Raw genomic sequence first — 55,771 nt, forward strand, 5'->3', positions numbered from 1 at the left:
AAGAACCAGATGTGCAGGTGGGCGCCACCATCTCCGATGCGGTAGACGTGGGCCCGCGAGACGTGCGGCAGCGCCTGCATGTGGCGGACGATGCGAGTGCTCAACAGCCCCAGTTCGGCGGCCAGTTCGTCAGGTAGATCCGCCATGTCGTAGTGATCGCGCGGATACAGCATGAGCACCAGCGGAACGCCCACTCCCGGAATCCGGACCAGCCGCCAGTGATCGTTGAACCAGATCCCCTCGTCCCGATCGCGGCAGGCGTTGCAGTCCGACGGATCCTCGCCGTGCCGCGCGGGCTCCGGGAGCACCGGCGGGCGCAACGGCGCCACGCGCAGCCCGTCCGGCTCGAACGGGCTGATCTCCCATCCCGTCATGCGTGCCAACGGGAGCCGGCGCTCGCTGTCCGCGACGGCGACTGCGTGGTCATAGAACTCGTCCGGTCGCAAGGCCATGCGGCGAAGACTAGTACGACAAGATTCCACGTGATCAAAAGCCCCGTTGTGGCTGCCAGGCACCGCCCGATGGTCTCGTACTCGATGGTCCGGATCAGGCCGACCGTGGCAACTTCGCCCAGCAACCCCTACACCTCGGACGGACCGGCAACGAGCATGCCCGAAGGTTTCAGGGGCGGTGGGTATGACGCTCACGCTTCGTACAGCACCTGCACCGCCCGGGCGAGCCTGACCAGCCACGGTTCGGCGTCGGCACCCAACGGACCGGAACCGTCAATCGCCCAGCTTCGGACCGCGTCCGAGCTGAGAAGGGCCGTGCCGAGCACCAGGCGGCGCAGACGGCGGGATATCCGGATGCCGTCGAGTTCCGCGAGCAGCACCGCGTCGTACAGGTCCTTCCCCGCAGAAACCCCTCTTTCAGCCTGGTCGGTGCAGAGCCATCGCAGCTTCCAGACCAGTGACAGCTCCCGGCTCGCTGTCCACAGAGCCGCGGGGGGCCGGCCGTCACGGCGCGGCACGGCGGTAAGCACCGGCGGCTCGGGTAAATATTCGTCGTACGCGAAATCGAGCTGAACACTTCCCGTGGAACCGTCCGGCGCGTGCCACGGAACATGCAGCCGGACACCCGCTCCCTCGTAAGAGTTTCCGTACTCGGTGTATCCCCACATCGCGTCACGGTCTGCGGCTTCAGCGTCGAGCCGAATAGTGTTATCGGCGTAGGGCTTACGCGCCACCACCTCGAGCAACTCGTCGTGCGGACGATTCGGTTCTTCGACTGCGGACAGCCAGCTGAGCCCTTCCGGCGGCAACCGCGGGTGCTGACCGCCGGTTTCGAACTCCTCGTACGTCCAGATCTCGTTGCGGGCTGCCCCGTGGGCTGCCTCCGGCCAATGCTGGACAGGGTCCAGCCGGGGCAGGTAGGGATATGGGTCCCGGTCATCGCGCGGGACGAAAGCCAGTGGCCGGACTACCCAGTCGACGTCCCCTGGGGGCCGAGCTTGCTCACCGAGCCACGCGGGCATCGTCAGGCTCCCGCATAGGACGAGAGTGTCGGCGCAGTGCGACTCCGCGACCAGACCTAGCAGGTGATCAAGCACGGCCCGCTGTGCAATGTCCACCGGAGCGGTCATCCGCGCGTTGACATGGTGAGGCATGCCAAGGCCCATCAGTTCCAGGCGCGCTCGAGGGCCAGCGCCAGCCGCCTGGTCCACTGCTCGGCCGTGCCCGTGATTCCGGGGTACTCGTCGGTGAAGTTACCCCAGTCGACCTGCCAGGACAGGACCGTCTCGGCCGTGAAGGTATCGGCTTCGACGCCGAGTTCCGGTCGCATGAGCTGGCGGACGAGGGCCTGGTCGACGGCGGTGTGTTCGGCGAGCAGGACGGCGTCGTAGAGGTCCTTGCCCTGTGGGTACATGTCGGTGGCAAGCCACAGCAGCTTCCACGCCAGTGCCAGCGAGGCGGGCGCGGCCAGCAACGGCTCGTCGACGTCGGGAAGTATCAGCACCTCCGGTGGGAGGGGCAGTTTCTCACCGAAGACGACATCGATCTGCACATGGCCGTCCGGTAGCTCCGGTGTGCTGAACGGGATGAGCAGGCGGCGTCCGTCAGCGCGTTCATACGTCCAGATGGCGGACTCGGTGATGCGGTCAGGTTGCAGGCTGGTACCGGGTGCGGCTCGGACGGCGGTCCTGATGTCATCGAGCATCGCGCGGGCCTCGGCGCTGTCGCTGGTGAGGGTGTGCGGGGTGACCACGAAATCGAGGTCGCCCGGTTCTCGGGCGGCGTCGCCGACCCAGGCCGCCATGGTGACGCTGCCGCGCAGGACCAGATGCTGACCCCAGGGTGTCGCAGCGAGGGCTGCCAAGACCTGGTTCATGGCAGTGCGTCGAGCGTTGGTCCACAGCCGGCCGGTGGCCGCCACGAGGAAGTCGGGTTCACCGGCTCGGTAGGCGTTCGAGTACTGCTTGAGGGCGGGGTCGAAAGCCGCCCGCTGGCGGACCGTCGGGCTGGCAGGCAGCGGTTGGTAGGTCGGTGGGTAGTGCGGTGAGCCGGCCGGCGCGGACCTCATCCTGTCCTCGCGCTCCAGTGCCCAACCGCTCGCGCCCGACATGGGCAGGTCCAGCCAGCCCTGGTCATGGTGGACGTCACTGTCGAAGACGACGTACTCCTGCTCCACCTTCGTGGGCGCGTGGCCCGCGGCCCGGAGGGTCTCGACAAGCTCCTCGAGCCGCTGCCGGGCAGTGGCCAGCCCAACACCGTGACAGCGCTGGTTGACGAACCGCTCCTGCACGCCGTCCGCGAACTCGCGGCGGGCGTTGTGTGACAGCCGCGCCCCGTGCGGCGCGACCAGATCGGTGAGAGCCACCAGATCCGCCACCGCCGTACTGGGTAGCAGCAGTTTGACGTGATGCTCGAAATACCGGCCACCCGGCTCGACTGCAGCCTGCTCATCCGACTGCGGTACGCCGACGCACCACGGCGCCGCCTCGATCTTTGAGCGGCACGGGTATATCCCCGCCTCGCGCAGTTCGCGTTGCCAACGCTGCACTGCGGCGTGCTGTTCGGCCAGATTGCCTCGGCCAGTCAGAGTGAGCATCGGTTGAGAGACGTACGCGCCACGATCGAGCACAATGTGGACCAACTTCACGCCATGCCGACTGGCGAACGCCGACAGCTCCCCGCCCTGATGAGCGTGAACCGTAATGTGGATCTCGAAGTCCCCCGACACCTCAAGCACCGGCGGAGTCTATGGCACGGCCGTCGGGCCGGGAAACGGATTCCGCACGCCGCAGGCTATGGCTTTTGTCGGACTTCCAGGTCATCGATCGACGCAGCGTGTAGCCCGTGGGTGGTCGGCGGATAACGCTCTACGGCGCCGTAGCGCTTCTCCAAGCGTCGGTGGATCGAATAGCGCTCAGAGCTCATAGCCGATCGAGATCTAGCCTGGCCAGTTCCGTCCGGGACGAGATGCCCAGCTTCGGAAATGCCTTGTACAGGTGCTGCCCGATAGTGCGCGGGCTGAGCAGGAGGTGCGCGGCGATGTCGCGGTTGGTGACTCCGGTCGCGGCTAGGCGTACGACCTGCAACTCCTGGGCGGTCAGCGCGGTACCAGGATCGACGCGGCGCCGGTTGAGCGTCGCCTCGCCGGTGGCGCGTAGTTCGGCGGACGCCCGATCGGCCCACGGGCGCGCGCCGAGGCGGTCGAAGGCCTCGTGGGCCTGGCGGAGGTGGGGGCGGGCTTCCGCCTTGCGGCGCCGACGACGCAGCCACTCGCCGTAGGCGAGTTGCGTTCTGGCCTGCTCGTAGGGCTGGGCGGCCAGGTCGTACAGCTTCAGGGCCTGGTTGAAGTGCTCTTCGGAGTCGCGCAGGAGTGCGTGGCAGCGTGCGACCAGGGCGGCCGCCCACGCTTCGCCGGACAGCGCGGTCCAGCGTTCGAGTTGCGCCACCGACTCCTGGACGCGTTCCGGTGTGCCGAGCCGGATCGCGGCCTCGACCTCGTCGACGACGATCCGGCCGCCGAAGTGCGACGAGCCGCGGCGGTACGCCTGGAGGCGGTCGAGTGCCGCCTGATCGCGTCCCTGGGTCAGGTCGAGCATCGCCAGCGCCCATGTCGGGAGCAGGCCTACGGCCGGGGCATTGTGGGTGAGCGCGAACCTGATGCCGTCCTCGGCCAGGGAGCGGCAGCGTTCCTCGTCTCCCTCGACGGCGGCGAGCCAGGCGAGCTGGCCGTGTAGTCCGGCGGCGGGGTGAGGTTGGCCGGTGTCCAACGCGATCTGGAGCGCCTCCTCGGCGTTGTTGCGCGCGTCCCGGTGGTGCCCGGCCATGATCTGGGTGTACGCGAGATGGTTGAGGGCGAAGGGGAGCAGCCGGATGCGGCCCTCGGCGCGACAGTGGGCGACCGCGGAGGTGACCAACTCGACAGCTTGGCTGAGGCGGCCGGTAACAAAGGCGGGGTTGGCCATCATCAGCTCCCCCTCGACGTTGGTCGGCGGTGGCTGCTGGAGGAAGTCGCTCAGTAGTGGGTACCCGGCCTCGAGATCGCCGCCGAAGATGAACCCGAGTCCGCGGGCGAGGCCGCCGAGACTGTCTTGTGGGGGAAGCTCAAGCCGGTCGAGCAGCCGCGACGCCTCCGCGGCCAGCGCGGGGTCACCGGCGGACCAGACGTTGTGCGAGGCGGCCGCGAGCATGCGAGCGGCAGACCGGGGATCGGCCTCGGCGATGCGGGCAGCCCCGTCGATGAGGAACCGAGCCGCTCGCCGCGGCGACCCCTCGTCGAACGCCACCGCCGCCCTGACCTCGGCGAGCCGGGCCAAGGTCATGGCGTCGCCGGTCAGCTGCGCGGCGCGCTCACTCAGGTCCGCCGCACGGCTGGACTGGCCCGCCTCCTTGGCCGCCATCGCCGCCGCGGCCAACCGCCGGGCCATGTGATTCTGATCGGCGCTGAGCTGCGCGGAGCGCTCATAGGCCGTCGCCATGGCCGCGTAGCCGAGGCGGGCACCGGCCCGCTCGGCTGAATGTTCGAGGGTGTCGGCGATCTGCTCGTCCGGCCCGGTCGCCGCCAGGGCGAGGTGCCAGGCCCGCCGGTCGCCGCTCACGGTTCCGGCCAGTGCCCGATGGATCGCACGACGCTGTGAGGAGGGCACACCCTGGTAGGCGGCCGAACGCAGCAGCGGATGGCGGAAGCGCACGACACCGCCGGTGACCCTGACGAGCCCGGCCAGCTCGGCCGGCTCCATCGCTTCGGCGGGGATACCCAGCGCGCCGGCCGCGGGCAGCACGATCCCCAAAGCGCCGGTGTCCTCGGCGGCCGCCACCGCGAGCATCTTCCTGGTGGGTTCCACCAACCGGTGGATCTGGCCGGCGAAGGCATTCAGGAGCCGGTGTGTGAGCGGGAGCGGCCCGGCGATCTCGAACTCGCCCGCATAAGCGGCCTTGGACAACTCGATGAGAGCCAGCGGGTTGCCGTCAGCCTCCCTGAGCACCTGCTCTCGCAGATGGGCGGGAAGCCCGTCGTCGAGCAGGCGCTCGGCGTCGTCGCGCGCCAACCCGCCCAGACGCAGCTCCGGCAGGCCGGTGGTGGGGAAGGCGTCGTGATCGTCGCGCGCGGCGACCAGGAAGGCGACGCCCTCGGACTGCAACCGCCGCGACGCGAACACCAGCGCGGCGGCCGAGGCCTGGTCGAGCCATTGGGCGTCGTCGACGACAGCGAGCAGTGGTCGTTCCTCGGCCAGCTCCGACAACAGGCTGAGCGTAGCCAGCCCGACCAGGAACCTGTCGGCTTTCGCTACCGGCGCCAGGCCGAACGCCCCGCGCAAGGCCGCGGCCTGCGGTCCGGGAAGGGCGTCGAGCCGATCGAGAGCGGGGTGCAGCAGCAGGTGCAGGGCGGCGAAGGGCAGCTCGACGTCGGTCTCCACGCCGGCTCCGCGCAGCACGCTCGCCCCATCGGCGGCCCGCACGGCGTGGTCCAAGAGCGCGGACTTCCCCACACCGGGCTCGCCCTTGATCACCAGGACACCGCTGACGCCGGATCTCGCGTCGGCAAGGAGAGCCTCGATGGCTTTGATCTCCTCCGCCCGCCCCTGCAGCATCCTGTTTCCCCTCATACCTAGGACGAATCGTGAGTCACCTTACTCATTCCTTCGGCCGCGCCCGGACCTAGCGTTCCGTGCAGTTGATCTGAACCAAGGAGTGCGGCATGACTGCTCTGAACGGCAAGACCGCCCTGGTGACCGGTGCCTCGCGCGGCATCGGCAGGGCGATCGCACTGCGGCTGGCCGTTGACGGTGCCCTGGTCGCGGTGCACTACGGCAACAACGATGAGGCAGCCAAGCAAACAGTGAGCGAGATCGAGCAAGTCGGCGGGCGGGCGTTCCCCATCCGCGCCGAGCTGGGCAAGTCAGGTGACGTGGACACCCTCTTCGCGGGACTGAAGTACGGCCTGGCGGGACGGCCGTTGGACGTCCTGGTCAACAATGCCGCGCTGAGCTCGGCTGGATCGCTGGCGGAGACCACTGCCGAGACGTACGACCGGCTGTTCGCGGTCAACGTCAAGGCGCCGTTCTTCATCATCCAACGGGCTCTGCCGATGATGGCCGACGGTGGGCGCATCATCAACCTCTCCTCGGCGGCGACCCGGGTCGCCCAGCCCGAGCTGGCCTATGCCATGAGCAAGGGCGCGATCAACGCGCTGAGCCGCAGCCTGGCGCAGGCAGTCGGCACGCGCGGCATCACCGTCAACGCCGTGGCTCCCGGGCCGACCGTGACCGAGTCGTCAGGCTGGATGGTTTCCACTCCGGAGGTGGAGGCTCGGCTCGGCGCGGCCAACGCCCTCAACCGTGTCGGCCTGCCGGCGGACATCGCGGCGGTGATCGCCTTCCTGGCTTCCGACGATGCCCGCTGGGTCACCGGCGACGTGCTGGACGTGACCGGCGGCTGCTTCCTCGGCGCTCGGATCTGAGCTGCAGATACAGCGTGGCGATCCAGCTCATCGAGTGATGTCCCCGATCACGGGCTGACTCCGGACTGGCCGACCTGGTCGTGTCGTTCGCCGTCGCGGGCGTCACCCCCGACTATGCGCTGCCGTGTCAGCGATTGCGGCCGCAAGACTATTAAAGGGAACACAGCACATGACAGACCCGGATATCCGATGCGGATTCGCGGCGGCTCTTAGACGTCTTCTGGACCCCGATTGGCCACGCAATCGACGGCTGGCACCGAGCCCGTGTCCTGGAGTGCCGTACGCCCGCCCTCCGCCCACAACTCCCGACGATCAGTCCCGGCAGCCGAGCCGTTGTCGTTCCTCCCCGAGGATTCGGCCGTGGCCCGTTTACCAGGACCGCATTCCATCATCCGTCCGCTCATTGGAATTTCGTACCAGATTCAAAGGAGCACGAACGTGTCCGTCACGTTTTCCGATCAGGACAAGCTAACCATGCGGACCGCCGCGTACGGCGCCGTCACGCTGCTGGCCGCCGCCGGTGCGGCCGGCTCGCCTCACAAGATCGCCACCGCCGGCTCCATCGCCCTGGCCTCCGCGACCGGCCCGATCGGGCACGTACTCGCCGAGAAGTCCACCGGCGCCAACCTGAACGGCAAGTCCGTCGCCGACATCGCCGACCACGTGCTGCCAGCCCTGACGGCAGCCATGAGCCTGCTCAAGATGCAGGCTCCGGCAGAGGCCGACAACTTCCACAGCACCGTCATGATCGCCCTCGAAGCAGCCACCCGGACCCAGCCGGGCGAGCCCAGCCCCACCGTGGCCGAGATGACTCGCAAGATCATCGGAGCGCTCGACGCCGCTTCGGCCACGACGCCCGAGGTGACCGCCGCCGACAACGGGGGGTCGGTCGCATGACGACGTCAGCGATTGCAGTTTCAGGGCTACGGAAAGCCTTCGGGGACAAGGTGGTGCTCGATGGCATCGATCTGGATGTGCGTGCGGGCACGGTGTTTTCCCTGCTCGGTCCGAATGGGGCGGGTAAGACCACGACGGTGAACGTGTTGACCACGTTGATGAAGGCCGACGCCGGGACGGTTCGGGTTGCCGGGCATGATGTCGCGACCGAGACCAAGGCGGTGCGGGCGGCGATCGGGGTCACCGGTCAGTTCGCGGCGGTGGACGAGCTGCTGACGGGGCAGGAAAACCTGCAGCTGATGGCGGACCTGAAGCGTCTGGGCTCTACCGCCGGCCGGCGGGTCGTCACCGACCTGCTGGAACGCTTCGACCTGGCCGAGTCGGCGCTGAAGCCGGTGTCCACCTATTCCGGGGGTATGCGCCGCAAGCTGGACCTGGCGATGACCCTGGTCGGCAAGCCCCGCATCATCTTCCTGGACGAGCCGACGACGGGACTGGACCCGCGCAGCCGCCGAACGATGTGGGACATCGTCCGCGAACTGGTCACCGACGGCGTCACCATCTTCCTCACCACCCAGTACCTCGAGGAAGCCGACCAGCTCGCCGACCGGATCGCCGTCCTCGACCAGGGCCGCCTGGTCGCCCAGGGCACCCCCGACGACCTCAAAGCCCAGGTCCCCGGCAGCCACGTCCGACTCCGCTTCACCACCGCCGGCGAACTCGACGCGGCCGCGCGGGTCCTCACCGACTCCACCCGCGACAACGAAGCACTGACCCTGCGAGTGCCCAGCGACGGCGGAACCAAGTCACTGCGGGCCCTGCTCGACAGGCTCGACGAAAACACGATCAACGCCGAAGCGTTCTCCGTGCACACCCCAGACCTCGATGACGTTTTCCTCGCCCTGACCGGCCGCACCACGGAGGTAGCAGCGAAATGAGCACCCCATCCCACTCGATGGTCATGTTGCGCCGCAACTTCAAACACATCGCCCGGAACCCCACCTCAGTCTTCAATGCCGTCCTGATGCCCATCGTGCTCATGTTGATGTTCGTGTACATGTTCGGAGACGCCTTCAACGTCGGCGTCGACTACATCGACTACGCCACACCCGGGCTGATGCTGCTGGCCGTGTGTTACGGGCTGGGGGCCACCGCCACGGCGGTGAACTCCGACATGACCAAAGGCATCATCAACCGGTTCAAGGTCATGGACGTCTCCCGCGGTGCGGTACTGACCGGTCACGTCATCGCCAGCCTGCTGACCAACCTGATCGCCATCGGATCCCTCCTCGGGGCAGGGCTCCGGCAAGGTAGTCATATGCCGGACTTCAGGTGAGTCCGAGGAGTTGTAGCGGTCGGTAGGGGTTTCGGCTGTTGCGGCGGAGGGCTTGGGCGATGGTGGTGATGCCGGCGAGGCGGAGCAGGCTGATCGCGGTGTTGCGCAGGGTGGCCATTGCGCGGGGTGCGTTGCGGGTGCGCAGGCGGCTGGCGTCTTCGCCGTAGGTGGTGTCGCGGATGTGGTGCAGGGTTTCGATGGCCCAGTGTCCGCGTAGCCCGTCGGCCAGGTCGGCGGGGTTGGCCTGGGCGGCGGTCAGGTTGGTGATGGCGTAGACGGTGACGGTGGACCAGCGGCCGGTGCTCAGGTTGAGTCGGCGGCGGCGGATCCGCAGGGCTTGGACGGCGTGTGGGAAGTCCAGGGCGAGCGGCCCGGTGCAGGTGACCGCTTGTAGACGGCGGATGTCGTAGCGGCCGTGGCCGCGTTCGCCGGTCTCGTCTTGGACCGGGACCTTCGTCCAGGGCAGGGCTTTGAGCTGCCGATACAGACGCGGCTGGTTCTTCTTCACGGTGAACAGGTAGCCGGCGTGCTTGGTCTCGGCGAGCCAGCGGGCATGCTCGCGTTGGGTGTGTAACGCATCAGCGGTGACGAGCGCCGCGCTCAGGTCGAGGGCGGCCAGCAGCGGCTGGAAGCGGGTGATCTCATTGGTCTTGCCGGCCACGTCGACTTGGGCGAGGACCGCCCCGGTGCGTTGGTCCAGCACGGCCAGCAGGTGCACCTGCGCTCCGGCCGGTCCGCTGCCCCGCAGGGTTTTGCCGTCCACGCTGTACACACGCCGCCCGGTCGGGGTTCCTGCCGCCGGCCCGGAGGCGATGAGCCACCGGCCGACCGCGTCGTCCAGGGCGTCGGCGTCGACGCCAGCCAGGATCCGCCGGAATGTGGACTCGTCCGGCGCCCGATACACCCCGGTGAGCGGGTCTCGGAACACGCCCAACTCGGCGAGGACCTGCTGCGGGACGTCGCCGGCCCATTCGGCGACGGCCGCCGCGGACCGGGCGCCGGTCAACACCGCCGCGACCGCGGCGGCCAGGACCCCGGGCAGCGCATGGACGACACCGCGAGGGTCTCGCCGGTCCGGCACCTGCCTCAACGCCGTGACCAAGCTCGTCCGGCCGCCTGTCAACGGCTCGTCCAAGCGGTCCGCGTGCACGGCCAACACGTCAATCAGCGATGATGTTCCCAACGGGCGCGGTCCTCTTTGATCTTCCCAGCTTCGACACCTGGATGATCATCGAAAGGCCGCGCCTGTCCTCATACCGTGATGATCAGGAGCGTCTGCACTCAAACGGCCAGACCGGTCATATCGCTACCTTGCCGGAGCCCTGCTCCTCGGGGTGGCTTTCCTGCTGGGATTCAACCCGTCGGCGAGTTCCCTCGACTGGCTCGCCGTGCTCGGCATCATCGTGCTGCTCGGGTTCGCGGCCGGTTGGCTCACCGTCGCCCTCGGACTGTTCGCCAAGTCCCCAGAAACCGCCGGCCTGGCCGCCGTGCCACTGGTCATGCTGCCGTTCTTCAGCAGCGCGATCGTCCCGGCGGAGAAGATGGGGCCGGGCCTCCGGCAGTTCGCCGAATACCAGCCCTTCACGTCGATCATCGAAACCCTCCGCGGGTTGCTCAACGGCACACCAACCACCAGCACCACGATCACCGCCATCACCTGGTGCATCGGCATCGCACTCATCGGATACCTCTGGGCAGGCTCCACCTTCAAGAAGCGCGCGTGACCGGGACCAACTGACTCCAGCTCGTCTGAGTGCCTTCCAGCGCCGCCTCTGCGAACTTCGTTTCGCCGAGGCGGCGCCGAACTGTCTGCTCGATCCGGCCTGCCCAGAACATCCAGCATCGCCACGTGGCGTTCGTCGCCTGCGCGGCACATCGACCGTCGAGTGGTTGACATGGTCACGACCATGCGGAGGACCGAGGGCGTCAATACTTTGCCCTTGCGCTAAGTATCGCGGCAAGCAATGCTTAGCCGTGTGGCACAGTATTGGGAACAGCTCGACGGCGTGTTCATCGCCCTCGCCGACCCGACGCGGCGCCGTGTCATCCGACGACTCGGCCGCGGTCCGACGAGCGTCGGCGATCTCGCCCGCGAGTTTCCGATGACCCTTCCGTCGTTCATGAAGCACGTACGGACGCTCGAGTCGAACGGGCTGATCCGCACGGTCAAGTCCGGCCGGGTGCGCACCTGCGTGCTCAACCGTGAGCGCCTCGCCCTCGTCGAAGGCTGGCTCGCGGAGCAGCGCCAGATCTGGGAAGAGCGCACCGATCGCCTCGAACGCCTCGTCACCGATCCGAAGGAGAACCAACAGTGAATCCTGAACTGGATCTGGCCCTGGAGCGGGTCATTCGCGCCCCCCGCGCCGCCGTGTGGAGCGCGTGGACCGACCCGTCCCGCTTCGAGAAATGGTGGGTGCCGGCTCCGACCCGGTGCCGCGTTGACCGCTTGGACGTCCGGCCCGGCGGTGCACTCGTGACCCGACTCAGCAACGACGGAGTGCAGTTCGTCCCGCACGTCGACGCAACCTTCCTCGTCGTTGACGAGCTAGAGCGGATCGTGTTCACGAACGCGATCGACAGCGCCTGGCGCCCCACTAACCCTGCACCGGTCCCCATGACCGCCGAGATCACCCTGAGCGATCATCCCCACGGCACGGACTACCGGATCATCGTCCGACATGGTGATCCCGCCGCACGCGCCCGTCACGAGGAACTCGGCTTCGTCGAAGGCTGGGGCTCGGTCACCAAGCAACTCGCCGGGGTCGCTGAAGGCCAGGGCGTGCGATGAAGATCGTCCTCACCGAGTTCGTAACCCTCGACGGGGTCAGCCAGGGTCCCGGATCTCCGACCGAGGATACGAGCGATGGCTTCACCCAGGGCGGCTGGCTCGTGCCCTACCTGGACGAGCTCTTCGTCCGGCGTACCTCTGAATGGCTGGGTCTCGCCGACGGTCTGCTGCTCGGGCGGCGGACCTATGAGGCGTTCGCTCGCGACTGGCCGCACATCACCGACCCGGACGACCCATTCACGGAGCGGATGAACTCACTACCGAAGTACGTCGTGACGAACACCCTCACGGAGGGTAGTTGGCACCCGGCGACGGTGCTCCGCGGCGACCCGATCCAGACTGTCGGGAAGCTCAAGGCGCAGCCGGGACGGGAACTCCAGATCCACGGGAGTGCGCGACTCGGCAAGGCCCTGTTGTCGGCCGGCCTCGTCGACAAACTCCGGCTCGTCGTCGCCCCCACTGTGACCGGTTCCGGGCGGCGGCTGCTCGACCACCCGAGTGCACCCGTCGGCCTCCGGCTCGTTCACCACGAGGTGACGGCGAACGGCCTGCTGTTGCTCGAGTACGAGTGTGTCGGCGCCGCCCGGGTGGGGGAATACGAGGGCGTCACGGCCTTCGTATAGTCACCGCGCTCACAATATGGCCGGCCACCGACTGATCCTCGGCGGCGCTGTCCTCTCCCCCGGCAACGGGCCGCCCCGGTGCCGGTGATGTGGGCGGCCGACGGCCGACCCGAGCGCCCCCACGACGCGCCTCGATCCAAGTTGGGCGCTATCCCTGAGCGGCGACGAGGAACATCGGCACGACGACGAAGATCCGGTTCGCGCAGGCGCGCTCGGCCTGCTCGGCGAGCCAGCTTTCCTCGTCGGTGATCCGTTGCAGCAGGGCGTACGCGGTGTCGTCGGTGAACACAGCGGTGTGCACCTCAGCGACCGGGTCGGTGAACCCGGCGTCAAGCAGCAGGTTGCGATACCTACGGGCAACGCGCGGCGACGGGAGCGAGTCCGCCTTGGCGTGGACCAGCCGACGGGTGGTCTCCGGCTCGTCCGAGTCGATGGCGATCGTGTCCCAGTCCTGGCCGACCAGCACGGCCCGGCCGCCCGGCGCGAGCACCCGGCGGGCCTCGGCCACGGCTCGCGCCGGGTCGTCGAGCATGTGCAACACCTTGTCCGCGCGATAGTAGGTAACCGAGCCGGTCTCGAGCGGCAGCTCGTAGGCGTCGCCGACATGGAACTCGCCGGCCGGCCAGCGCTCCCGGGCCACGGCGATCACCTCGGGGTCGAGGTCGACGCCGACCGCGTGGGCCCCGCGCTCGGCCAGCTCGGCGACGGCGCGGCCACTGCCGCAGCCGGCGTCAACCACGGTTCGGCCGGTGAGGTCGCCAAGCAACTCGTAGGAACGTGCGCGCAACTCGACGGCCGCGGACTCTCCCTCGACGGCGTCGAGGACAGCAAGAAGACTGGACATGCCCGCCATCGTCGGACTTAATGTCGACATGAAGTCAAGACCGATGACGATCGGCGAAGTGGCCGACCATTTCGGCCTACCAGCGCACGTACTGCGGCACTGGGAATCGGTGGGCCTACTCTCCCCCGCCCGCGTCGAGGGCGGCCGCCGCCGCTACACCCGCGACGACCTGTTCCGAGTGGCGTCGATCGTCCGCGCGAAGCAGGCCGGCCTGCCGCTGCCGGACATCCGGGCGTTCCTCGCCGCGCGCGACCCGGCCACCCGCAAGGACGTGCTGAGCCGCAACCACCGCGCGCTGCAGGACAGGATGGCGGCGCTGCGGTCGGCGCTCGATCTGCTTGAGGCCGGGCTGAACTGCTCGCACGAGGACATCGCGACCTGCCCGAACTACCGCGCCCACCTCACGGAGCTGGTGGACGTCACGGGCGCTGGCCCCCAGGGCACCCTTCCGCAGAGATGAGTGCAATCACCTGTCGACGAGGGCTAGTGCTCTGACCACAAACGTTGGCCGGGTTGGTTATGCGGCTCGGGTGGCGGGTTGGCCCCAGCGGCGGTGTCGTTCGCTGCGGATGCGGGCGCGGTGGCGGCGTTGGGCGGCCAGGACGTCGGGGTGGCGGGCGTTGGCGTTGCGCCAGCGCAGGTAGGCGTGCAGGCCGCGGGCCAGGACGGTGTGGTTGGGGTGGTCGGAGCCGGCGATGACGAAGGTGCGCAGCGGCCCGAAGTGCGCCTCGATCGGGTTGGCCCAGGATGCGTAGGTCGGGGTGAAACACAACTCGACCTTGTTCCGGGCCGCCCACTGTCGGATCGCGAAGCCCTTATGGGCGGACAGGTTGTCCAAGATGATGTAGATCGGGGCGCCGTCAGGGCAGGCGGCCCGGATCGACTTGAGTGCGGCGAGGGTGTTCGCCGCCGATTTCTGGGTGCGGACCACGCCCCAGAGGGTGTCGTCGCCGATCGAGTAGCAGCCGTGGAACTGCCGCACGCCGTGCAGCTTGTGGTAGTTCGCTGGGAGCCTGCGTGGGCGGCTCTTGGGCTGCCAGCCGACGCCGCCGTGCGGGCGGATCGTCAGCGGCCCGAACTCATCGAACGCGAAGGCGCGGTGTGGGAAGTGCTCGATCACGTGCTCGATGCGGGCCAGCTTCTGCTCCCGCTGGGGGTCTGTGGACTCCTTCCACGTCTTCGTGCGTTGGAAGGTGATCTGGTGGCGGCGCAGCACCTGCCGTAGTCGTTCCCGCCCGATGATCACCTTCCGATCGGGGTTGTCAGCGAGGTATTCGGCGAGCTTGCGCACGCTCCAGCAGGTGAACGGCCGTCCCAGCTTGGCGGGACGGGTGTTGGCCGTCGCGACGATGAACGCCTCGTCGTCGCTACTGATTCGGCGGGGACGGCCACCCGCCCACTGAGGGTCCAGGCTGGCCATGCCCATCTCGTTGAACCGGTGGATCACCTGCCGAACGGAGTCTTCGTCGGCCTGCACGAGCCGGGCGATGACCGGCACACTGTTGCCGCCAGCTGAGGCGAGCACGACCATCGCCCGGCGCAGCCGCACGACCGAGCCGGTGCCTCGACGCACCAGACGTTGCAGCCGTTGACCCTCTTGATCACTTAATCGACGTACCCGAACCGGCTCTGCCACCCCGACAGCCTGACGGTCCCACGCCGGCCCAGCCCTTCACTCAGGCCGGCGTGTCACCAACACCGCCAACGTTTGTGGTCAGAGCACTAGCGCCGCTTGGGGAAGTACCGCCTCACCTCACAGGACGCCTACAACACCGCGGCGTGGACGTTCACCTCGGCGCCACCGACGGAGTCCGCGATCCCACCGGGCCACACCTGCCTGCCCGAAGGCTTCAGCCCAGGGCACTGCCGACCGGAACCACTGGCGTACGCCAGCTACGACCTCGGCGCCACCATCGACCTGAAGAACACCGTGTCGGCCCGGGGCAAGCACACGTTCCGCGTCAACGCGTTCCACGAGTGGTCCAGCGAGGCGATGCCGGCGATCGCCGGACTGAAGCTGTGGACGAGCACCAACGACGGAAAGACCTGGGAAGCCGTGAGCGTCAAGCGGGACCGGGCCGGCAGCTACATCGCCACCACCTCCTACGGCCACACCGCCGGCAAAAGGTCAGCTTGAAGGTCGAAGCCTGGGACACCGCAGGTAACCGCCTTGAGCAGACCACCCTGGGGGCGTTCACTCTGCGCACCACCGGCCACCGCAACTGACCAGGTAACCGACAGGCGGAAGGCGCGTGGCGGGACTCGGACGAGTCCCGCCCCCGCGGCATGTCCGGCACCGTGCGGGTGGGGGCCGACGCGATCGGCCCCGCCGCGCTCTCATAACTGTGTTCGGGCCTGTTCCTCCATCAGGGTGGCGAAACCGTCGAGATGGCGTGCGAGACCGTACTCGAACAGTCCAGCCAGGTCCGACGCCGTTTCCGTCGGGATCGTCGCCAGCAGTGGAAATCTTCCACTGTCGAGGAGCTGGTCGGCTCGCTTCTGCTGTGCCAGCCGCCACCCATCGAGCGTCACACCGGTTTCCTGCTCCGATTCGACCTCGGCCGCCATGGACAGCGCGACGGTGACGACCAGTCCGTGAAGCGTGAGCGCCTCGCGGATCCGTGTCGTCATGGGCAGCCCGAGCCCGTCGAGCGCGCGCAGGGTCCACTCGGTGTGCGCCATCATGTTGGGCACGAGCGCCGGACGGGTGAACGAGACGGCCCTGGGCAGCCAGAGGTGTCGCCGGCACAGTTCCCACTGCTGGCAGGCGATCAGTTCGAGTTTCGCCCGCCAGCCGGGCGGTCCCGGGTCGGGCAGTTCGGATTCGCCGAAGACCTCGTCGGCCATTTGCGTCACCAGCTCGTCCTTGTTCGCCACGTGCCGGTAAAGCGACATCGGGCCGGCTCCGAGGTCGGCCGCGAGACGTCGCATCGACACTGCGTCGAGTCCCTCGACGTCGGCGATCGCGATGGCGGCGCGGAGAACATGCTTCCGGCTCAGTGGCTGCTTGCGGGTGCCAGCCTGCCGCGGCCTCTGCGATTCGGCCGGGCTGACAGGGTGCTTGCGGCGGGTGTGGTTGCTGACCACCGTGCCGGAACCGACCGTCGCTTCGACCAGCCCGTTGTCGCGGAGAGTCGCCATCGCTCTGGTCGCGGTCGCGACCGCGACGCCCCATCGCTGGGCGATTTGCCGGACTGAGGGTATCCGGTCCCCCGGCCGCAGGTCGCCGGTCAGGATTCGGCCACGGATCTCCTCGACGATCCGCCGGTATGGCGGATCCGGGCGCGGCGTCGGCGAAGGCATGGGTGCCCCCGATCTACTGGTGAGGTTGTCACGCGCTTGGAATGTACTAGTTCGATTCTCGTCTGGCTAGTACACTTCGTCGGCTTGACCAGGCGATATTGACTCAACTTCGCCCGGTGCGGCGATACGGTGTACGCATGACGAAAGATACACCGTACGCACTCGTGCGGCAGACGGAGGAGGCAGACCGGCAGGCGGTATCGGACATCCTCACCGAGGCGTTCATGGACGATCCGGTCGCCTGTTGGCTCTTCCCCGCATCGAGCGAACGCGGTCGTCTCCAGTCGCACTTCTACGGCCACCTGCTGGATCAGGGCTCCGCCGAGGCATACCTGGTCGGCCGTGGTGAGGGTGCCTCGGTGTGGCTGGCATTGGCCACGGGCCAGGCGCCCGACGAGGAACGCCCGGACGCGCCCGACGTGGACCGGAACTCGGTCTTCGGCGAGAACGGCGCGCGGTTGCGGACTCTGGGGCTGGCACTGGCCGAGCGGCATCCCCGTCGTGAAACGCACCTCTACCTCTCGTGCATGGGGGTGGTGGGCGGGCGGCAGGGCGCCGGACTCGGCTCGGCGATGTTGCGCCACCGGTTGGAGCGAGCAGACGCCGACGGGCTCGCCGCGTACCTGGAGGCGAGTTCACCCCGGAGCCACGCCCTCTACCTGCGGTACGGCTTCGAGGACCTCGGCGAACCGGTTCGCGTGGCGGACAGCCCACTCCTTTGGCCGATGTGGCGCCAACCGCGCCCTTGACCACCCACCAATTCCCCAACCACAAGGGAGAACCTCGATGACGACGAAAGACACCACCGGCGACCGCCGACCGCCGACCCTGGTCTTCGTACACGGCACCAACTCCTCGTCGCACCTCTGCTCGGGACTGATCACCGAACTCACCTTGCGGGGGCACCGGTGCGTGGCCGTCGACCTTCCGGGACACGGCACTGAAGGGTTCTTCCCCCGCTCGTACCAGGCCCCGCAGGACCTCAAGGGGCTGGCAACCGAGCCGTCGCCGCTCGCCAAGATCACCATCGACGACTACGTCGAGCGCGTCGTGGACGTGGTGCGCCGCGCTCGCCGACACGGGCCCGTGATCCTGGCCGGCGCCAGCCAGGGCGGCGTCACCCTGAACAGGGTCGGCAACGCCATCCCCGAACTGCTCGATCGGGTCGTCTACATGGCGGCGTACTGCTGCGTCGACCTCCCGAACGTGGCCGCCTACCTTGCCACGCCAGAGAACAGCGACAGCCTGCTCCCCCTGGTGACCCGGACGGTGGTCGCCGATCCGGCTCTGCTCGGAGTGGCCCGGATCAACTGGCGCTCGGCCGACCCGTCGGTGTTCGACGGCATCAAGCAGTGCCTCGCCGGCGACTTCACCGACGAGGCGGTGAGCCGGCTGCTCAACATGCTCGAGCCTGACGAGCCCGTCAGCATCCCGCTGGCCGACGCCCGCGCCGAAGCGGGCACCTGGGGTCGGATTCCCCGGACGTACGTGCGCTTCACCCACGACCGGCTGATCCCACCTGCGCTACAGGACCGGTTCATCACCGAGGCCGACCGCCTCACCCCGGACAACCCGACCGACGTTCGAAGCGTCGCGGCACCCCACGTCGGCCCGTTCGACCGACCCGAACTGGTGGAGATCTTCGCCGAACTCGCCGGCCGCTGACCAGACGCACAACGGCCGACCTTCTCAGCCTCGACCGGCCTCCCGCGCTAGCTGGCTTGGTGGGCGAAGTCCCAGCGGGTGGCGCCGTATGGCTCGGCGGAGGCCACGCCGACCGCCGTGTGCAGCGTGAGCTGGGTACAGGCGCCAGGGCGAGGGACCCGCACTGGGCGCGCTGTACGGGGCCGTGAGTGCATCGCCTTCCACCGAAGCCGGCCAGACACCAGTTCGGTAAACGGCCGCCGCACGCTCCAAAGTGGAAGGGTCGGTGACCCGACGGGCCTTGCCCTCGATGCCGCGCAAGCGCGGCTTGGACTCCAGCGTCGCCACGATCACCTGTTCACCCCGGCGCCGGCCACGGTGCGTGACGGCCTCCCGCTGAGTGCAGCTGTTGACCTCAACGGCTGTTCAACTTCTAGCGTCTACGACAAGCGGGTCAGTCGCCTGCGGCCCACAAGACAGGGGAAGTTCATGACGACGATCGCCGCACCCCGCGCGGGCCGGAAAGAGTGGATCGGGCTGGCTGTGCTGGCCATGCCCACGCTGCTCATCGCGATGGACATGACCGTTCTGCACCTGGCGGTTCCTTCGCTGACCGCGGACTTGCGGCCGAGCACCGCGCAACTGCTGTGGATCATGGACATCTACGGGTTCCTGGTCGCAGGCCTGCTCATCACCATGGGAACGCTCGGTGACCGGATCGGGCGGCGCAAGCTGCTGTTGACCGGTGCCGCCGCCTTCGGCGTCGCCTCGGTGCTCGCGGCGTTCTCCACCAGCGCCGAGATGCTGATCGTGACCCGGGCGCTGCTCGGCGTCGCGGGTGCGACGCTGATGCCCTCCACGCTGTCCCTGATCCGCAACATGTTCCATGACCCGGCCCAGCGCACTGTCGCCATCAGCGTCTGGATGACCTGCTTCGCGGTCGGCGGCGCCCTCGGCCCGCTGCTCGGCGGATTCCTGCTCAACTACTTCTGGTGGGGCTCGGCGTTCCTGATCGGCGTCCCCGTCATGGTGGTCCTACTCGTGCTCGGCCCTGTGCTGCTGCCCGAGCACCGTGACGAGCCCGAGCACCGTGACGAGAAGGCGGGCAAGCTGGATCTGGGCAGCGCCGTGCTGTCCCTGGTCGCTGTGCTGTCCGTGGTCTACGGCCTCAAGCTGATCGCCGAGGATGGCTTCGGGCTGCTGCCGGTCGCCTTCATGGTGCTGGGTCTGGCCGTCGGGGTCGCCTTCGTCCACCGGCAGCGGACGCTCGCCGACCCGCTGCTCGACCTCACGCTGTTCCGTGAGCGCACCTTCAGCGCCTCGGTGGCTCTGCTCACTGTCGGCATCCTGGTGATGGCCGGTTCACAGATCTTCACACTGCAGTACCTCCAGCTCGTGCACGGACTCTCCCCGCTGGTCGCCGGCCTCTGGTCGCTGCCCAACGCGGCCGGTCTGATGGCCGGCGCCATGACGGCCCCGGCCCTCGCCGCGAAGATCCGCCCCGGTTTCGTCATCGCGGGCGGCCTGGTCGTCGCGGCCATCGGACTGGGAATGCTCACGCTGGTCAGCGCGACAGCGGGTCTGGGCATCCTGGTGACGGCGTCCGCCATCATGGGTGCGGGTCTGGGGCCGATGGCGGCTCTCAGCACCGACCTGATCGTCGGGGCGGCTCCGCCCGAGCGTGCCGGTGCGGCCTCGGCCATCTCCGAGACGGGCACCGAGCTGGGCGCCGGTCTGGGCATCGCAGTCCTCGGCAGCATCGGCTTCGGTGTCTACCGCAGCCAGATCGCGGACACCATGCCGGCAGGCGTCGACTCCGAGGCGGCGCACGAGTCGCTCGGTGGCGCGGTGGCGGTGGCCCAAGATCTCTCCGGGAAGGCCGGTGACGAACTGCTCACCGTCGCCCGTGAGGCGTTCACCCACGGGCTGCATGTCACGGCCCTCGTCGGCGCCGGCGTCGCGCTCGTCCTGGCACTGCTGGCAACGGTGCTGCTGCGCGGAGTCAAGCCGGGCGTCAGCGGTCACGACGAGGCCACGGAGGGCACCCCGCAGGCCGGAATCCCGGACGGCGCGGCCACGACGCAGACCGCGGCGAACGCCGAAGCGGTGAAGACAGAGACCGCGGTCGGAAGCATCTGAACCACCCGGACCGGATGACGGCCCGACCGCACGGACCGGAGCACGGAGAGTGCGGTGGTCCGCTTCCGGCACCCTCGGCCGGACCGACCGGCGTCGCGGGAAACACCCACCGCGTCGTCGCCGCAGGGCACCGGCACAAGATGTTGCGGAGCAGGAGATTGCTGACGCTCCCGGGATAACAAAGATACATGCGTTTCGCATATAGTTGCTGACATGGAGTCGAGCCTTGAAGCAGCAATCAACGAGTGGCACGCGAGTGTGAATGACGGGGATCTGCAGCGGTCGGCAAGGGCGGTGGGTGATCCGATGGTCGTCTTGGGGCCGAAGGGGGCTGGGTCGATCACGCCTGAGCAGTTCGCGGAGTGGGTCGAGCGTTCCGGGATCAAGCTGACCCCGCGGTCATGGCACCCGATCAGCGAGCGACTCATGGTGGTCGAGGAGGACGCCACCTGGCCTGAGAGCAAGACACCGACGCGGGTGGCGACGGTTTTCCGTGCTTCCGGTGGCAAGGTGACCGCTTCGCTGCGGTTGCCCGACCTCAAGTCGGCACTCGAACTGGCCTACATCTGCCGTGAAATGGCGGCATCCGAGTGACCAGCCAAGGGCCGGGCCAGGTCTTGTTCGGCTTCGTCCGGCACTGGTCACGCCGATCGGCGACTGGTGATCCGGGATCGGCCGAGCAAGGGCGACTCGTGCTTGTCAGCGAGGCAGTCCACTGCCTCACTGAGCGCGGGATCTCCGCAACCGTCAACGCGGTCGCGCACGAGATCGGGATCGACCAGAGCGGAGCCTCACGCCTGATCAAGAGCGCCACCTCGGCCGGCTACCTGGTCATGGAGGCTTCCGCGGCTGATGGCCGACGACGCGAAGCGTCACTCACACCCGCGGGCCGATCAATGCTGAACCAGGCTCATCGCTGGCAGGAGGAGGTCTTCGGCCAGCTGGCCGCAGGTTGGAGTGAGCAGCGGCGCCGCGAATTCCAGCAGGCCATGACCGATCTAGTGGACCGGTCTTATACGACGGAAACATGACCCACGTGATCGAGACCTGGCGTGGCTGTGGCAATGGCCGCGTGTAATTAGCGGGCGCTGCGGACTGGCGGTCGTTGCGGCCTCAGCGGCTCACGGCGGTCTCCCGCTCCACACGCGACAGCTTTTCGGGATTGCGGACGTGGTAGGCGCCGGTGATGTAGCCGTTCTCGACCCGCACGGCCAGCACGCCGTCGATCTCCCCGTTGACTCGGACGAGCAGCCCAGGGCCACCATTGATCTGTGCCACCTCGACCGATCGTTGGGCGTCGCGTTTCCACCAGCCGACGGCCAGCAAGCGAGCCACGTTGCCGGCCCCCACGACGGGCCGAAGCAGGGCATGTTTGATACCGCCGCCGTCGCTGAGGGCGACGACGTCCGGCGCCAGGATGTCGAGCAGGCTCTGCAGGTCGCCGTTTTCAACCGCGCGTTGGAAGGCACCGAGTGCGGCGCGGGTCTCGGCCGGGGAGACGACGCCGCGTGGCCGGCGCGCGGCGACGTGCGCCCGTGCCCGGTAGGCGATCTGGCGTGTCGCCGCTGAGGTCTTGTCGACGGCGTCAGCGATCTCGTCGTAGTCCAGGTCGAACACCTCGCGCAGCACGAACACCGCCCGCTCGATCGGCGCGAGCGTCTCCAGCACCAGCAGCATCGCCATCGACATGCTGTCGGCCAGTTCGACGTCCTCGGCCACGTCGGGCGTGGTCAGCAACGGTTCGGGCAGCCACGGCCCGACGTAGGACTCCTTACGCCGATCGAGCGCACGCAGCCGGTCCAGCGCCTGCCGGGTGACGATCCGCACCAGGTAGGCGCGCTTCTCCCGGACGGTGGCCAGATCGACGCCCACCCATCGCAGCCAGGTCTCCTGCAGGACGTCCTCCGCGTCGGCGGCCGAGCCGAGCATCTCGTAGGCGACGGTGAACAGCAGATTGCGATGGGCAACGAACACCTCGGTCGCCGAATCCATGAAGTCCACGCGGTCGCCACGATCGAGCGGCTCGGCGGTATCCGTCGTCCGGTCGCTGCGCTGACTCATGCCTGACTCCTTCCTGTTCAACCTTCGTCCTGCCACACGCACTAGACGTCGCTGCCCACCGCTTCGTAACAGCCACCAGCGATGACCCACGTCATACACCCACGCTGTTACGGAGCTCGGTCGCCGACGTCTTGTGATCGTCAGAACGCCGCACGAACGCTCCGCGCGGCACGCAACACCACGAGTGAGGACGAAGTCATGGCAACCACGAAAGCGCAGGCCCCGACGGCCGATTCGCGCCGCTGGGCCGCGCTGTTCTTCATAGGGTTGGCCCAGCTCATGATCGTTCTGGATGGGACGGTCGTGAACATAGCGCTGCCGTCGCTCCAGCGGGATCTGGGGATCTCCGACGGCGACCGGCAGTGGATCATCACCGCGTACACGCTGGCGTTCGGCAGCCTGCTGCTGCTCGGCGGCCGGATCGCCGACTACACCGGCCGCAAGCGGACCTTCCTGATCGGACTGCTCGGCTTCGCCGGCGCGTCGGCGCTCGGCGGCGCGGCGGACAACTTCGAGATGCTACTGAGCGCCCGTGCCCTGCAGGGCGGGTTCGCCGCGCTGCTCGGGCCGTCCGCGCTGTCGCTGCTCACCGTGACGTTCACTCAGCCCAAGGAGCGCGCCAAGGCGTTCGGGATCTGGGGCGCCATCACCGCCGTGGGTGGCGCGATCGGGCTGCTGGCCGGCGGGGCGCTGACCGACTACCTGGACTGGCGCTGGTGCCTGTACGTCAGCGTCCCGATCGCCCTGATCGCGATGGTCGGCGGGAACGCGATGCTGGCCGAGTCGCGGAGCGGGGGCAGGGCCCAGTTCGACATCCCGGGCGTGCTGCTGGTGACCGGCGGGCTGGTCGCGATCGTGTACGGCACGAGCCAGGCGGAGTCCGACGGCTGGGGCTCGGCGAAGGTCATCGGTCTGCTGGCCGGGGGCGCGGTACTGCTCGCCGCGTTCGCCTTCGTCGAGAGCCGGGTGTCGCAGCCAATGCTGCCGCCCCGCCTGATCGCCAACCGAACCCGCGGCGGCGCCTATCTGAGCGTGGGACTGGCCATGGTCGGAATGTTCGGGGCGTTCCTCTTCATGACCTACTACCTGCAGGTCGTCAAGGAATACTCGCCGATCAGGACGGGCGTGGCCTTCCTCCCGATGACCGTGGCGGTCCTGATGTCGGCCGGCGGGCTCGCCACCCGACTGCTGCCCAAGGTCCCGCCGCGGATGCTGATCGTGCCAGGCATGCTGCTCATCGCCTCCGGCATGCTGTGGCTGCGCACCATGGAGATCGACACCGCCTACGTCGAGGGCGTGCTGGTCTCGGGACTCCTACTCGGCTTCGGGGCGGGCATGATCATGCCGGTGGCCTTCAACTACGCCACCCACGGCGTCGACCAGCGCGACGCGGGCGTCGCCTCGGCCAGCGTCAACACCCCGCAGCAGATCAGCAGCTCGATCGGAACCGCGCTGCTCAACACCATCGCCACCAGCGCGACCGCGGACTACTTGGCCTCGCATGCCTCGCAGGGCAGGAGCCCGGCCTTCGCCAAGGAGGCGATGCTGGAAGGTTTCGTGACAGCCGGCACCTGGGCCGCGGGGATCCTCCTGGCCGGTGCGCTGATCGTCGCTGTCCTGATGAACACCCCGCGCCCCGAACACCAGGCCGTCACCGAGGACGCCGAGAGCGCGGGGGGCACCGAGCCGATGCTCGCTCACCCCTGATCCCTCCGGCGGAGGTCCACAGCGGCAGCGCTCAGCCGCGGTTCACGGATCTCGACCGGGTCGACCTCGCCTGACAGCCACCAACCGACGAGCCCCGCCGATCCCTCAGCGATCGACCGGGCTCGTCGGCTTGAACCCGGCCGCGCCGACGGGCGCCGGCCGGCCCGGGATACTTAGACAGACCGTCAAATGGGCGGCGACTGGGCAAGCCAGCGGTTCGGGGTAGCAAACAGGCACGGGCATTGTCGATCATTGGAGTTCTCTACGCTCTGTGACCGCCAAGGATGCCCGTGCCTGCCGTCCCATCATCGCTGCTGGAGCCCGTCTGGGTCGAGTTCGCCGCGCTGCTGCCTGAGCGCGGACAGTTTCATCCCGACCACCCGCTGGGCTGCCACCGTCGCCGTATCCCGGACCGGATCGTGGTCGAGCACCTGGTCAACGCCCTGGTGCACGGGTCGGGCTACGAACGCATCGCCAGTGCCACATGTTCGGACTCCACGATCCGCCGCCGGCTCAAACTATGGTCCGCCGCCGGTGTCGCCGAACAGGTCCACGCCCTGGCGCTGGCAGCCTACGACCAGATCATCGGCCTGCAGTTGACCGACGTGGCAGCTGATGGATGTATCACGAAGGCGCCGTGCGGCGGGGAGAAAGCCGGGCCGTCCCCGGTGGACCGGCGCAAAGGCGGCCTGAAACGGTCGGTGGCCACCGATGCCGCTGGCGTGCCGTTAGGCATCGTCTCTGCCGGGGCCAACCGTCACGACTCGCCGCTACTCGGGCCGACCCTGCATGCGGCTACCGCACAGGTCGGCCCGCACTGGCCCGAGCAGGTCACCGTGCATCTGGACGCCGGCTACGACTCCGGCGTGACCCGCTCCCTGCTCGACGGGCTCGGCCTGCACGGCGAGATCGCCCGCAAGGGCGTACCCGCACCGGTGCAGGTCGGCAAGCGGTGGGGCTGCGAGCGCACCCACTCCTGGATGAACGGCTACGGCAAGCTACGCCGCTGCACCGACCGCGACGGCAAGATCGTCGACTTCTTCCTCTACCTCGCCGCCGCGTTCGTCACTGTCCGCGCACTGATCCGCGAAGCCCGCACCCGCTACCGGTGGGACACCCGCCCCACCACCCGCCGCCTCAAGTGACGCCTATTGACGGCCTCTCTTAGACACCTGAGTATCCGTCATCAGGCTTCTGGCTCGAAGGTTCAATAGTGTGGCCGCGTGGTGACATTCCTGCGTCGGTGGACCCTACGCTCCGCGAGCTTCGCCCTGACCTGGCTCTACACGCTCTACCGGATCCATCCGGCGGTGTGGCGGCTCACGGCACGTCAGTACCGTCCGTACATGGGTCGCTTCGCCCGGCTGCACGCCTGGATGACCTGCCAGTTCGCCGCGATCGACGTGCCCGCGTACGGCGACTTCCTACGCCGCAACCATTGGCGGTTCCGGTGGTTCGACCTGTCGTCGTACCCGCAGACGGACAAGCGGTCGTACGTGCAGGCGTACCCGGAGGCGCAGCGTTGTTGGCACGGTGAGATCGAGATCGCCGGCAGCGTGGTCGATGAGTCGTCGGGCTCGTCCGGTCAGCCGTTCAACTGGATCCGCAGCCGCCGTGAGTTGCGCTCGGTCCACAAGAACCTGGCTGGCTACGCGACCATGGTGTTTCCGTCGAAGCGGCGGTTCGTCATCAACGCGTACTCGATGGGCGCCTGGGCCACCGGCACCAACACCGGCATCGCCATGTCCACGATCGCGATGGTGAAGAACACCGGGCCGGACCTGCAGAAGATCGTCGACACCCTGTTGTACTTCGGGCCCGGATTCGACTACATCGTCACCGCGTATCCGCCGTTCCTCAAGCACCTACGCGACAAGCTCGACGCCGAGGACTTCCCATGGGCCGAGTACCGCATCAGCGGTCTGGTCGGTGGTGAGGGGATGACCGAGGCGCTGCGCGACTACCTGCAGGAGCGCTTCGTCAAGGTGCGCTCCGGCTACGGAGCCAGCGACCTCACCATCGGCATCGCCGGGGAGAGCGACTTCAGTGTCTGGGTCCGTCGACGACTGCGTACCGACGCCGCACTGCGGACCGCACTGCTCGGCGCCGACGAGCACCGGCTGCCGATGGTCTTTCAGTACAACCCGCTTGAGACGTACCTGGAGACCACCCCGGACCATGAGGTGCTCTGCACGATCAACTCGACGGCGGTGCTCAATCCCCGGGTCCGCTACAACATTGGCGACGAGGGCCGGCTGATCTCGTACCCGGACGTCCTGGCCGCGATCGCCGACCCCGCGGCGAGGGCCGCCGCGGACCACGCCTGGCAGATCGACCGGATGCGGTTGCCACTGCTCTTTTTGTACGGCCGCAAGGACAGCACGATCTCGTACATGGGCGCCAACATCTACCCGCAGGACGTCGAATACGGCCTCTACACCGGCAATTCCCAGGCGCACCTGCTGCAGAGCTTCTGCCTGCAGTTGACCGAGCGGGCCGACCTGGAGAGCCGGCCGGTCGTCAACCTGCAACTTCGCGAGGGTCTGCCGCTCAGCCCCGATGAGCGGCGAACCCTCATCCACACCTGCCGCGCGGGGGTTTTGCGTCACCTCGCCGAGGTCAGCCGGGACTTCGCCGAGTCCCTCGCCGAGGACCCGTCCGCCGCCGATCTGCGGGTGGAGGTCCACGAGTACGGTACCGGCCCATTCGCCGACACCGCCTCCAAGATCAAGAATGTATACCTGGTGAAGGGCGTGACGGCGTGAGGACCACCGACTTCTCCGCCGCGCCTCCGGTGGGCCAGGCGACCGCCATGTTCGTCGGCGCCACCCGCTACCGCGGGCCGCGCTCGATTTTCACGCTCACCCGGACGTGGTTCAAGATGGTCCGGCAGATGAGACGGATGGACGGGTACCGGTGGCACACCGTGTATTACCAGTTCCCGTTCACGCTCGGCACCATCGCCTTCTTCAGCGACCGCGACGCGCTGCTGAAGTTCGCCCGCAGCCGCCACCACCGCGACCTCATGTGTTGGGTAACCGATCACGGCACGAAGAACGCGACCGGTGGCTACATCCGCCTGTACGGTGCCGAGCCCGAGGGTTACAGCAACGGCATCTGGCGCGCTGAGTCGGACGGCATGGCGCACGTACCGACCTTCACCCCTCTGTCCACCGAGACGTCCGGCCCGCCGGTGCACCGCGCATGAGACTGGTTCCCGTGCAGTCGCGGGCCGACCTGCGAGCGTTCGTCGACTTCCCGCTCCGGCTCCACCCGACAGACCGGTACGTACCCCTGCTGTCATCGGTCATCGCGACCCACCGCCGCACCGCCGAACTGTTCCTGGTCCGCGACCGCAACGGCGTCGTCGTGGGGCGCACCAGCATGCACCGCAGCGCGGCCTTCGACACCAAGGTAGGCCCACGGCAGCTGTTCGGGCACACCGAGTTCGTCGATGACGACGTCTTCGCCGCCATCATGGACGCCGTCGAGACCAGGACCAACGGCCGACCACTGTTCGGACCGGTGGCACTGCTGCCGAACCAGACCGGCGGGGTGATCACCTCCGGCTTCGCCGACCGCGGCTTCGTGGACTCCGCGTGGAACCCCGCCTACTACCCGGACATGTACGAACGGCACGGCTTCCACCGTCGCTTCGAGGCCGACACCTGGCTGGTCGACCTCAACGGCACGGCCACGGGTACTCCGCTTTCCGCCGGTGCTCCGCTCGCCGCCGACCATGACCACGGGTTCGCCTTCGACGACGCCCGGATCGCCTCCGAACAGCTCGTCATCCGGCACGGCTCCCGGTGGCACCTGCGCAGCCAACTGCCGATCCTGCGGCGGATGCTCAACGCGAGCTTCGCGCAACTCGGCTACTACACCGACATCTCCGCCGATCAGCTGGCGGAGCAGACCGACGGCCTCGCGTTCCTGCTCGACGAGGCGCTGCTTCTCTGGCTGGAGAAGGCCGGCCGACCCGTCGCATTCGTCGTCACCGTGCCGGACATCTCCGAGTACCTCATGAGCGTCGGTGGCCGGCTCGGCGTCATCAATCAGCTCCGCCTCCTCGCCACCAGCGGCCAGTACCGGAGCGACGCCGTCCTCATCATCAAGGGCACCATGCCCGACGAGCAGGGCAAGGGGTACCTGACGCTGCTGTCCAGGGAACCGCACCGCAACCTCGCCAGCAACGGGTACCGGACACTGCGCAGCACCTTCGTCGAGCGGACAAACGTCGCCTCGGCCGCTCAGTACCGGCGCGCCGGCGGGCGCCCACTGCACGGGTACACCTTCTACGAGAGAGGGGCGGCGGCATGAGCTGGGTCGAGCAGTTGCGGGCCAACGAGGCGATCTGCCGCCGGGCACCGAGCGCGCACAACACGCAGCCGTGGCGACCGGAGTACCACGCAGACAAGATCGTCATCGGCGTCGATCCCGCCCGCCGCCTGCCCGACTCCGACCCAACCGGGCGTGACCTGGCCCTCGGCATCGGCGCATTCGTCGAGACGTGCCTCATCGTCTCCGCCGAACTTGGCCTCACCATCACCGCGGCACCCGGTCCGCGACTGATCCCCGCAGCAAATCGGTACGCGACTCCGTTCACGATCGCCGACGTCGAGGCCCGCCGGGTCGCCCGTGGTCCATACGCGCCCGGGTACGTCGACGCCGCCGTCATCGCCGACCTCGGGCCCGGCATCGCGCACGTTCCGACCCGAGATCTCGCTCCGGATCTGGCGGTCGCCGACCGGTGGCTGTTCGGTACACCAGCCGTCGCGGTCGAGTTGCGTGACTGGCTGCGCCTCAGCCCACGCCATCCCCGATACCACCTCGACGGGCTCACCGACCGGGCGCTCACCCTGTCCCGGTACGAAGCGCGGGTCCTGTCCGCCGCACTTCGCGCGTACCCCGTCACCCGCCGACTGGGCCTTCCGGCGCTGCTGGCCGCCAGCGGCCGCGACCTGTTGCGCTACGACGGCAGCATCCTGGTTCTACTCGCCGACGGCGACGACCACATCGCCGCAGGCCGGCGTCTTCTGCGTACGTGGCTGACTCTCGCCCGGCACGGCCTGGCGGTCCATCCACTCAGCCAGCTCATCGACTGCCCGGCGACGGCCAGTCGGCTCGCCGAGCGGGTGGGCGGCGAACCGCTCGCGGTGTTTCGCCTCGGTCGACCCCTCGCCGAGCCGGTCCGCTCAGCCCGACGCTAGCGGGCCGTCCCCATCCGACCCCTGTGCTCGGCGATACGACGATTCAGCGGATGGACCACATCAGCTTGTAGCCGGTGGCACAGGATCGGCCCAGTTCCTGGGACACGGCTCGACTGAGGTCAACAGTCGTACTCAATCAGTTCCTCCACGGCCTGCCGAAGCCAGTCGTAGAAGCCGCCAACGTCGGCCTGGTGCTCCCAGCCGGGCGACGCGAAGTCGTGCACGATGACGACTCGCCCGCCTCGGTCGGTCTCCCAGCAGGCCACGTCATCGTTGTCGATGCGGCGCGCGAACGGCACAAGCACCCTGTTCGGATACCGTCCGCGAAGACCACGATGGCGATCGTAAAGAGCGTCACCATCCAGGATGAGCCACGGTTCGAGGTCCGTGAGTCCAAGCTCAACGACCCGGATGAACTCCTGGGGATAATCAAACCCTGGCGGGAGGTCGTCAATACCAAGCAGTAGCGCCATGTCAGCCCACCCATCCCGTCCATGGTGATCCGTTCGGCCACGCGTTTCGGTAGCGGGCCGTGGTCGCCGACCCTATTCAAGATCGCCTCACCCCTACTAGCGGCTCGGACAACTGGTGACGGCGTACCGGGCGGCCATCCTGCCCCATCACATGCGCTGCAGCCACCACGGGTCCCCGGGGCCCGCCCAGAGATCAGGCAGGGTTCGGCTCAGGAAGAGCTGATCGGCAGTGTCTACGAGACGATGGAGTTCGCGAGCCGCCCGCGATGCTGGTATCGAGCCAGCGACCTCTTCGGTGTGAAACAGGACGCCACACCGACTCTGACCTGCGAAGACTAGAAACTGCTGGTAGGGGTGGGTGCAGTTGGGTGTTGTTCTGAGCGCCGAAGAGGCCTCCAAGCCGAAGAGCCTGGTCACAGCGTTGCCCGTGGGATCGGCGTCCCAGATGACGGCACGGCCGGCGGGCCCTCGGCACGTCCCTCCTGCGGGGGAGCGCCTTCCCCTGTCGGCGGGGGCCACCCACGTCGGGGCGCCGGAAGGATCGGGTGCATGACGACATCGGCATCGATCGTTCGCAGGACCGGCCACGGGCTGACGTACGCAGTGCTCGGCTGGGCTGTGGCATACGGGGGTGTGCGTCTGGCGTGGACGATCGGCGAGGCTCCGGAGTTCGGGCAGTTCGGGTCGGACCTGCTCGGTTTCACCGGCTGGCGGTCGGTGGCGTTATGCGTTGCCGCGGGTGCTCTGGCGGTTGCGTTGGACCGGGTGGAGACCTGGCGGCCGGCGCTCGCAGGTGTCGCCTGGACGGTCGCTGGTGCACTGATCGCGGCAGCCGCGATCCTGCTGCCGGAGTTGGTGGGCCTCCTGCTGTTCACGGTCGGCCCGTACTTCGACCCGGTAGCGTTCGCCAGCCGGCTCGGTTGCGTCACCGGAGCGGTCCTGCTCAGTCTGGCCACCGCCCACTATCAGCGACGCACCCGGGGCGACTGTCCGGACTGCTGCCGGACAGTCCGACCGGGTCTGCGGCGCTCAACACCCGCGCGGTGGGCACGGTGGGCCGCGTACGCCGCGGTAGCCGGCCTCGTCACCCGCTTCGCGGCCCAGGTCGTGGTGGGATTCGACAGCCTCACGCAGGACGCCTCCGTGATCGGGTTGGAGATCGGCCTGTTGCTGGCTGGAGTGCTGTTGCCGCTGGCGCTGGTACACCGCTGGGGCGAGATCTGGCCGGGGTGGGTGCCGCTGCTCGCCGGCCGCACGATCCCTCGCCTGCTGTTACTGGTGCCCGGCTTCGGGCTCGGGGCGGGCATCGTCGCCTACTTCGGCATGGGGCTGGTGCAGTTGACGTCGGGATCGATCAGCCAGTTCTCCGACACGTTCCTCTGGGTGGCGATGTCGGCGTACTGCATCCTGGGACTCGGCCTCATCTCGGCGTCAAGCGACTACCACCTGCGCACCCGCGCCACGTGCAGGGCCTGCGGCCGGTGACAGGTTCTACTCGGGCCCCTACCGGGGGATTCCTCCGGGCCCGGTGTCTCCTCGGCCAACAACGAGATCGTCTACGGCTTCGTGCGCGACCCAGTCGGCGTCGAGTGACGCCGAGACGGGCCCTGATCGCCCGCAGCCAACAGGAAGATCAGGCGTCGAAGCCGGCACCCCGACCGAGCAGGCCCGCATCCGCGACGCCCGTCCCGCCGGATCCCCACCCACCCCGGCAACCCAGCCACTGCGCGTCGAACGACGCGTCAGGTGCCGCCGCACCCTCGTCATCGCCGGCCAGAAGATCCACGTCGGCATCGGCCACGCCGGCGTCGGTGCGGTCAGTGGTCTTCGGCGTAGTAGGAGTGCACGGCGGGTTGTCCGGTGTAGTTGGCACCAGCGCGATCGTCGGCGCCGAGGTAGCGGTACGGGAGGCGGACTTCACGGCGGCCGGTGCAGCTGATCCGGCGTCGACGAGAGTCGTAGGAGAACCCGGCGGCGCGGAGTCGGGCGGTGAGGCGCTGCCCAGCGGGTCGCCCGTCAGGAAGCCGGATGCTGGACAGGTCCAGGTCGGCCACGAGCCGGCCGAGGGGAGTCAGCCAGCCGGCGGCCCGGGTCAGGACGGCGAGCTTGTCTCCGACGTAGTGCAGTCCGTGCAGACAGGTGATCAAGTCGAACGTCCGCGTAGGTGTCCAGTTGGTGACGGAGGCGCAGATCAGCTCCAGGTTCAGCGGTGGTGCCGGTACGGGATCGAAGGCGTCGACCAGGTCGACCCCGACGAGGACCGTCCGCTCGGTCAGCCCTGCCAGGCGCAGCTCCCCGGCAGCCTGGATCAACGCCCGACCAGTGCCGCAGCACAGATCCAGCCAACCAGCGACTGCCGAAGGTTCGGCCCGGTCGGCGGCGGCGAGAACGTCGAGAGGGTTGAACCCCAACTCCCGGGTGTAGCTGTTGACCCCGGACAGCTGCCGCTCGCGGTTCATGGCGCAGTTGGCCACCACTGCCGACCGCTCCAAGGCGTCGTTGCCAAGCAGTTCGAAACCGGCGCGCTGGTCAACCACTGGAACATCATTCCAGAGACAGTTCCTCAGACTGAACCCCCGACCAGCGGCAGACTCTGATGCCGATAGAGCCCGACACTTCAGGTAGCAAGCGCTACCGGCAGTGCCAGAAACCCTCGGTGAACCCGGCGACGATGCGAGCGTCCGCGAGCATGACAGCTTGCGACCCTGGCCGAGCGTGCTGGGTCTTGATCTTGTGTCCGAAGCGACCCAAGCCCCCTATTGCTGTTCATCGATTCGTGGTAGAAATCTTTCGTGGTGCCCGTTCCGAGGCGAGGATTTCTTCAACGGAGGCAGCGTGAGAGTCATTGCCGGATGGCTAGCGGGTCTCACCGTTGCCGCAGGACTCGTGGCGCCGATCGACTCGATTGCTGTGGCCGCGACACCCGCACAAACATCGACTGCAGTGACGCCGCTGGCCACCGGCCCGCAACCCGGCACCTTTACCGGCCGGGGATTCGACACCTGCGCCGCCCCGTCACAGGCTGCGATGAACACGTGGCGGGCCAGCTCGCCCTACGGCGCGATCGGCATCTACATCAGCGGGGCCAGCCGCACCTGCTCCCAGCCCAACCTCACCGCGACCTGGGTGACCAACCAGACCAGTAACGGATGGCGGCTACTCCCCATCGAACTGGGGTATCAGGCACCGTGCGGCACCCGCACGCCGAAGATGTCCGCCGATCCCACCACCGCCCGGTCACAAGGCGTCTCCGCAGCGAACAGCGCCGCGAATGCCGCCCAGGCACTGGGCATCGGCAGTGCGAGCACCATCTACAACGACATCGAGCAGTACCCGTCGAACGCGTCGTGCCGGGCTGCGGTGCTGTCGTTCCTGTCCGGCTGGGTCGAGCAACTGCACGTACGCGGCTACCTCGCTGGCATGTACTCCAGCGGCTCGTCCGGCATCAAGGACGTCTGCGACGCGTACGGCAACCCGACCTACACGCGACTCGATCAGATCTGGATCGCCTGGTGGAACGGGGTGGCTGACACGGACGCCGGAAGTTACTGCGCCGATGCCTACTACGCAAACCAGCAGCGCGTGCACCAGTACGCCGGCGATGTCACCGAGACCTGGGGCGGCGTGACGATGAAAATCGACCGCAACTACCTCGACGTGCGGGTTACGCAGACCCCGCCGCAGCAGTGGACCACGACCATCGACAACAGCACCTCGGGCGGGTTCACGGCGAGCACCGCATGGGGCACGTCGGCCTACTCCGGCCAACGGTTCGGCACCGACTACCGATTCGCCAACCCGTTGTCCTCCAGCGACGTCGCCTGGTACCGGTCGACCATCCCAGCGACCGGAAACTATGAGATCTCGGTCTGGTACCCGGCCGACGCGGGCTACAACAACCTGACGCCTTACCTTGTGGAGACCACCACCGGGAGTAAGTCCGTGTCCGTCAATCAGCGAGCCAACGGCGGCCGATGGGTCTCGATCGGCGTGTTCACCCTGGCGGCGGGCACGGGCAACAAGGTCGGCGTGAGTCGCTGGACCAGTGGCACCGGATTCGTGGTCGCCGACGCGGTGCGGATCACCCGGGTCTGAACTCCCTCGCTGGCCGAGTGACACCTGGTCGAGCCGCGAACTCGAGTCCGGCCCGGTCCGCCACCACGCTCAGGCCGCGTCGTGCCGGATTCCTCGATGGCGCGGACCGCCGCTTGCACGATCAGTTGACGCCGACGGGCGCGCTCATTCGGGGCGCCGTCGGCACGACGCACGGCGATGGTGTCGGGTCTCACCGCTGTCTCTCACCGGACCGATGTAGGGGGCCGGTACTCTTGATCAGGTACAGACTGTACCCATATGTCCACCATCCCGAGGGGTGACCATGCCCGATCACGCGTCTGGCCGCATCGACCTCGCCCGCCTGCAGGAAGTGCTCGACGGACCGTGGGCCGAGGTTCGCAACGCGCACCGGGATCACCTCGACGAGCGCTTCCTCCCGGTGTACGGCGAGACCGGTGACCAGGCACGTGAGCGGATCAGCCGGCTGCTCACCGAACTTCCTGTCGAGCTGGGCATCGCGTCGGGCTTCCCCACCGAGTACGGCGGCAGATCCGACGTCGGCGGCTCGATCGTCGCCACCGAGATGCTGGCGCAGGTCGACCTGTCGCTGATGGTCAAGGCGGGCGTGCAGTGGGGCCTGTTCGGCGGCGCGGTCGCGGCCCTCGGCACGCAGCGGCACCACGACGCGTACCTACGGGACATCATCTCGGGCAAGATCTTCGGCTGCTTCGCGATGACCGAGACCGGCCACGGCTCCGACGTCCAGCAGCTTCGCACCACCTGCACGTACGACCCGCAGACGCAGACCTTCGATCTGCACACCCCGCACGAGGCGGCCCGGAAGGACTACATCGGCAACGCGGCCCGGGACGGGCGGATGGCGGTGGTCTTCGCGCAGCTGATCACCAACGGGCGACGGCACGGCGTACACGCGTGGCTGGTCCCGATCCGCGACGCGCAGGGCAACCCGCTGCCCGGCGTGACCATCGGTGACGCCGGGCCCAAGGCCGGCCTGCTCGGCGTTGACAACGGGCGGCTCAGCTTCGACCACGTACGAGTGCCGCAGGACATGTTGCTGGACCGGCACGGTCAGGTCGCGGAGGACGGGACGTACTCCAGCCCGATTGAGAACGACTCCCGGCGCTTCTTCACCATGCTCGGCACCCTGGTCCGCGGCCGGGTGAGCGTGGGCGGCGCCGCGTCGGCGGCCACCAAATCGGCGCTGACCATCGCGGTGCGCTACGGCGACATCCGCCGCCAGTTCGGCACGCCCGACGCCGACCGGGAGGTGCTGCTCAACGACTACCTGGCCCACCAACGCAAGCTGCTGCCCGCCCTGGCCACCACGTACGCGCTGAACTTCGCCCAGGCCGAGCTGGTCGCCGCGCTCAGTGAGGTGCAGGGCGGCGACGGGCCGGTCGACGAGCACCGGCAAAGGGAGCTGGAGTCCCGGGCCGCCGGTCTCAAGGCCGCGCAGACCTGGCACGCGACACGCACCATCCAAATGTGCCGCGAGGCGTGCGGCGGCGCCGGCTACCTGGCCGAGAACCGGCTACCCAGTCTCAAGGCCGACACCGATGTCTTCACCACGTTCGAGGGCGACAACACGGTGCTGCTGCAGCTGGTTGCCAAGGGGCTGCTCACCGGCCACCGGGACGAGTTCGGCTCGTTGGACGGCTGGGGGCGCGCCTCCTTCGTCGCCGAACAGGTCCGCGAGATGGTGCTCGAGCGCACCGCCGCGCGGTCGCTCATCGAGCGGCTGATCAGCGCCGTGCCCGGCCGTGACGAGGAAGTCGCCGTCACCGACCGCGGCTGGCAGCTCAAGGTTTTCGAGGACCGCGAAAGGCACCTCCTCGACGGCGCGGTCCGCCGCCTCCGCAACGGCGCGGCCACGAAGAAGGACCATCCCTTCGACATCTTCAACGACGTTCAGGACCACGTCCTCGCCGTTGCCACCGCGCACATCGACCGAGTCACCCTGGAGGCGTTCGTCGCCGGTATCGAAGACACCACGGACCCGGCGGTCCAGGCGCTGCTCTCCCGGATCTGTGACCTGTACGCGCTCAGCGTCATCGAGACCAACAAGGGATGGTTCCTGGAGCACGGCCGTCTCACGCCGGCCCGCGCCAAGGCGATCACCGCCGTGGTGAACGGTCTACTCAAAGAGCTGCGCCCGCACATGCGGACGCTCGTGGACGGTTTCGCCATCCCGGACACGTGGCTGCACTGCGCCGTCCTGCGCGAGGAACCCCGCCGGCAGGAGACCATGGTCGCCCATGACGCCGCCGGTGATCCGCAGGCAGTCCCGGCGTAGGCAGAAGGTTCGTCCGGCGTGCCGGCCGGAAGTCCTCGTACTGGATGTGCTTGGGCTTTCAGCCGGTGCGGCGAAGGGGGTTGTTGGCAGTTCCCGATTCTGTGATCAGGCATGCGAATATGTGGGTGTTAGTGTCGGTCTCGTGAAGCTTGCTGAGTGGGCGCGCCGCAATGGGGTGCACCCACAGACCGCGTACCGATGGTTCCGCGAGGGAACCATGCCGGTGCCGGCTCGGCGTCTTCCGTCGGGAACGATCATGGTGGACGTTGTCAGTGTCGACACCCAGGGCCAGGTGGTTGTCTACGCCCGGGTGTCGTCGGTCGATCAGCGAGCCGACCTTGACCGGCAGGTCGCCCGGGTGGCCGCCTGGGTCACCGGGCAGAACATGGTCGTCTCCAGCGTGGTGACCGAGGTCGGCTCCGGCTTGAACGGCCGAGGTAAGAAGTTCCTCGGGCTGCTGCGCGACCCGTCCGTGACGACGATCGTGGTCGAGCACCGGGACCGGTTCGCCCGGTTCGGCGCTGAGTACGTTGAGGCGGCGCTGGCCGACCAGGGCCGCCGGCTGCTGGTCGCCGACCCGGCCGAGGTGGACGACGACCTGGTGCGGGACGTGACGGAGATCCTGACCAGCCTGTGCGGCCGGCTGTACGGCCGCCGGGCCGCGGCGAACCGGGCCAGCCGCGCGGTGGCCGCGGCCACCGCCAAGGACGAGTCGTGAAGCGGTACGAGCCGCCGGCCGGCTGGACCGTGCAGGCATACCGGTTCGCCCTGGACCCGAGTGACGTCCAGGTTCTCGGCCTGCGCCGCAACACCGGTGCGGCCCGGTTCGCCTACAACCACATGCTGCGTCGGGTCAGCGCGGTGAAGGCGCAGCGGGCTGCCGAGGCCAGCTACGGGGTGGCTGAGGCCGAAGCCGGGAGCATGGGGGCGCGTGCCAGGCGTCGCGACGGGGCGAGCGTTGCCTGTCGGGGCACTAGCGTGTGGCGAGCCGCTCCAGCAGGGCGGCGCTCCGTGCCAGCAACGCCCGCTCCTCATCCGTGAGTTCGGCCTCGATGGCCTGCGCGAGCCAACCGGCCCTGCGGCCGCGCTCCGCTTCGAGCGCGGCCCGGCCCGCGTCCGACAGCTCGACCAGCGACTTGCGTCCGTCCGTGGGGTGCGCCCGGCGCGTGATCAGGTTCTGTTCTATGAGCAGCCCCACCGTCCGGGCCATCGACTGGGGGCGTACGCGCTGATCGGCGGCGAGGTCGCTGGTAGTCATGGTGCCGTCGCGGTCGAGTGCACCGAGCACGGCGACCTGGCCCAGCGGGATGCGGTCCTCGTGTTTGACGCGTCGGGTGAGCTTGCCCATCGCGGTGCGCAGTTCGGCGGCGATGGCGGCGGCTTCCGAGGTGGGCATAGGGCACCTTACACCATTGGTCAGCAAAGCTGTGCACCTAACCTGCACAGCAACACTGAGCAGCATTGCTGTAGGTTTGCCGATGTCGGGCTCAGCGCCAGCGTTGTCGCAGCCGGGGCCACGGCACGACAACGGGAAGGACCTCCCATGTCCGCAAAGGCAGTCGGAACCGTCAACGCCGCCATCGAGACCGTCACCGCCCGCCGGATCATCGACAGTCGGGGCAACCCCACGGTCGAGGTCGACGTCGTCCTAACGAACGGGTCCCTGGGGCGCGCGGCTGTCCCCTCCGGCGCCTCCACCGGCGCCCGGGAGGCCGTGGAACTTCGCGACGGGGACTCCGCGCGCTGGCACGGCAAGGGCGTCGACCGCGCGGTGGCCCACGTCAACGGGGAGATCGCGGCGTCCGTGCGCGGGCGGGACGCGGCGGACCAGGCGGGTCTCGACGCCGTGCTGGTCGCCCTCGACGGCACCGCCACGAAGTCTCGGCTCGGCGCCAACGCGATCCTCGGCGTCTCCCTCGCCGCCGCCAAGGCCGCCGCGGCGGCCCACCGCCAGCCCCTCTACCGCTACCTCGGCGGCGTCGACGCCCACCTCCTGCCGCTGCCGATGATGAACATCGTCAACGGCGGCGCCCACGCCGACAATCCGCTGGATTTCCAGGAGTTCATGATCGCGCCCGTGGGCGCGGACACCTTCGCCGAAGCCGTCCGCATGGGCAGCGAGGTCTTCCACACCCTGCGCCACGATCTGCTGGCCGCCGGACACTCCACGGGCGTCGGCGACGAGGGTGGCTTCGCGCCCGCGCTGCGTACCGCTGAGGAAGCGCTCGACTTCGTGATGACCGCCATCGAGCGCACCGGCTACCGCCCCGGCACGGACATCGGCCTGGTCATGGACCCGGCGTCGTCGGAGTTCTTCCGCGACGGGGTGTACGACTACGCGGGCGAGGGGGTGCGCCGCACCCCCTTGGAGCACGCCGACTACCTCGCCAAGCTCATCGACGCCTACCCGGTCGTCTCCATCGAGGACCCGATGGCGGAGAACGACCTGGACGGCTGGCGCGAGCTGACCGCCCGTGTCGGCGACCGCTGTCAGCTCACCGGCGACGACGTGTTCTGCACCAACGAAACGCTGCTGCGCGAGGGCATCCGCACCGGCGTCGGCAACTCGGTCCTGGTCAAGGTCAATCAGATCGGGACCCTGACCGAGGCGCTGGCCGCGGTAACCACGGCCCACCAGGCGGGCTGGACGGCTGTCATGTCGCACCGCTCGGGCGAGACGGAGGACACCACCATCGCGGATCTGGCGGTGGCGACCGGCTGCGGTCAGATCAAGACCGGCTCGCTCTCCCGCTCCGACCGCACGGCGAAGTACAACCAACTGATCCGGATCGAAGAGGAGCTGGGCGACTTGGCGCGCTTCGCGGGCCGCTCCGCACTGCGTCGGGCGTGAACAGCAGGCAGAGGTAGAGACCACGCGGGCCCCCCGATCACGATCGGGGGGCCCGCTCGCGTGCTGGGGAGACAAATCTCCCTGGGCTGTTCAACCCCGTGTGACCTGCGCCTTCCCGGACCGGTCGGCACTGCCGGTCGAATGGAACCAGCCAGTGCCGGATCAGACATGCTGGTTGAACGCGGAGTCGAGGTCGATCACGTCATGGCCTACCGGTGGGTGCAGCGGCTCACTCCACTGCTGGCCGACGATGGGAGCGTCAGTCCACGTCGCGCCGAGCAGTAGCCATGTCCGAGATGGCGCTCGCCAGATCCTCTGGCAGCGAGGGTCGGATTTCGTCCGCTATCTCTTCGACCAGGCGCGCCATGTCGAGGATGGCAGAAAGTTCTCGGCCCTCGCTCAGGGCACTTCCAAGGCCGGCCAGCGGTGTGCCGAGTTCCCGGTCAACTCGGTCCGGCAGCCCATCGAAATAAACCATGTCCTCGGTGAGCACAAGATCGACCAAGGACTGAGCGGCCTCCCGAAACGCGTGGGCAGCGTGTGTGCGTTCCATGAGCCTACGAACCTCCAACAACTCGACCGCGTGGTTGGTGCACGTCTTAAGGCTGCCAACGGCGGTGCGATATCGCACCGGGAGTCAAGGTGTACGGCGCAGGAGAGCGATCCTTTGCAACCCTTCTTCGGACTGGCGGCGCTCGCCGCGGCCAGGGCTGTCGTTGGCCGAGGGGTCGACAGGCTAGTTTGCTCGGATGAGTCTCCTCGATGACGTCGCGAGGCGTGACAGTTGGCGATGCTGGGTGTGCGACGAGCCGGTCGACGCCGACATGTCGGTGAACGACCCGCGTGGTCCCAGCGTCGACAGCCGCACCGCCGACAAGAAGGCCAAGGTCGCCGAGCGACTCGCGCACCGTGCCTGCAACACTCGCAAGGGCGCGGTCAAGGTGGTCATCGCCTGGCCTGACCGTCTGCACGTGGTGGAGCCCGCGCCGCTGATCACCGTCGCCGAGCGACTCGAGCGCAAGGGTGGCCGCGAGCTGGTCGCCCGCTGTCCGAGCAAGAAGGACGCCCAGGAGGCGGCGGACTGGTTGGTCGACCGGTTCTCCCGGCTGGTGCCCGGACTGCCGGTGACCGCAAGCGTCGACGCAGGCGGCGGACAGTACCTCGTCGCCCTGGCCACCGGCCGCCGCTGACCGGTGGCCCTGGTCGGCGGACCGCCGCCGACCCAGGCCAGCCCGGACCCGAGCCACCACCAGCGCTGCTGCACCACCCACGACACCCCCCGCCGCTCACAGTGCCTTGACGGCAGCGAGCGGTTCGAGCGTTCTCAGCGGCAGAAGTACGCGCCCGCTACAGGCTCGCGGAACGTCTGCCCGTGGCCGCACGCTTAGATCTGCGTTCTCGCCTGCTCGATGTGCCGCACGATGGCGTGAGCATCATGCGCACGTGCGATAACGTGCGCCTCGTCGAGTGTTGCGAGCGCGTCCGCGCGGCGGTCCTGGGCGGCGGCGATGTAGGCCAGCCCGATCATGTTGGAGGCCACGCCCGGCAGGGCCCCGACCTCCCGGCGCAGCCGGGATGACTCCTCCAGCCGCTCGCGCGCCTCGTCCAGCCGGCCAGCCGCGTGTGCCACGATGCCTAAGTGCCGTAGCGCCTCGGACCGGGTCGGCTTGTCACCGGTCTGCGCCGCCAGCCGGCAGGACCGCTCGAGGTAGGGAACCGCTGTCTCGTTGTCACGCCGGATGAACTGGTGGAGACAACCGATCCAGAACAACGCCTCGGCCTCGCCGCGCGTGTCCCCCAGTGCCCGGTACAACGCGAGCGCGCGCTCAAACAACGGCAGTTCAGCGGGATCCTCGGCGGGCAACGAGCCGGCGTCGGCGTGCGCGCTCTGAAACCGCGCATGCAGAATCAGCCCACGCGCCAACGCCGCATCGGCCTCGACCGCGTCCAGGCCCTGTTCGGCGTCGATCAACGCGCTGGTATCGCCGCCGAACACTGCCCGCTCATAGACCTCTCTGGCCCGTTCGATCCGATCGTCGGTGCTCATCGTCGCCCCCGCCGGCATCGCCACTACCTGCCAGACCCGGCAGTCCAGTCAGCCTAAGCCTGTACGCATGCAGCTTCGTCAGATCGAAGTTGACCGTCTTCTGACTCGCCGGGTTGCCTCCGCGGGATCCGTCCAGGTCCCGTCGGTGTGCAGGGTCAGTTCGAGGTCGTGACCGATGGCAAGGACTGTGCGGATGCCGTCTTCCCGCGTGGCACGTACCGCACCGACGGTTACGAAGACAGGGACCGTCCGGACGCGGCGGCCAAGCGCCCTGGTGCCCGCGACGGATTTCCCCTTCGGGCCCGGCCTTGGGCACTGGGTACTCTGCCGGCATGTCAGCGAACCCGCGAAGTGGCCTGCGACGTGATGCGGCGGTCAATCGACAGCGTTTGCTGGAGGCCGCCCGTCATCTGTTCGCCGAGCGCGGGCCTGACGTGGCGCTCGAGGAGGTCGCTGCTGCCGCGGGAGTGAGCCGTACAACGCTGTATCGCAACTTCGAGACACGAGAACAGCTGGTGGCCGCAGTGTACGAAAGCGCGGTCGAGCTGATGGAGCTACGGGCGAAGGAACTCGCCGATCGGCCGACCGGCGTTGTCGAGCTCTTCGACTTCGTGCTCGACCTGCAGCGGGCCAACCGCAGTCTGGTGCGTGTACTCGCCGGAGCGGACATCTCCTGGTTCGAAGGCCTGGCGGAACGGACGGTGCACGCGTTCGAGGCGGTGCTCGTGCGGGGTCGCGCCGGCGGGGTGGTGCACGCGGGCGTCGGGATGGCCGAGATCTTTCTGGCGTTGCAGATGGCGGAGGGCGCGATGGCTCAGAACGAGCGCGCAGGCCGCGAGCGCTGGGACGAACGCATTCGCGAGATGCTCCATCGGGCGCTCTTCGTGGCCTGACGTGATCCACGACGCGATTTTGTTGCGGCCGCACAGCTAAGCGTACAGTTGTGTACGGATACTTGAGTCGCCGTGCGGCGCGCCGGATCGCAGATCAGCCGTGTCTCGGTGCCGTCGCCTGAGGGTCGCCATCGGGCCCATCACCGGAAGGAGTCAGCGCATGAAGGCTTGGCAGTTCGAGGGGACGGGCAAACCGATCGCTCTGAACGAGGTGCCGGATCCGCAGCCGAGTCCCGGCGAGGTGGTCATTGACGTGAAGGCCGCCGGGCTCTGCCACAGCGACCTCATGTACATGGAGATCGGCGAGGCCACGATGCCGTTCCTGCCCATGACCCAGGGGCACGAGAACGCGGGTGTGATCAGTGCCCTCGGTGAGGGAGTCGAGGGCTGGAAGATCGGCGATGTCGTCGGTGTCTGCTCCTCCGGGGTCCGGCCGCCGCTGGGCATGTTCACGCACGGTGGCTTCGCCGGCAAGCTGGTCGCCGACGCGCCGGACCTCGCCCGCGTCCCCGCCGAGCTGGACCTCCCCCTGGCCGCCCTGGCGACCGATGCCGGCATGACGTCCTACCACGCGATCATCAAGGCCGGCGGGGCGACGGCCGGCATGAAGGTCGGCGTCATCGGCTACGGCGGCCTCGGCCAGATCGGTACCCGGGCCGCTGTCCTGGCGGGTGCCGAAGTGCACGTCGCCGAGATGAAAGAGGAGGTCTGGGGCCTCGCCACGGCCGCGGGCGCAGCGACGGTCGTTCGTGACGCGGCCGAGTGGCCCGCTCAGGACTTCGATCTCGTCGTCGACTACGCCGGGTTCGACACGACACAGAAGGCGCTCGCCGCTGTGAAGCGTGGCGGCAAGGTGGTACAGGTCGGTCTGGGCCGGCCAACCTTCACGATCGCGACCCCCACGATCCTCGGCAAAAGCATCGTCGGGTCGCTCGGGGGCACGGTGCAGGACATCGAGGAGGTCTTCGACCTGCTGCTCAGGAGCGAGATCGAGCCCACCTACACGGAGATCGCGTTCGAGGAGATCGGCGCCGGCCTCGAACGGCTCCGCAACAACGAGGTCACCGGCCGGCTCGTCGCCCGTTTCGGCGATTGAGCTTCTTGATGCACCTTCTTAACCGTGGCCAGGGCTGCACCGCCTGGCCACGGTGAACGCCAGCCTCCAGGGAGTAGTGCATGGCCTGGGTCGCGGTCATCGACCGCAGGTCGAACCGTTCGAGGATATTGAGCACCTCCCCGACGGTGGTGCCTCCGCTCGACGGGGTCGCCCAGCCGTACACCTCGAACGGAGATCGATCCTTTCCTCAGTCACTACGCCGGGGCTGCCTTGAAGAGGAGTTTCCGGGATGGTGTCGTATCAAGGCGCAGCCGTTCGTGGAACCAGTGTGCGGCGGCCAGCCCGGCCGCCGGACACGAGGAGTCAGGAAAGGCCCTCGTCGCGGGACTGAGAGGAGACGACCATGACGGAGTACCTGATCACCTTCAACGATGAGTGGGTGGCCGAGCACACTGCGGAGGAGCTGCGCGAGAAGGGCACGGCCGCCCGGGCCGTGATCGAGGAGATGCAAGCCGACGGTGTCCTGATCTTCACCAACGGCGGGCTCGACCGCTCCACCGCGGTGTGCAGTGTCGAGCCGGTTGACGGCAAGCCCGTCTTCACTGACGGCCCGTACGTCGAGACCAAGGAGCACCTCGGCGGCTTCGCCGTCGTGGACGTGCCCGACGACGCGGCGGCGCGATACTGGGCCGGCAGGCTCGCGACCGTGCTCGACTGGCCGCAGGAGGTGCACCGGTTCCGAGGTCCCGGGCAGGCCCGGCGTAACGGCTCTGGGGAGAAGTGAGCGCGGTGCCCCGGTACCTGCTGTCCGTCTACGGACCGGCCGAGCGCACCGAGTGCGGCACGTACCCCTCCCAGGAGGCCATGCTGCAGGCGTTCGCCGACACCGACGCCTTCACCGAGAGGCTCCAGAGGGACGGTCACTTCGTCTTCGCCAACGGCCTGGAGCCCGCGACGACCGCCACCACCGTCGATGGGCAGGGCGAGAAGCCGGCCTTCGCCGACGGGCCCTACCCGGAAACGAAGGAGTACCTCGGCGGCTTCTGGGTCATCGAGGCGGCCGACCTCGACGTGGCCCTGGCACTTGCCGCCGAGGGGTCGAAAGCATGCCGCGGCACGGTCGAGGTGCGTCCCTTCCGAACTGAGGAATCCGTCCGAGTGCTGCTGGAGCCGTGACTGGTCCCACCGTCGAGCAGGCGATCACCCGTGCCCACCACGAGGAGTGGGCGCGGGTGGTCGCCGGCCTCGCGCGCCGTTTCGGCGATCTTGATGTCGCCGAGGAAGCGACGGCCGAGGCGTTCGTAGCGGCTGCAGAGCGGTGGCCGCGCGAGGGCGTACCGCCCAATCCCGGCGGTTGGCTCGCCACCACCGCGACCCGCAAGGCGATCGATCGGCTCCGTCGCGAGTCGCAGCGCGACGCCAAGCACCAGGCGGCCCGGATCGTGTACGACGACACCCCTCCTGAGCCGACTGGCCCGGTCGAGGACGACCGGCTCAGACTGGTCTTCACCTGCTGCCACCCTGCGCTCGCGTTGGAGGCCCGGGTGGCGCTCACCCTGCGCCTGCTCGGCGGCCTCACCGTCCCCGAGATCGCCCGCGCCTTTCTGGTGAAGGAGACCACGATGGCGCGACGGATCACCCGCGCCAAGGCGAAGATCAAGGCGGCACACATTCCCTACCGGGTGCCCTGGGCCGGCGACATCCGCGAGCGGCTCGCCGGCGTGCTCGCGGTCGTCTACCTCGTCTTCAACGAGGGCTATCTCGCCAGCGAGGGGGACGACTCGGTGCGCGTCGACCTCACCGACGAGGCGATCCGCCTCGGCCGCCTGCTCCGAGCTCTCCTCCCGGACGACGGCGAGGTGGCCGGCCTGCTTGCCCTGATGCTCCTCACTGACGCCCGGCGGCCGGCGCGCGTGTCCCCCACCGGCGAGCTGGTGACCCTCGACGAGCAGGACCGCGGCGCATGGGACCGCACCCTCATCGCCGAGGGCAACGCCTTGGTTCGCGAGCGGCTCGAGGCGGTGGCGGTCGGCGGTGACCCAGCCGGGCGCTACCAGCTGCAGGCCGCGATCAACGCGGTCCACACGGATGCTCCGTCCGCCCGAGACACCGACTGGTCCACCATCGTCGCCCTCTACGGCCGCATGGTGCTGCTCGACCCCTCGCCGATCGTGCGGCTCAACCGGGCGGTCGCGGTCGCCGAGGTCGACGGCCCCGGGGTCGGGCTCGCCGAGATCGACCGGCTCACCGAGGTCCTTGACGGCTACCACGCCTTCCACGCCGCGCGCGCCGACCTGCTGCGGCGACTCGGGCGCGGCGGCGAGTCGCGGGCGGCGTACGACCGGGCCATCGGTCTCGCCGGCAATCCCGCGGAGCGGGCCTACCTCACCCGCCGCCGCGACCAGCTGGCCGGCTGACCGACACGTGGAGCCAGCCCGTTCCAGCACCGTTCGTGGGAGATCAGTACACCTGGCCTTCGTCGACGCCCAGCCATGGGTGAGGCAATGCGCCCGGCAGCTATCCGAACGCATTGACATCGACAGGGTCGCATACCGGCCGTCTTCAGCCGGTGGCGGCGGCGATCACTTTCCTGGTCAGAAGGGAGGTGCGTCCTCGCCCATCAACGCCAGCACGACGCCTCCCTTCCCGCTCTTGAGGCTCTGGACCACGACCTTGCCGGTGCTGCCGTCGGGCAGCTCCAACGTGAAGGTCTTCCCGACCGCGTTCTTGGGGCCGTTGCCGGCGCTGTTGGCAGGTCGGAAGTCGCCTGCCCACGGCGGGGTCTTACCCTTGCGGGCGGGCTCGGCGAAGAGGGCGGCGGTGCCGGGGGTCCTGGTGCCGTCCGAGGAGAGAAGCACTGAGGCGCTGCGATAGGTAGCCATATACGCCAAGGCTATCCCGGACTGCGCTCGTTCGCGCCACGACATCGGCCCCGTAACGCGAACGGCCACGGGGAGCGACCCTGATCTGCTCTCACCCCTGGGTTGACCGTGCGTTGGCCGAGGCCCGAGCTAGACCCGGTAGCACGTGACATCAGCCGCCGCTGACGTGGCGGAGGACGGCCAGGACGCGGCGGTTGTCGCTATCCGAGGACGGCAAACCGAGTTTCGCGAAGATGTTCGCCACGTGCTTCTCCACGACTCCGGAGGTGATGACAAGAGCCGCCGCGATCCCGGCGTTGGATCGTCCCTCGGCCATCAGCGAAAGCACCTCACGCTCCCGGGGGGTCAGCGACGCCACCCCGGCCGTGTCCTGCCCGGCCCGCATCAGGTGGCCGACCACCTCTGGATCCAGCGCGGTGCCACCGGATGCCACCCGGGTCAGCGCGTCCACGAAATCGGCGACGTCGGCGACGCGGTCCTTGAGCAGGTATCCGACGCCGGCCGGCCGGTCGGCGAGCAGGCGGGTCGCGTAGCGGGTCTCCACGTACTGGGAGAACACCAACACACCGACGTCGGGATGGTCGCGTCGGATGTCGATCGCGGCGCGCAGTCCCTCGTCGGTGTGCGTCGGTGGCATCCGGATGTCGATGATGGCTACGTTCGGTGCGTTGGCGGCAATCGCGGACCGCAACGCATCCGCGTCGGCCACCGCCGCGCACACCTCGAAACCGCGGTCGCTGAGCAGCCGGATCAGCCCTTCGCGCATCATCGCGGCATCCTCCGCGATCACCACCCGCATGTCGTCGCCTCCGTTCACGCCCGTGTGGGCAGCTCGATCTCGACCCGGGTCGGACCACCCGTCGGACTGTGTACGCGCATCCGGCCGTCCACGACGGCGATGCGGCGGGCCAGGCCGGACAGGCCGGGACCGTCCGGGTTCGCCCCGCCGATGCCGTCGTCCTCGACGGTCAACATCAGGCGCTCGCCGGATCGGACGACGCCGAGCCTGACACGGGTCGCCCGGCTGTGTTTGGCCGCGTTCGCGAGCAGCTCGGAGGCGCAGAAGTAAGCGATGGTCTCGATCGCGGGCGCCGGGCGGTCGGGCAGCTCGACGTTCACCGCGACCGGGATGGCGCTGCTCGTCGCGAGCGTCGCCAGCGCGTCGCCGAGACCGTTGTCGAGGACCGGCGGGTGGATCCCGCGCACCAGGTCGCGCAGGTCGGCGAGGGCATCCTTCGCTCCGCGGTGGGCGAGCGCGACCAGTTCGCGGGCCTGTGGGAGGTCGGGTGGCGGGCCGTCGACACCGAGCTTCTCGGTCGCCATGCCGAGGTTCATCGCCAGCGTCGCCAGCCGGATCTGCGCGCCGTCGTGCAGGTCCCGTTCCAGCCTGCGCATCATCGCGGCCGCGTCGTCGATCGCGCGGGCCCGGGTGACCTGCAGTTCGCGTACCCGCTCGGCGAGCCGACGCGGGCCGAGCAGCCGTCGCATCGCGGCAAGGTCCAGTGTCGTACCGGCCCGCATCAACCACGGTGCGACCAGCAGCATGGCGAGGCCGGCCGCGGCGATGAGGAACGTTCCGGCGAACGTCCGCGTACCGATGGTGCCGAACGGTGTCAGCGCCCACACCGGTCCGAGGCGCGTTCCGGCCGGGTGGTTGCGAAACAGCGGCCACCACACCGGGTAGCTGAGGTTGACCAGGCCGAACACGTAGCAGAACGCACCGTAGCCCTCGGGGATGGCCAGTGGCACCTTGAGCAGGCCGTACCCGACGGCGCGCCAGCCCGGTCCGTCGGAGACCACGGCGCTGATCCGCTTCGAGAGCCGGGGCGGCGGGGCGTCCACGTGCACGTCGAGCAGCCGGTCGGCGAGTGAGCGATGCAGGGCTCCCATCGCGCGCCCGGTCGGGGCGGCCAGCACGACCAGGAGCGCGATGGTGAGCGGAAACAGGACCAGGAACAACGGTGCGACGGTAGGTGCGGGCTGGTTGGACATGGCTCCGGTCGCCCAGAGGATGAGGACGCCCAGGGCCGGCACGATCGCCGGTACGCTCAGGATCGCGGCCGCACTGACCACGCCGACGACGCAGAACACCGCCCGGCGCAGGGCGAGTGTGGTGAACGGAGCGCGCAGCGCGATCATCAGCTCATTGTCGCTGGTCACGCGTCGCGATGGCGGAGCAGCATGCCGCCGCACAGAACCGCGACCGCCGCGTACCCGCACATCAGCAGCGCGCTGATCCAGCTGGAGAACAGCCCGGGTAGCGGCGAGGTCACCGCGATCGAGTTGAGCAGCATCAACAGCGGGACGAAGCGGCCGACCTGGATTCCGCTCTCGCCGAACAGGCCGGCCACGATCATCGGGACGAACATCAGTCCGAACAGCGTGCCGATCGCGGCGCCCGAGTGCCGCACGATCGTCCCGATGCCGACCCCGATCAGCGCGGTGACGCCCAGATAAACGCCGGTCAGCACGACCGCGCGCAGGATCGCCGGGTCTCCGAGGGATGCCGCCGGGATGGCGGTGCCGCGGATCGCGAGCTGCCCGCCCAGATATCCGGCGAAGCTCGCGACCAGGCCGACGGTGAGAGCCGCGCCGCCGCACACGGCGACCTTCGCGGACAGGACGATCCGACGCCGCGGGACGGCGGCGAACGTCGAGCGGATCATCCCGGTGCCGTAATCGCCGGTCACCACCAGGACGCCGAGCGCTCCGAGAAGCAACTGGGCCACAATGGCGCCGCCGAGGCTGTTGTTCAGGATCTGGGCGGCGGTGGCGACCGGGGTGTGCGATCGGTACCCGAGTCCCACCCCGGCCCCGGCCGCGGCCATCGAGACCACCGCAGCGATCGCCAGCCACCACGTCGACCGGACGCTGCTCAGCTTGATCCGCTCCATCCGGGCCACGTGCCGGAATCCGTACCCGTTCATGACGCTCCCACTCCGCGATAGTCGGTGGCCTCTGAGGTGAGCCGGAAGAACGCGTCCTCCAGGCTGTCGTCGCCGGCGGCGAGTTCGGCGACGGTCGTCTCGGCCAGCAGCCGGCCGCGGCCGATGACCACCAGCCGGTCGGCGGTCAGCGCCATCTCGGCGATCAGGTGGCTGGACACGAACACCGTCCGGCCTTCGGCGGCGAGTCCGCGCAGCAGGTCCCGGATCCAGCGGATGCCCTCCGGATCCAGTCCGTTGACCGGCTCGTCGAGCAGGAGGACGCTCGGGTCGCCGAGCAGGGCCACAGCGACGCCGAGCCGCTGGCGCATGCCGAGCGAGTACGTACCGGCGCGCCGCGTTGCCGCGTCGGACAGGCCGACGATGCGCAGCACCTGCTTGACCCGGGAACCGGGGATGTCGTTGCTCGCGGCCAGCGCGGTCAGGTGCGCACGGGCGCTGCGGCCGGGATGGAACGCCCCGGCATCGAGGAGCGCGCCGACCGTCTTCAACGGCCAGTTCAGGTCCGGGTACCGGACGCCGCCGATCAGTGCCTCGCCATGGTCCGGGGCATCCAGGCCGAGGATCATCCGCATCGTCGTCGACTTGCCGGATCCGTTCGGGCCGAGGAAGCCGGTCACCACGCCCGGCTGCACCCGGACGCTCAAGCCGTCGACGGCGACCCGGCCGCCGTAGCGTTTCGTCAGCTCACGTAGTTCGATCATACGAACGACGCTAGGCAACGCCGTCGGCGGTCGGAAGCCGGAAACCATCCGCCTCCGCCTGGAGGTTTTCCCCCATCGCGGTCCCGACCCAGTTGGTGTCCCAGACCGTGATCGGTTTACTTTCGAGTTGTTCGCGACGTAGACCGATGAGGGTCAGGGGACACCACGTTGACGAGCCGGGAGGCTTCGCCATGGCGCGGTCGTCTGCCCTGAAGCAGTTGCGCGCCGCCACGTGGTGGCAGGATCTCCCGTATGGACGGTGTGCTGCCGCATCGAGCGGCCCAACTCCTCCGCGACGCCCGCCGTGTCGTCGTCCTCACCGGCGCCGGGATCTCCGCCGAGAGCGGTGTGCCCACCTTCCGTGACGATCTCACCGGCTTGTGGGCGCGTTTCGACGCCCAGCAGCTCGCCACTGCCGAGGCGTTCCACGCCGATCCAGACCTGGTCTGGGGCTGGTACGAATGGCGGCGCAGCAGGGTACGCCGAGCCGAGTCCAATCCTGGGCACCTGGCCATCACCACCATCGGGGCCCGGGTACCCGGCACCACCGTCATCACGCAAAACGTCGACGACCTGCACGAGAGGGCCGGAACCCGGGCTGCGATCCACCTGCACGGCAGCCTCTTCATGCCCCGATGCGTGGCGACGGCCGCTCACCCGGCAGCCTTTGAGGACCCACAGGACAGCGACGTCGCGCAGCCGCATGAAGGCCGCCGGATTCCGCCGCCGCGGTGCGCGTCCTGCGGAGCACTCGTCCGCCCGGGTGTGGTGTGGTTCGGTGAGGCGCTGCCCGAGGCAGCGTTGAGCGCGGCGGTCGAAGCAGCCGCCGCGTGCGACGTGCTCCTGACGGTCGGCACCTCCGGCGTCGTGTACCCGGCCGCCGAGATCCCCCGGATCGCGGCACGCTCCGGCGCGACCGTGATCCAGGTCAACCCGGAGCCAACCCCACTCGACCGGATCTCCGCCATCAACCTGCGCGATGCCGCAGCACGGGTCCTCCCGACCCTCGTCGCGGCCGCATGGAAGGAAACCGACAAGACATAACGGCGGCGGGCGGGGTCGCGTGCCACCACCGCAGTCACAAGCAACCGGCACCCACCGCGGTGTCAGCTCACGGCCGCCGTCCCCCTCGTACGCTCCCCTGCCATGCAGGCCGGCAACCCGCGGTGCGGCCAACGCGGCGAGCGCGACCAGGGCCGGCCACGAGAAGCCGAGGGTACGACGTCCGAGGCTCATCGCTCGGCCCGCACGGGTGCGGTTTCCCGGGCGAAGCGCAGCAGCGCGGTGAACGCCAGCGCGGACGTCACCGCTCCGCCGGCGAGGCGTACCCAGTGCCCGGCGACGAACTCCTCGGCGACCTGACGCAGGTACTCCGGGGAGTGCGTGCCGACCGGATCGACGAACATGATCTCGTTGCGCGGCCAGAAGAACACCACGGAGAACAGGAACTCGCAGGCGATGAAGACCGCAGCGGTGCTGGCGAGGTGCCAGCGCAGCCGGCGGGGACGGCGACATCGCGTTCCTGCACCCGGTGCCGCACCTGTCCGTACCTGCCCTCGACGATCACCGCAGGTACCTGTCCGAGACCCGGCCGGAGCTGCTGCACCGGCACGACCACCCGGACCTGGTGGTGGCGATTCAGGACGCGAAGAACGTGGTGCAGACCCTGGACGGCACCCGCACCGACGCTGACGAGCCGACCGGCGGCTTCGTCTCCCGTGACCCCGGCAACGTCCACATGCTCACCAATGTGGGCGGCACCACGTACCTCGCGCGCCTGGTCGAATTGAAGTAGCCGTCGGCACGGCGGTCCGACGTGGAATCCGTCATTTCGGTGAAAGTCGGTGCATTAGGTGCGTACCGTGCCCGACATGGTCTCTCGCACTTGGCGTAACCTGTTGCTCACAGCGGTCGGGATGGGCGTGCTCGCCGGTGCCGGTCAGCTCGGCATCGCGTTCAGCTTCGGCATCGTCCAGCTCACCGGCGCCTCCGCCGGCGCCACCGTCAACCAATGGCCTTCCCAGCTCGTCTGGGTGGGCTGGTTCGCGGCACACGCCGCCGTAGCCGGCACCGTCGTCACCGCACGCCTGGCCCGCCGGTACGGGATGCTGGGGAGCACGGGCAGATTGGTGGCCGTCGCCGCCGCCGCCGCGCTGGGCGCCACCGTTGTGGCGCCGCTCTGCGTCCGGCCGGCCCAGGCCGCCGAGCGCTTCTCTGTGGACCCGATCTGGGCCGTCGCCATCTGTGCGACCATCGGCGCGCTGGTCGGCGCGGGTGCCGCGATCGCCGTACTAGTGAAGCCGCCGCTGGGCTGGAACATGGCGGCGGTGGGCGGCGTGGTCTGGCTGCTGGCGCTCGTCTCGGTCGTCCCGTCGCTCGCAACCGGCGGGCCGTTGCCCGCCGTACGACTCGGTGTGCTGGAGCCGGCCGGGCTCGACGCCGACACGGCACACCGGCAGGCGATCCTGATTCTGCCGGCGGTCGCCCTGCTCATCGGCGCGGCGACCGGCGGGCTGGCCCGCAGGCGCGGGCATCCGCCGCTGGTCAACGGCGCGACCGGCACGGCCGGCGCAGCGCTGGTCGCGTTCGCCTACCTGACCGCCGGTCCCGGCGACGCCATCGACCGGTACCAGATCACGCCGTACTACGTCGCGCTGCTCGCCGTCGCCGCCGGTGTGCTCGGTTCGGCCGCCGCCGCGTCGTTCCGCTGGCCGTTCCAGCCGCGCACCGCCGAAGCGCGGGTCGTCGAGCCGACCGACAGCCGCCGTCCGCTGTCCGCCGACCCCACCGTGCCGCAGGCCATGACGCCGGCCGCTGGTGGTTCGATCGACGAGCCGGAGCCCGTCGACCTGGCCGGCACGGGGCGGGTCGCCGACGCGACCGCAGCGAAGCTCCCGACCGCAGCCGAACCGCTGGGCTTCGGTACGCCGGCTGGCGACCGGGACGCCAGCGCCGTACCGGCCGACTCCGCGACGCGGACCGCCGCACCCGCCGTTACCGCCGCATCGGCCGCACCCGCCGACCTCGCCACACCGGCCGACCACGACGACACCCCGGAGACATCGGAACCGGTCCCCGCGACGGCGGCCTACCTTCCCGCGGGACCCGGCGGGGACGGCTCCGGGACGGCGGAGGCCGAGGCCGACAACACCGAAGCCGACGGGATGCCGTCCGACGGGGCACTCGTCGCCCCGGGGACCCGCCGGATATACCAGCCGCCGAAGACCGACCGGACGCGGGTTCAGGCGACCCGGCCGGTCGTTCCGGCGCGGCGGGTGCCGCCCTCGACCGAGCCCGCTCCGGGCGCCGAGGCGACCCACTCGGCCGGCACGCGAGAGAGGCTCGAACCGGCGCTCCCACCTCGGATCCGGCCGCCGCTGCCCAACCTGAACCAGGCCGCGAACTGGGACGCCCTCGCGACCGCCCGGCGCGCCGGGCCCCCGCCCACGACCAACGCCGCGCCGGCCGGCCCCGCCGGGACCGGTCCGGTCGCCAAGGTCCCCGCGCCGGCCGCCCCGGCATCCGTCGTCGAGGCGGGACGGGCCAGCGGGCGGCTGGGCCTGTTCCGGCGCAACAAGTCCCGGGCCGACGGGGACGGCGCGGGCACCCCGGCGAACGGCGAGCTGCTGCCGAGACAGGACGCGGAGTTCGTCGACTGGGTGACCCGGCTGGGCAAGCCGGTGGCCGACAACGAGCGGGATCAGGAGAGCGGTCGCCAGTCAATCCGCTCCACCGGCCACGACCACGGCGACTGACCTCCGCTGTCAGGCCCGCCGCTGCCCAACGACCTGATCGCGCTCGGTGTCGGCCTCCACGGCGGTTCCCCCGGCGCCGAGCGCCCGCACCAGCAGGGCCCGCTGCGGATGGGTGGCCACCTCCTGCGCGCCGAGCCGGCCCTGGTCGACCCGCGACTGCACGTACGTGTGGTCGCGGGTCAGCTGGGACCGCTCGCCGTCCCGCAGCGCGTACGCCCGAGATATCGCCGACGTGCACCAGCGCGAGCCGGCCGCCGGAGCACAGCATCGCCGTGAGCGTGTAGACCGGCTGGTGGCCGCCGACCGCCGCACGGCGCGATCGGCGTCAGCGACCGCGTCGGCCAGCATGCCAAGCAGGTCCGGGCCCGCCGCGACCACCGGCTCCAGCCGGGCGAGGGCATCAACGGGCGCGGCGCTGGCGGCGCCGCCAGCTCCGTCTCCCCCTTCCTGGCGATCTTCGAATGTCCAGGTCACGGCCCGGGGCGGCCCGTTTCAGCACATCGTGGACATGGACTGCTCCACGGGCGTGGGACGTGCATATGCTCCGGGCAACGGTCGCCCACCTTCAGGGGGCACACCATGCTCAAGACCCACACAACGAGCCAGAATCTTCGTCACTTTCCCGTCGAAGCCCAGCGGATGGCCGACGCGGCGATCCAGGAGCGCGAGGAGCGTCTCCGGACGATCAGTAACGCGCGCAACCGCAAAGCCGCGGAGGTGGCGGCCGGCGCCAGTGACCGGCTGCGTCGCCTGCTGGGGGACGACAACTGGGCGGACCTGACGACGCTGATGCACCAGGAGCGGCTGGCGCTTCGTGACCTGCTCCAGCCGCCGCACGGCTTGGAGTCGACCTTCGCTGACCTGAACGAGGCCCGCAAACAGAAGGCCGACGCGTTTCTCCGCGCCCGGAAGGTCCGGCGTGACGAGCTTGCCGAGATCAGGGAGGACTACCACGAGGCGATGGCCGACGTCCTCGCCCCGGTGGATGCGCACGTCACCCCGGGCTTCCACCTGTCCGGCCACCTCGACAGGTGGCTGAGGCTGTCCCCGTTCCACGCGCACGCGCTTCCGTGGGGGGTCATCATCGCGGACGGCGACCCGGGCCCGCACCGGTGGGAGGTCCACCGTCCGCCGTTCTTCGGGTTCAACTTCGGCTTCGTCCCGGTACGCAATGACAACTTCATCGTCGATCGGCTGCACACGTTGAATCCGTCGCTCGGTGACGTCGGCATCACCGTCACGATGGACGACGGCGACGCCGGCGACTTCGACTACGCCTCGGGCGACGGCTTCAGCGCGATAGCCTTCTCCTTCACACCGCCGACGGCAGGTCTGGTCGAGGTGCTCATCGACGCCCAGTCCGTTGAGGCGACGCACCGGTTGAGGACGGAGAACGAGTGGGGGTGGTCGAACTCCACCACCGGCCAGGGCAACTTCCTGATGCTCGACGTCCTGCATCCCAGCGTGGCCGAGCCGTCGTACGCCCAGATGTCAGCCTTCCACCTGCAGACCGACGACGATTCCAGCCATGTCCGCGAGAACCTGACCCGGGGCGCCCATTACTTCGCGCACCTGTTCAGCGCCGGTCCGGTGCCCGCGAATGAGCCCGTGATCGTGTGCGCGGGGACGCGGTCGTTCGACTTGAGCGGCACCAACGACGTCTCCATCCACAGCAGGTCCGACTTCCGGTGGTTCATCAGCTCGGTGGAGGTACGGATCTCGCCATAGCCGACGTCCTTGGCGGTGGCGTGCGACGTCGGCATCATCAGGGGTGGACCTCGTTGGGAGGCTCATCCTGCTGCTTGCGTGGTTTCCCGTCACGCTTAGTTGGCGGGTGGGTTGATGGCGGCCTGGATGGCGACGAAGGCCGCGATGACCATGACGAGGTAGGCGAAAGCGCGGCTCAGGTGCCGAGCGGGTACCCGAGAGGCGAAGCGTGCGGCGGCGAGGGACCCGATGATCGCCGCGACGGTGAAGGCGCCAGCGATGCGGTAGTCGAGTGTGGCGTCCCCGGAGTGGGCGGCGAATCCGGCCGCAGAGTTGATGACGATGATGACCAGCGACGTGCCGACGGCGGCGGGCATGGGCAGGCCCAGCAGCAGTACCAGGGCGGGGATGATGAGGAAGCCGCCGCCGACGCCGAACAAGCCGGTGAGGAAGCCGACCGCGATGCCCGCGCCGATGGACTTGGGCAGGCAGCCGCGCCAGTTGACGCCACCGCCGGGCAGGGCGCAGTCGCCGCCCGCCTCGCCTTGATCCCGCAGCATCCTCAGCGCCGCAGCAACCATGAGTCCGGCGAAGCCGATCAGGACGACGCGGGGGTCGAGCAGTCG

The 55,771-nt window shown here is 69.0% G+C and carries 58 protein-coding genes and 2 pseudogenes (2 of these 60 only partly in view); 37 read left to right on the forward strand and 23 right to left on the reverse strand.

The annotated features are described in order from the left end of the window. From OG470_RS31535 to OG470_RS31550, 4 genes are all read right to left on the reverse strand, one after another. On the reverse strand, positions 1-452 hold the 5' portion of the coding sequence (locus OG470_RS31535) for an HIT family protein (RefSeq protein ID WP_328418200.1). The gene continues 181 nt to the left of window position 1, outside the view; 452 of the gene's 633 nt are visible here — the first part of the coding sequence; it begins with the start codon at positions 450-452; its stop codon lies beyond the left edge, outside the window. Between the two features lie 191 nt (positions 453-643). After that, the gene (locus OG470_RS31540) at positions 644-1,582 is read right to left on the reverse strand and encodes a nucleotidyl transferase AbiEii/AbiGii toxin family protein (protein WP_328418202.1); all 939 of its coding nucleotides are present in this window, start codon (positions 1,580-1,582) and stop codon (positions 644-646) included. A gap of 35 nt (positions 1,583-1,617) precedes the next feature. Further along, a complete protein-coding gene (locus OG470_RS31545; protein WP_328418204.1) occupies positions 1,618-3,048 on the reverse strand; it encodes a nucleotidyl transferase AbiEii/AbiGii toxin family protein in 1,431 nt (476 codons plus the stop codon). 325 nt (positions 3,049-3,373) lie between these two features. Continuing rightward, the gene (locus OG470_RS31550; RefSeq protein WP_328418206.1) at positions 3,374-6,040 is read right to left on the reverse strand and encodes an ATP-binding protein; all 2,667 of its coding nucleotides are present in this window, start codon (positions 6,038-6,040) and stop codon (positions 3,374-3,376) included. Positions 6,041-6,147: 107 nt separating this feature from the next. On the opposite strand from OG470_RS31550, the gene OG470_RS31555 reads away from it, so the two are divergent. The 4 genes and pseudogenes from OG470_RS31555 to OG470_RS31570 all read left to right on the forward strand — a co-directional run. Further along, positions 6,148-6,909: an SDR family oxidoreductase gene (locus tag OG470_RS31555; RefSeq protein ID WP_328418207.1), complete on the forward strand. Its 762-nt coding sequence runs from the start codon at positions 6,148-6,150 to the stop codon at positions 6,907-6,909. A 438-nt stretch (positions 6,910-7,347) separates the two neighbouring features. Further along, entirely contained in the window at positions 7,348-7,806 is a 459-nt protein-coding gene (locus OG470_RS31560; RefSeq protein ID WP_328418208.1) for a hypothetical protein, read from the forward strand. Then, positions 7,803-8,744: an ATP-binding cassette domain-containing protein gene (locus OG470_RS31565; RefSeq protein WP_328418209.1), complete on the forward strand. Its 942-nt coding sequence runs from the start codon at positions 7,803-7,805 to the stop codon at positions 8,742-8,744. The genes OG470_RS31560 and OG470_RS31565 overlap by 4 nt, the downstream gene beginning before the upstream one ends. Next, positions 8,741-9,118 (forward strand): annotated as a pseudogene (locus OG470_RS31570) (ABC transporter permease); the annotation flags it as partial. The gene OG470_RS31565 and the pseudogene OG470_RS31570, both read left to right, overlap by 4 nt. Before the next feature lie 16 nt (positions 9,119-9,134). On the opposite strand, the gene OG470_RS31575 reads toward OG470_RS31570, so the two are convergent. After that, positions 9,135-10,223 (reverse strand): ISAs1 family transposase, encoded by a 1,089-nt coding sequence (locus OG470_RS31575; RefSeq protein WP_328414502.1) that lies wholly within the window; start codon positions 10,221-10,223, stop codon positions 9,135-9,137. Between the two features lie 229 nt (positions 10,224-10,452). Between OG470_RS31575 and OG470_RS31580 the strand changes: the two are divergent. From OG470_RS31580 to OG470_RS31595, 4 genes and pseudogenes are all read left to right on the forward strand, one after another. Further along, positions 10,453-10,866: pseudogene (locus OG470_RS31580) on the forward strand (ABC transporter permease); the annotation flags it as partial. Between the two features lie 252 nt (positions 10,867-11,118). After that, positions 11,119-11,457, forward strand: coding sequence for an ArsR/SmtB family transcription factor (locus tag OG470_RS31585; RefSeq protein ID WP_328418210.1), 339 nt, complete (start codon positions 11,119-11,121; stop codon positions 11,455-11,457). After that, positions 11,454-11,930, forward strand: coding sequence for an SRPBCC domain-containing protein (locus tag OG470_RS31590; protein ID WP_328418211.1), 477 nt, complete (start codon positions 11,454-11,456; stop codon positions 11,928-11,930). Before OG470_RS31585 ends, OG470_RS31590 begins: the two co-directional genes overlap by 4 nt. Then, a complete protein-coding gene (locus tag OG470_RS31595; protein ID WP_328418213.1) occupies positions 11,927-12,553 on the forward strand; it encodes a dihydrofolate reductase family protein in 627 nt (208 codons plus the stop codon). Before OG470_RS31590 ends, OG470_RS31595 begins: the two co-directional genes overlap by 4 nt. 148 nt (positions 12,554-12,701) lie before the next feature. Here OG470_RS31595 and OG470_RS31600 read toward each other — a convergent pair whose 3' ends face one another. After that, positions 12,702-13,397 (reverse strand): methyltransferase domain-containing protein, encoded by a 696-nt coding sequence (locus OG470_RS31600; protein ID WP_328418215.1) that lies wholly within the window; start codon positions 13,395-13,397, stop codon positions 12,702-12,704. Between OG470_RS31600 and OG470_RS31605 the strand changes: the two genes are divergently transcribed. Further along, positions 13,396-13,857: a MerR family transcriptional regulator gene (locus OG470_RS31605; protein ID WP_328418217.1), complete on the forward strand. Its 462-nt coding sequence runs from the start codon at positions 13,396-13,398 to the stop codon at positions 13,855-13,857. The two genes, OG470_RS31600 and OG470_RS31605, sit on opposite strands and share 2 nt — an antisense overlap. 57 nt (positions 13,858-13,914) lie before the next feature. Here the strand turns inward: OG470_RS31605 and OG470_RS31610 are convergent, their stop codons facing one another. Next, positions 13,915-15,033, reverse strand: coding sequence for an IS630 family transposase (locus tag OG470_RS31610; protein WP_328418219.1), 1,119 nt, complete (start codon positions 15,031-15,033; stop codon positions 13,915-13,917). A gap of 96 nt (positions 15,034-15,129) precedes the next feature. Here OG470_RS31610 and OG470_RS31615 point away from each other — a divergent pair, with 96 nt between their 5' ends. Then, positions 15,130-15,534, forward strand: a complete 405-nt coding sequence (locus OG470_RS31615; protein ID WP_328418220.1) for a hypothetical protein — start codon at positions 15,130-15,132, stop codon at positions 15,532-15,534. A gap of 200 nt (positions 15,535-15,734) precedes the next feature. Here the strand turns inward: OG470_RS31615 and OG470_RS31620 are convergent, their stop codons facing one another. Continuing rightward, positions 15,735-16,700, reverse strand: coding sequence for a GntR family transcriptional regulator (locus OG470_RS31620; RefSeq protein ID WP_328418221.1), 966 nt, complete (start codon positions 16,698-16,700; stop codon positions 15,735-15,737). 137 nt (positions 16,701-16,837) lie between these two features. Here OG470_RS31620 and OG470_RS31625 point away from each other — a divergent pair, with 137 nt between their 5' ends. The 5 genes from OG470_RS31625 to OG470_RS31645 all read left to right on the forward strand — a co-directional run bounded on the left by OG470_RS31625 (position 16,838) and on the right by OG470_RS31645 (position 21,514). Beyond that, a complete protein-coding gene (locus tag OG470_RS31625) occupies positions 16,838-17,449 on the forward strand; it encodes a GNAT family N-acetyltransferase (RefSeq protein WP_328418223.1) in 612 nt (203 codons plus the stop codon). Between the two features lie 37 nt (positions 17,450-17,486). Then, the gene (locus OG470_RS31630) at positions 17,487-18,365 is read left to right on the forward strand and encodes an alpha/beta fold hydrolase (protein ID WP_328418225.1); all 879 of its coding nucleotides are present in this window, start codon (positions 17,487-17,489) and stop codon (positions 18,363-18,365) included. Positions 18,366-18,833: 468 nt separating this feature from the next. Continuing rightward, positions 18,834-20,483: an MFS transporter gene (locus OG470_RS31635; protein ID WP_328418228.1), complete on the forward strand. Its 1,650-nt coding sequence runs from the start codon at positions 18,834-18,836 to the stop codon at positions 20,481-20,483. Between the two features lie 213 nt (positions 20,484-20,696). After that, positions 20,697-21,077 carry a hypothetical protein gene (locus tag OG470_RS31640; protein ID WP_328418229.1) on the forward strand — a complete coding sequence of 127 codons (381 nt, stop codon included), beginning with the start codon at positions 20,697-20,699 and terminating at the stop codon, positions 21,075-21,077. Between the two features lie 98 nt (positions 21,078-21,175). Then, a complete protein-coding gene (locus OG470_RS31645; protein ID WP_328418231.1) occupies positions 21,176-21,514 on the forward strand; it encodes a MarR family winged helix-turn-helix transcriptional regulator in 339 nt (112 codons plus the stop codon). Positions 21,515-21,596: 82 nt separating this feature from the next. Here OG470_RS31645 and OG470_RS31650 read toward each other — a convergent pair whose 3' ends face one another. Then, a complete protein-coding gene (locus OG470_RS31650; RefSeq protein ID WP_328418233.1) occupies positions 21,597-22,634 on the reverse strand; it encodes an RNA polymerase sigma-70 factor in 1,038 nt (345 codons plus the stop codon). Positions 22,635-22,742: 108 nt separating this feature from the next. On the opposite strand from OG470_RS31650, the gene OG470_RS31655 reads away from it, so the two are divergent. The 6 genes from OG470_RS31655 to OG470_RS31680 all read left to right on the forward strand — a co-directional run bounded on the left by OG470_RS31655 (position 22,743) and on the right by OG470_RS31680 (position 29,461). Continuing rightward, a complete protein-coding gene (locus OG470_RS31655; protein WP_328418235.1) occupies positions 22,743-24,251 on the forward strand; it encodes an MFS transporter in 1,509 nt (502 codons plus the stop codon). Positions 24,252-24,541: 290 nt separating this feature from the next. Continuing rightward, positions 24,542-25,396, forward strand: a complete 855-nt coding sequence (locus OG470_RS31660; protein ID WP_328418237.1) for an IS5 family transposase — start codon at positions 24,542-24,544, stop codon at positions 25,394-25,396. Positions 25,397-25,474: 78 nt separating this feature from the next. After that, positions 25,475-27,016: a phenylacetate--CoA ligase family protein gene (locus OG470_RS31665; protein ID WP_328418239.1), complete on the forward strand. Its 1,542-nt coding sequence runs from the start codon at positions 25,475-25,477 to the stop codon at positions 27,014-27,016. Continuing rightward, positions 27,013-27,459: a DUF4188 domain-containing protein gene (locus OG470_RS31670; protein ID WP_328418241.1), complete on the forward strand. Its 447-nt coding sequence runs from the start codon at positions 27,013-27,015 to the stop codon at positions 27,457-27,459. The genes OG470_RS31665 and OG470_RS31670 overlap by 4 nt, the downstream gene beginning before the upstream one ends. Continuing rightward, positions 27,456-28,571 carry a hypothetical protein gene (locus tag OG470_RS31675; RefSeq protein WP_328418242.1) on the forward strand — a complete coding sequence of 372 codons (1,116 nt, stop codon included), beginning with the start codon at positions 27,456-27,458 and terminating at the stop codon, positions 28,569-28,571. Before OG470_RS31670 ends, OG470_RS31675 begins: the two co-directional genes overlap by 4 nt. Further along, complete coding sequence (locus OG470_RS31680; RefSeq protein ID WP_328418244.1) at positions 28,568-29,461, forward strand: hypothetical protein; 894 nt, start codon at positions 28,568-28,570, stop codon at positions 29,459-29,461. The genes OG470_RS31675 and OG470_RS31680 overlap by 4 nt, the downstream gene beginning before the upstream one ends. Positions 29,462-29,580: 119 nt before the next feature. Here OG470_RS31680 and OG470_RS31685 read toward each other — a convergent pair whose 3' ends face one another. Next, on the reverse strand, positions 29,581-29,934 hold the full coding sequence (locus OG470_RS31685) for a hypothetical protein (protein WP_328418246.1): 354 nt from the start codon (positions 29,932-29,934) through the stop codon (positions 29,581-29,583). A gap of 549 nt (positions 29,935-30,483) precedes the next feature. Here OG470_RS31685 and OG470_RS31690 point away from each other — a divergent pair. Continuing rightward, positions 30,484-31,419: a hypothetical protein gene (locus OG470_RS31690; RefSeq protein WP_328418247.1), complete on the forward strand. Its 936-nt coding sequence runs from the start codon at positions 30,484-30,486 to the stop codon at positions 31,417-31,419. Positions 31,420-31,567: 148 nt separating this feature from the next. On the opposite strand, the gene OG470_RS31695 is transcribed toward OG470_RS31690, so the two are convergent. Together OG470_RS31695 and OG470_RS31700 are read right to left on the reverse strand one after the other, a co-directional pair. Continuing rightward, complete coding sequence (locus OG470_RS31695) at positions 31,568-31,735, reverse strand: hypothetical protein (RefSeq protein WP_328418249.1); 168 nt, start codon at positions 31,733-31,735, stop codon at positions 31,568-31,570. A gap of 16 nt (positions 31,736-31,751) precedes the next feature. Then, positions 31,752-32,471 (reverse strand): class I SAM-dependent methyltransferase, encoded by a 720-nt coding sequence (locus OG470_RS31700; RefSeq protein ID WP_328418251.1) that lies wholly within the window; start codon positions 32,469-32,471, stop codon positions 31,752-31,754. Between the two features lie 103 nt (positions 32,472-32,574). Here OG470_RS31700 and OG470_RS31705 point away from each other — a divergent pair, with 103 nt between their 5' ends. The 4 genes from OG470_RS31705 (at position 32,575) to OG470_RS37405 (ending at position 37,345) form a co-directional block, all read left to right on the forward strand. Continuing rightward, complete coding sequence (locus tag OG470_RS31705; RefSeq protein WP_328418253.1) at positions 32,575-34,029, forward strand: glycoside hydrolase domain-containing protein; 1,455 nt, start codon at positions 32,575-32,577, stop codon at positions 34,027-34,029. A 283-nt stretch (positions 34,030-34,312) separates the two neighbouring features. Then, positions 34,313-36,304 carry an acyl-CoA dehydrogenase family protein gene (locus OG470_RS31710; RefSeq protein ID WP_328418254.1) on the forward strand — a complete coding sequence of 664 codons (1,992 nt, stop codon included), beginning with the start codon at positions 34,313-34,315 and terminating at the stop codon, positions 36,302-36,304. Positions 36,305-36,446: 142 nt separating this feature from the next. Then, on the forward strand, positions 36,447-37,022 hold the full coding sequence (locus OG470_RS31715) for an IS607 family transposase (protein ID WP_328418256.1): 576 nt from the start codon (positions 36,447-36,449) through the stop codon (positions 37,020-37,022). Positions 37,023-37,051: 29 nt separating this feature from the next. After that, a complete protein-coding gene (locus tag OG470_RS37405; protein ID WP_442931222.1) occupies positions 37,052-37,345 on the forward strand; it encodes a helix-turn-helix domain-containing protein in 294 nt (97 codons plus the stop codon). Here the strand turns inward: OG470_RS37405 and OG470_RS31720 are convergent. Then, entirely contained in the window at positions 37,278-37,700 is a 423-nt protein-coding gene (locus OG470_RS31720) for a MarR family winged helix-turn-helix transcriptional regulator (RefSeq protein ID WP_328418258.1), read from the reverse strand. The genes OG470_RS37405 and OG470_RS31720 overlap by 68 nt on opposite strands. 147 nt (positions 37,701-37,847) lie before the next feature. On the opposite strand from OG470_RS31720, the gene eno reads away from it, so the two are divergent. After that, positions 37,848-39,155, forward strand: coding sequence for a phosphopyruvate hydratase (eno, locus tag OG470_RS31725; protein WP_328418260.1), 1,308 nt, complete (start codon positions 37,848-37,850; stop codon positions 39,153-39,155). 259 nt (positions 39,156-39,414) lie between these two features. Here eno and OG470_RS31730 read toward each other — a convergent pair whose 3' ends face one another. Beyond that, positions 39,415-39,708 carry a hypothetical protein gene (locus OG470_RS31730; RefSeq protein ID WP_328418262.1) on the reverse strand — a complete coding sequence of 98 codons (294 nt, stop codon included), beginning with the start codon at positions 39,706-39,708 and terminating at the stop codon, positions 39,415-39,417. A gap of 196 nt (positions 39,709-39,904) precedes the next feature. Between OG470_RS31730 and OG470_RS31735 the strand changes: the two genes are divergently transcribed. Then, a complete protein-coding gene (locus OG470_RS31735) occupies positions 39,905-40,345 on the forward strand; it encodes a hypothetical protein (RefSeq protein WP_250790935.1) in 441 nt (146 codons plus the stop codon). Positions 40,346-40,539: 194 nt separating this feature from the next. Here OG470_RS31735 and OG470_RS31740 read toward each other — a convergent pair whose 3' ends face one another. Beyond that, positions 40,540-41,202 carry a tetratricopeptide repeat protein gene (locus tag OG470_RS31740; RefSeq protein ID WP_328418265.1) on the reverse strand — a complete coding sequence of 221 codons (663 nt, stop codon included), beginning with the start codon at positions 41,200-41,202 and terminating at the stop codon, positions 40,540-40,542. A gap of 332 nt (positions 41,203-41,534) precedes the next feature. Between OG470_RS31740 and OG470_RS31745 the strand changes: the two genes are divergently transcribed. The 5 genes from OG470_RS31745 to OG470_RS31765 all read left to right on the forward strand — a co-directional run bounded on the left by OG470_RS31745 (position 41,535) and on the right by OG470_RS31765 (position 45,569). Further along, positions 41,535-42,095 carry a TetR/AcrR family transcriptional regulator gene (locus OG470_RS31745; RefSeq protein WP_328418266.1) on the forward strand — a complete coding sequence of 187 codons (561 nt, stop codon included), beginning with the start codon at positions 41,535-41,537 and terminating at the stop codon, positions 42,093-42,095. A gap of 160 nt (positions 42,096-42,255) precedes the next feature. Continuing rightward, positions 42,256-43,191, forward strand: coding sequence for a zinc-binding dehydrogenase (locus tag OG470_RS31750; protein WP_328418268.1), 936 nt, complete (start codon positions 42,256-42,258; stop codon positions 43,189-43,191). 364 nt (positions 43,192-43,555) lie between these two features. Further along, positions 43,556-43,936, forward strand: a complete 381-nt coding sequence (locus OG470_RS31755; protein ID WP_328418270.1) for a YciI family protein — start codon at positions 43,556-43,558, stop codon at positions 43,934-43,936. Positions 43,937-43,941: 5 nt separating this feature from the next. Continuing rightward, positions 43,942-44,328, forward strand: coding sequence for a YciI family protein (locus OG470_RS31760; protein ID WP_328418272.1), 387 nt, complete (start codon positions 43,942-43,944; stop codon positions 44,326-44,328). Beyond that, positions 44,325-45,569: an RNA polymerase sigma factor gene (locus OG470_RS31765; protein ID WP_328418274.1), complete on the forward strand. Its 1,245-nt coding sequence runs from the start codon at positions 44,325-44,327 to the stop codon at positions 45,567-45,569. The genes OG470_RS31760 and OG470_RS31765 overlap by 4 nt, the downstream gene beginning before the upstream one ends. A gap of 177 nt (positions 45,570-45,746) precedes the next feature. On the opposite strand, the gene OG470_RS31770 is transcribed toward OG470_RS31765, so the two are convergent. The 5 genes from OG470_RS31770 to OG470_RS31790 form a co-directional block, all read right to left on the reverse strand. Further along, positions 45,747-46,034 (reverse strand): hypothetical protein, encoded by a 288-nt coding sequence (locus tag OG470_RS31770; RefSeq protein ID WP_328418276.1) that lies wholly within the window; start codon positions 46,032-46,034, stop codon positions 45,747-45,749. A 151-nt stretch (positions 46,035-46,185) separates the two neighbouring features. Beyond that, entirely contained in the window at positions 46,186-46,833 is a 648-nt protein-coding gene (locus OG470_RS31775; protein WP_328418278.1) for a response regulator transcription factor, read from the reverse strand. A 14-nt stretch (positions 46,834-46,847) separates the two neighbouring features. Then, positions 46,848-48,194, reverse strand: coding sequence for a sensor histidine kinase (locus OG470_RS31780; RefSeq protein WP_328418280.1), 1,347 nt, complete (start codon positions 48,192-48,194; stop codon positions 46,848-46,850). Next, positions 48,191-48,961, reverse strand: a complete 771-nt coding sequence (locus OG470_RS31785) for an ABC transporter permease (RefSeq protein WP_328418282.1) — start codon at positions 48,959-48,961, stop codon at positions 48,191-48,193. Before OG470_RS31785 ends, OG470_RS31780 begins: the two co-directional genes overlap by 4 nt. Continuing rightward, positions 48,958-49,683: an ABC transporter ATP-binding protein gene (locus OG470_RS31790; protein WP_328418284.1), complete on the reverse strand. Its 726-nt coding sequence runs from the start codon at positions 49,681-49,683 to the stop codon at positions 48,958-48,960. The genes OG470_RS31785 and OG470_RS31790 overlap by 4 nt, the downstream gene beginning before the upstream one ends. Before the next feature lie 252 nt (positions 49,684-49,935). Here OG470_RS31790 and OG470_RS31795 point away from each other — a divergent pair, with 252 nt between their 5' ends. Continuing rightward, positions 49,936-50,727 carry an SIR2 family NAD-dependent protein deacylase gene (locus tag OG470_RS31795; RefSeq protein ID WP_328418286.1) on the forward strand — a complete coding sequence of 264 codons (792 nt, stop codon included), beginning with the start codon at positions 49,936-49,938 and terminating at the stop codon, positions 50,725-50,727. A gap of 188 nt (positions 50,728-50,915) precedes the next feature. Here the strand turns inward: OG470_RS31795 and OG470_RS31800 are convergent, their stop codons facing one another. Then, positions 50,916-51,119, reverse strand: coding sequence for a hypothetical protein (locus OG470_RS31800; RefSeq protein WP_328418288.1), 204 nt, complete (start codon positions 51,117-51,119; stop codon positions 50,916-50,918). A gap of 104 nt (positions 51,120-51,223) precedes the next feature. On the opposite strand from OG470_RS31800, the gene OG470_RS31805 reads away from it, so the two are divergent. Next, positions 51,224-51,478, forward strand: a complete 255-nt coding sequence (locus OG470_RS31805) for a hypothetical protein (protein WP_328426710.1) — start codon at positions 51,224-51,226, stop codon at positions 51,476-51,478. 76 nt (positions 51,479-51,554) lie between these two features. Beyond that, positions 51,555-53,438, forward strand: coding sequence for a hypothetical protein (locus OG470_RS31810; protein ID WP_328418290.1), 1,884 nt, complete (start codon positions 51,555-51,557; stop codon positions 53,436-53,438). A 9-nt stretch (positions 53,439-53,447) separates the two neighbouring features. Here OG470_RS31810 and OG470_RS31815 read toward each other — a convergent pair whose 3' ends face one another. Next, positions 53,448-53,912 carry a PP2C family protein-serine/threonine phosphatase gene (locus tag OG470_RS31815; RefSeq protein WP_328418291.1) on the reverse strand — a complete coding sequence of 155 codons (465 nt, stop codon included), beginning with the start codon at positions 53,910-53,912 and terminating at the stop codon, positions 53,448-53,450. A gap of 105 nt (positions 53,913-54,017) precedes the next feature. On the opposite strand from OG470_RS31815, the gene OG470_RS31820 reads away from it, so the two are divergent. Further along, entirely contained in the window at positions 54,018-55,166 is a 1,149-nt protein-coding gene (locus OG470_RS31820) for a hypothetical protein (protein WP_328418293.1), read from the forward strand. 95 nt (positions 55,167-55,261) lie between these two features. Here the strand turns inward: OG470_RS31820 and OG470_RS31825 are convergent, their stop codons facing one another. Beyond that, positions 55,262-55,771, reverse strand: partial view of a sulfite exporter TauE/SafE family protein gene (locus tag OG470_RS31825; RefSeq protein ID WP_328418295.1) — the 3' portion only. 267 nt of this gene lie beyond the right edge of the window; only the last 510 of its 777 coding nucleotides appear in the window; its start codon lies beyond the right edge, outside the window — the gene reads right to left on this strand; its stop codon occupies positions 55,262-55,264.

This window comes from Micromonospora sp. NBC_00389 (genome assembly GCF_036059255.1).
Lineage (GTDB): Bacteria > Actinomycetota > Actinomycetes > Mycobacteriales > Micromonosporaceae > Micromonospora.

What these genes read in the sequence shown, in the direction of transcription:
- OG470_RS31540 (WP_328418202.1), bottom strand. Translation starts at nt 1,582, where the DNA reads ATGACCGCTCCGGTGGACATTGCACAGCGGGCCGTGCTTGATCACCTG.
- OG470_RS31545 (WP_328418204.1), bottom strand. Translation starts at nt 3,048, where the DNA reads ATGCTCACTCTGACTGGCCGAGGCAATCTGGCCGAACAGCACGCCGCA.
- OG470_RS31550 (WP_328418206.1), bottom strand. Translation starts at nt 6,040, where the DNA reads ATGCTGCAGGGGCGGGCGGAGGAGATCAAAGCCATCGAGGCTCTCCTT.
- OG470_RS31555 (WP_328418207.1), top strand. Translation starts at nt 6,148, where the DNA reads ATGACTGCTCTGAACGGCAAGACCGCCCTGGTGACCGGTGCCTCGCGC.
- OG470_RS31565 (WP_328418209.1), top strand. Translation starts at nt 7,803, where the DNA reads ATGACGACGTCAGCGATTGCAGTTTCAGGGCTACGGAAAGCCTTCGGG.
- OG470_RS31595 (WP_328418213.1), top strand. Translation starts at nt 11,927, where the DNA reads ATGAAGATCGTCCTCACCGAGTTCGTAACCCTCGACGGGGTCAGCCAG.
- OG470_RS31605 (WP_328418217.1), top strand. Translation starts at nt 13,396, where the DNA reads ATGCCCGCCATCGTCGGACTTAATGTCGACATGAAGTCAAGACCGATG.
- OG470_RS31600 (WP_328418215.1), bottom strand. Translation starts at nt 13,397, where the DNA reads ATGTCCAGTCTTCTTGCTGTCCTCGACGCCGTCGAGGGAGAGTCCGCG.
- OG470_RS31620 (WP_328418221.1), bottom strand. Translation starts at nt 16,700, where the DNA reads ATGCCTTCGCCGACGCCGCGCCCGGATCCGCCATACCGGCGGATCGTC.
- OG470_RS31625 (WP_328418223.1), top strand. Translation starts at nt 16,838, where the DNA reads ATGACGAAAGATACACCGTACGCACTCGTGCGGCAGACGGAGGAGGCA.
- OG470_RS31630 (WP_328418225.1), top strand. Translation starts at nt 17,487, where the DNA reads ATGACGACGAAAGACACCACCGGCGACCGCCGACCGCCGACCCTGGTC.
- OG470_RS31635 (WP_328418228.1), top strand. Translation starts at nt 18,834, where the DNA reads ATGACGACGATCGCCGCACCCCGCGCGGGCCGGAAAGAGTGGATCGGG.
- OG470_RS31640 (WP_328418229.1), top strand. Translation starts at nt 20,697, where the DNA reads ATGGAGTCGAGCCTTGAAGCAGCAATCAACGAGTGGCACGCGAGTGTG.
- OG470_RS31655 (WP_328418235.1), top strand. Translation starts at nt 22,743, where the DNA reads ATGGCAACCACGAAAGCGCAGGCCCCGACGGCCGATTCGCGCCGCTGG.
- OG470_RS31675 (WP_328418242.1), top strand. Translation starts at nt 27,456, where the DNA reads ATGAGACTGGTTCCCGTGCAGTCGCGGGCCGACCTGCGAGCGTTCGTC.
- OG470_RS31680 (WP_328418244.1), top strand. Translation starts at nt 28,568, where the DNA reads ATGAGCTGGGTCGAGCAGTTGCGGGCCAACGAGGCGATCTGCCGCCGG.
- OG470_RS31685 (WP_328418246.1), bottom strand. Translation starts at nt 29,934, where the DNA reads ATGGCGCTACTGCTTGGTATTGACGACCTCCCGCCAGGGTTTGATTAT.
- OG470_RS31690 (WP_328418247.1), top strand. Translation starts at nt 30,484, where the DNA reads ATGACGACATCGGCATCGATCGTTCGCAGGACCGGCCACGGGCTGACG.
- OG470_RS31710 (WP_328418254.1), top strand. Translation starts at nt 34,313, where the DNA reads ATGCCCGATCACGCGTCTGGCCGCATCGACCTCGCCCGCCTGCAGGAA.
- OG470_RS31720 (WP_328418258.1), bottom strand. Translation starts at nt 37,700, where the DNA reads ATGCCCACCTCGGAAGCCGCCGCCATCGCCGCCGAACTGCGCACCGCG.
- eno (WP_328418260.1), top strand. Translation starts at nt 37,848, where the DNA reads ATGTCCGCAAAGGCAGTCGGAACCGTCAACGCCGCCATCGAGACCGTC.
- OG470_RS31730 (WP_328418262.1), bottom strand. Translation starts at nt 39,708, where the DNA reads ATGGAACGCACACACGCTGCCCACGCGTTTCGGGAGGCCGCTCAGTCC.
- OG470_RS31735 (WP_250790935.1), top strand. Translation starts at nt 39,905, where the DNA reads ATGAGTCTCCTCGATGACGTCGCGAGGCGTGACAGTTGGCGATGCTGG.
- OG470_RS31740 (WP_328418265.1), bottom strand. Translation starts at nt 41,202, where the DNA reads ATGAGCACCGACGATCGGATCGAACGGGCCAGAGAGGTCTATGAGCGG.
- OG470_RS31745 (WP_328418266.1), top strand. Translation starts at nt 41,535, where the DNA reads ATGTCAGCGAACCCGCGAAGTGGCCTGCGACGTGATGCGGCGGTCAAT.
- OG470_RS31750 (WP_328418268.1), top strand. Translation starts at nt 42,256, where the DNA reads ATGAAGGCTTGGCAGTTCGAGGGGACGGGCAAACCGATCGCTCTGAAC.
- OG470_RS31755 (WP_328418270.1), top strand. Translation starts at nt 43,556, where the DNA reads ATGACGGAGTACCTGATCACCTTCAACGATGAGTGGGTGGCCGAGCAC.
- OG470_RS31770 (WP_328418276.1), bottom strand. Translation starts at nt 46,034, where the DNA reads ATGGCTACCTATCGCAGCGCCTCAGTGCTTCTCTCCTCGGACGGCACC.
- OG470_RS31775 (WP_328418278.1), bottom strand. Translation starts at nt 46,833, where the DNA reads ATGCGGGTGGTGATCGCGGAGGATGCCGCGATGATGCGCGAAGGGCTG.
- OG470_RS31785 (WP_328418282.1), bottom strand. Translation starts at nt 48,961, where the DNA reads ATGAACGGGTACGGATTCCGGCACGTGGCCCGGATGGAGCGGATCAAG.
- OG470_RS31790 (WP_328418284.1), bottom strand. Translation starts at nt 49,683, where the DNA reads ATGATCGAACTACGTGAGCTGACGAAACGCTACGGCGGCCGGGTCGCC.
- OG470_RS31795 (WP_328418286.1), top strand. Translation starts at nt 49,936, where the DNA reads ATGGACGGTGTGCTGCCGCATCGAGCGGCCCAACTCCTCCGCGACGCC.
- OG470_RS31810 (WP_328418290.1), top strand. Translation starts at nt 51,555, where the DNA reads ATGGTCTCTCGCACTTGGCGTAACCTGTTGCTCACAGCGGTCGGGATG.
- OG470_RS31820 (WP_328418293.1), top strand. Translation starts at nt 54,018, where the DNA reads ATGCTCAAGACCCACACAACGAGCCAGAATCTTCGTCACTTTCCCGTC.